Annotated in this window: 44 protein-coding genes (2 of these 44 cut by a window edge); 24 read left to right on the top strand and 20 right to left on the bottom strand. The window is 46.1% G+C overall.

The genetic code is table 11. The features are described from left to right. The 4 genes from AAA952_RS03705 to cobA all read right to left on the bottom strand — a co-directional run. On the bottom strand, positions 1 to 1,451 hold the 5' portion of the coding sequence (locus AAA952_RS03705) for an SLC13 family permease (RefSeq protein WP_173242986.1). Its footprint begins 274 nt before the window's first position; only the first 1,451 of its 1,725 coding nucleotides appear in the window; it begins with the start codon at positions 1,449 to 1,451; the stop codon falls past the left edge of the window. Between the two features lie 3 nt (positions 1,452 to 1,454). Continuing rightward, a complete protein-coding gene (gene cysN / locus AAA952_RS03700) occupies positions 1,455 to 2,897 on the bottom strand; it encodes a sulfate adenylyltransferase subunit CysN (protein WP_338254512.1) in 1,443 nt (480 codons plus the stop codon). A gap of 83 nt (positions 2,898 to 2,980) precedes the next feature. Next, positions 2,981 to 3,889, bottom strand: a complete 909-nt coding sequence (cysD, locus tag AAA952_RS03695; RefSeq protein WP_028761749.1) for a sulfate adenylyltransferase subunit CysD — start codon at positions 3,887 to 3,889, stop codon at positions 2,981 to 2,983. Positions 3,890 to 3,980: 91 nt separating this feature from the next. After that, entirely contained in the window at positions 3,981 to 4,826 is an 846-nt protein-coding gene (gene cobA / locus AAA952_RS03690; RefSeq protein WP_263168315.1) for a uroporphyrinogen-III C-methyltransferase, read from the bottom strand. Positions 4,827 to 5,268: 442 nt separating this feature from the next. On the opposite strand from cobA, the gene AAA952_RS03685 reads away from it, so the two are divergent. Further along, positions 5,269 to 6,153, top strand: a complete 885-nt coding sequence (locus AAA952_RS03685; protein ID WP_113939007.1) for a phospholipase A — start codon at positions 5,269 to 5,271, stop codon at positions 6,151 to 6,153. 233 nt (positions 6,154 to 6,386) lie between these two features. Next, on the top strand, positions 6,387 to 7,943 hold the full coding sequence (locus AAA952_RS03680; RefSeq protein WP_113939008.1) for a S41 family peptidase: 1,557 nt from the start codon (positions 6,387 to 6,389) through the stop codon (positions 7,941 to 7,943). Between the two features lie 61 nt (positions 7,944 to 8,004). Here AAA952_RS03680 and AAA952_RS03675 read toward each other — a convergent pair whose 3' ends face one another. From AAA952_RS03675 to AAA952_RS03655, 5 genes are all read right to left on the bottom strand, one after another. Beyond that, positions 8,005 to 9,741, bottom strand: coding sequence for a hypothetical protein (locus AAA952_RS03675; protein WP_173496778.1), 1,737 nt, complete (start codon positions 9,739 to 9,741; stop codon positions 8,005 to 8,007). Positions 9,742 to 10,143: 402 nt separating this feature from the next. Next, a complete protein-coding gene (mtgA, locus tag AAA952_RS03670) occupies positions 10,144 to 10,929 on the bottom strand; it encodes a monofunctional biosynthetic peptidoglycan transglycosylase (RefSeq protein ID WP_105251581.1) in 786 nt (261 codons plus the stop codon). 752 nt (positions 10,930 to 11,681) lie between these two features. After that, positions 11,682 to 12,464 carry a phosphoadenylyl-sulfate reductase gene (locus AAA952_RS03665; protein WP_263168321.1) on the bottom strand — a complete coding sequence of 261 codons (783 nt, stop codon included), beginning with the start codon at positions 12,462 to 12,464 and terminating at the stop codon, positions 11,682 to 11,684. After that, positions 12,457 to 14,154: an assimilatory sulfite reductase (NADPH) hemoprotein subunit gene (gene cysI / locus AAA952_RS03660; protein ID WP_263168322.1), complete on the bottom strand. Its 1,698-nt coding sequence runs from the start codon at positions 14,152 to 14,154 to the stop codon at positions 12,457 to 12,459. The genes AAA952_RS03665 and cysI overlap by 8 nt, the downstream gene beginning before the upstream one ends. A gap of 99 nt (positions 14,155 to 14,253) precedes the next feature. Beyond that, entirely contained in the window at positions 14,254 to 16,053 is a 1,800-nt protein-coding gene (locus tag AAA952_RS03655) for an assimilatory sulfite reductase (NADPH) flavoprotein subunit (RefSeq protein WP_338254503.1), read from the bottom strand. A gap of 419 nt (positions 16,054 to 16,472) precedes the next feature. On the opposite strand from AAA952_RS03655, the gene AAA952_RS03650 reads away from it, so the two are divergent. The 3 genes from AAA952_RS03650 (at position 16,473) to AAA952_RS03640 (ending at position 20,097) form a co-directional block, all read left to right on the top strand. Beyond that, the gene (locus tag AAA952_RS03650; protein WP_105251577.1) at positions 16,473 to 17,999 is read left to right on the top strand and encodes a Re/Si-specific NAD(P)(+) transhydrogenase subunit alpha; all 1,527 of its coding nucleotides are present in this window, start codon (positions 16,473 to 16,475) and stop codon (positions 17,997 to 17,999) included. An 11-nt stretch (positions 18,000 to 18,010) separates the two neighbouring features. Next, positions 18,011 to 19,495 (top strand): Re/Si-specific NAD(P)(+) transhydrogenase subunit beta, encoded by a 1,485-nt coding sequence (gene pntB, locus AAA952_RS03645; protein ID WP_105251576.1) that lies wholly within the window; start codon positions 18,011 to 18,013, stop codon positions 19,493 to 19,495. A gap of 221 nt (positions 19,496 to 19,716) precedes the next feature. Further along, on the top strand, positions 19,717 to 20,097 hold the full coding sequence (locus AAA952_RS03640) for a hypothetical protein (RefSeq protein ID WP_338254500.1): 381 nt from the start codon (positions 19,717 to 19,719) through the stop codon (positions 20,095 to 20,097). Between the two features lie 196 nt (positions 20,098 to 20,293). Here the strand turns inward: AAA952_RS03640 and AAA952_RS03635 are convergent, their stop codons facing one another. The 4 genes from AAA952_RS03635 to hldE form a co-directional block, all read right to left on the bottom strand. Next, on the bottom strand, positions 20,294 to 20,878 hold the full coding sequence (locus tag AAA952_RS03635) for a hypothetical protein (RefSeq protein WP_131524277.1): 585 nt from the start codon (positions 20,876 to 20,878) through the stop codon (positions 20,294 to 20,296). 168 nt (positions 20,879 to 21,046) lie between these two features. Then, the gene (locus AAA952_RS03630; protein ID WP_006082899.1) at positions 21,047 to 21,526 is read right to left on the bottom strand and encodes a TetR family transcriptional regulator; all 480 of its coding nucleotides are present in this window, start codon (positions 21,524 to 21,526) and stop codon (positions 21,047 to 21,049) included. A 151-nt stretch (positions 21,527 to 21,677) separates the two neighbouring features. Further along, a complete protein-coding gene (locus tag AAA952_RS03625) occupies positions 21,678 to 22,505 on the bottom strand; it encodes a hypothetical protein (protein ID WP_338254493.1) in 828 nt (275 codons plus the stop codon). Next, complete coding sequence (gene hldE / locus AAA952_RS03620; RefSeq protein ID WP_028761811.1) at positions 22,502 to 23,932, bottom strand: bifunctional D-glycero-beta-D-manno-heptose-7-phosphate kinase/D-glycero-beta-D-manno-heptose 1-phosphate adenylyltransferase HldE; 1,431 nt, start codon at positions 23,930 to 23,932, stop codon at positions 22,502 to 22,504. Before hldE ends, AAA952_RS03625 begins: the two co-directional genes overlap by 4 nt. Before the next feature lie 103 nt (positions 23,933 to 24,035). Between hldE and AAA952_RS03615 the strand changes: the two genes are divergently transcribed. Next, the gene (locus tag AAA952_RS03615) at positions 24,036 to 24,962 is read left to right on the top strand and encodes an LpxL/LpxP family Kdo(2)-lipid IV(A) lauroyl/palmitoleoyl acyltransferase (RefSeq protein ID WP_338254488.1); all 927 of its coding nucleotides are present in this window, start codon (positions 24,036 to 24,038) and stop codon (positions 24,960 to 24,962) included. Between the two features lie 91 nt (positions 24,963 to 25,053). Here AAA952_RS03615 and AAA952_RS03610 read toward each other — a convergent pair whose 3' ends face one another. After that, the gene (locus tag AAA952_RS03610) at positions 25,054 to 26,784 is read right to left on the bottom strand and encodes a potassium/proton antiporter (protein ID WP_105251569.1); all 1,731 of its coding nucleotides are present in this window, start codon (positions 26,782 to 26,784) and stop codon (positions 25,054 to 25,056) included. Positions 26,785 to 27,669: 885 nt separating this feature from the next. Between AAA952_RS03610 and AAA952_RS03605 the strand changes: the two genes are divergently transcribed. Continuing rightward, positions 27,670 to 28,584 (top strand): L,D-transpeptidase family protein, encoded by a 915-nt coding sequence (locus tag AAA952_RS03605; RefSeq protein WP_105251568.1) that lies wholly within the window; start codon positions 27,670 to 27,672, stop codon positions 28,582 to 28,584. A 92-nt stretch (positions 28,585 to 28,676) separates the two neighbouring features. Here the strand turns inward: AAA952_RS03605 and AAA952_RS03600 are convergent, their stop codons facing one another. After that, positions 28,677 to 29,504, bottom strand: a complete 828-nt coding sequence (locus AAA952_RS03600; RefSeq protein ID WP_105251567.1) for an N-acetyl-ornithine deacetylase — start codon at positions 29,502 to 29,504, stop codon at positions 28,677 to 28,679. Positions 29,505 to 29,720: 216 nt separating this feature from the next. Here AAA952_RS03600 and AAA952_RS03595 point away from each other — a divergent pair, with 216 nt between their 5' ends. Continuing rightward, positions 29,721 to 31,139, top strand: a complete 1,419-nt coding sequence (locus AAA952_RS03595; RefSeq protein ID WP_338254483.1) for a M16 family metallopeptidase — start codon at positions 29,721 to 29,723, stop codon at positions 31,137 to 31,139. Continuing rightward, complete coding sequence (locus tag AAA952_RS03590; RefSeq protein ID WP_338254481.1) at positions 31,136 to 32,701, top strand: M16 family metallopeptidase; 1,566 nt, start codon at positions 31,136 to 31,138, stop codon at positions 32,699 to 32,701. Before AAA952_RS03595 ends, AAA952_RS03590 begins: the two co-directional genes overlap by 4 nt. A 44-nt stretch (positions 32,702 to 32,745) precedes the next feature. On the opposite strand, the gene AAA952_RS03585 is transcribed toward AAA952_RS03590, so the two are convergent. Further along, positions 32,746 to 33,543, bottom strand: a complete 798-nt coding sequence (locus tag AAA952_RS03585; protein ID WP_263171896.1) for a polymer-forming cytoskeletal protein — start codon at positions 33,541 to 33,543, stop codon at positions 32,746 to 32,748. Between the two features lie 287 nt (positions 33,544 to 33,830). On the opposite strand from AAA952_RS03585, the gene zapE reads away from it, so the two are divergent. Together zapE and AAA952_RS03575 are read left to right on the top strand one after the other, a co-directional pair. Further along, positions 33,831 to 35,147 carry a cell division protein ZapE gene (gene zapE / locus AAA952_RS03580; RefSeq protein WP_338254479.1) on the top strand — a complete coding sequence of 439 codons (1,317 nt, stop codon included), beginning with the start codon at positions 33,831 to 33,833 and terminating at the stop codon, positions 35,145 to 35,147. A 582-nt stretch (positions 35,148 to 35,729) separates the two neighbouring features. Then, positions 35,730 to 37,355 carry a methyl-accepting chemotaxis protein gene (locus tag AAA952_RS03575; RefSeq protein WP_168822572.1) on the top strand — a complete coding sequence of 542 codons (1,626 nt, stop codon included), beginning with the start codon at positions 35,730 to 35,732 and terminating at the stop codon, positions 37,353 to 37,355. 123 nt (positions 37,356 to 37,478) lie between these two features. Here the strand turns inward: AAA952_RS03575 and AAA952_RS03570 are convergent, their stop codons facing one another. Further along, positions 37,479 to 38,477 carry a LysR family transcriptional regulator gene (locus AAA952_RS03570; RefSeq protein WP_173242949.1) on the bottom strand — a complete coding sequence of 333 codons (999 nt, stop codon included), beginning with the start codon at positions 38,475 to 38,477 and terminating at the stop codon, positions 37,479 to 37,481. Positions 38,478 to 38,615: 138 nt separating this feature from the next. Between AAA952_RS03570 and AAA952_RS03565 the strand changes: the two genes are divergently transcribed. Further along, the gene (locus tag AAA952_RS03565; protein WP_338254473.1) at positions 38,616 to 39,575 is read left to right on the top strand and encodes a sodium-dependent bicarbonate transport family permease; all 960 of its coding nucleotides are present in this window, start codon (positions 38,616 to 38,618) and stop codon (positions 39,573 to 39,575) included. A gap of 77 nt (positions 39,576 to 39,652) precedes the next feature. On the opposite strand, the gene AAA952_RS03560 is transcribed toward AAA952_RS03565, so the two are convergent. Together AAA952_RS03560 and glnE are read right to left on the bottom strand one after the other, a co-directional pair. Further along, positions 39,653 to 40,624, bottom strand: coding sequence for a GGDEF domain-containing protein (locus tag AAA952_RS03560; protein WP_338254470.1), 972 nt, complete (start codon positions 40,622 to 40,624; stop codon positions 39,653 to 39,655). Positions 40,625 to 40,728: 104 nt separating this feature from the next. Next, positions 40,729 to 43,584 carry a bifunctional [glutamate--ammonia ligase]-adenylyl-L-tyrosine phosphorylase/[glutamate--ammonia-ligase] adenylyltransferase gene (gene glnE, locus AAA952_RS03555; RefSeq protein WP_338254469.1) on the bottom strand — a complete coding sequence of 952 codons (2,856 nt, stop codon included), beginning with the start codon at positions 43,582 to 43,584 and terminating at the stop codon, positions 40,729 to 40,731. A gap of 238 nt (positions 43,585 to 43,822) precedes the next feature. Here glnE and AAA952_RS03550 point away from each other — a divergent pair, with 238 nt between their 5' ends. The 8 genes from AAA952_RS03550 to AAA952_RS03515 all read left to right on the top strand — a co-directional run bounded on the left by AAA952_RS03550 (position 43,823) and on the right by AAA952_RS03515 (position 50,856). Further along, positions 43,823 to 44,794 (top strand): hypothetical protein, encoded by a 972-nt coding sequence (locus tag AAA952_RS03550; RefSeq protein WP_105251557.1) that lies wholly within the window; start codon positions 43,823 to 43,825, stop codon positions 44,792 to 44,794. Between the two features lie 13 nt (positions 44,795 to 44,807). Continuing rightward, positions 44,808 to 45,707, top strand: coding sequence for a DUF350 domain-containing protein (locus tag AAA952_RS03545; protein ID WP_113939026.1), 900 nt, complete (start codon positions 44,808 to 44,810; stop codon positions 45,705 to 45,707). A gap of 4 nt (positions 45,708 to 45,711) precedes the next feature. Beyond that, positions 45,712 to 47,436 (top strand): polyamine aminopropyltransferase, encoded by a 1,725-nt coding sequence (locus AAA952_RS03540; RefSeq protein ID WP_338254465.1) that lies wholly within the window; start codon positions 45,712 to 45,714, stop codon positions 47,434 to 47,436. Positions 47,437 to 47,514: 78 nt separating this feature from the next. Further along, complete coding sequence (locus AAA952_RS03535; RefSeq protein WP_105251554.1) at positions 47,515 to 47,928, top strand: YjfI family protein; 414 nt, start codon at positions 47,515 to 47,517, stop codon at positions 47,926 to 47,928. Between the two features lie 11 nt (positions 47,929 to 47,939). Continuing rightward, positions 47,940 to 48,629 (top strand): PspA/IM30 family protein, encoded by a 690-nt coding sequence (locus AAA952_RS03530; protein ID WP_338254460.1) that lies wholly within the window; start codon positions 47,940 to 47,942, stop codon positions 48,627 to 48,629. A 162-nt stretch (positions 48,630 to 48,791) separates the two neighbouring features. Continuing rightward, on the top strand, positions 48,792 to 49,445 hold the full coding sequence (locus tag AAA952_RS03525) for a DUF4178 domain-containing protein (RefSeq protein ID WP_220775920.1): 654 nt from the start codon (positions 48,792 to 48,794) through the stop codon (positions 49,443 to 49,445). 101 nt (positions 49,446 to 49,546) lie between these two features. Beyond that, positions 49,547 to 49,876: a hypothetical protein gene (locus AAA952_RS03520; protein WP_028761837.1), complete on the top strand. Its 330-nt coding sequence runs from the start codon at positions 49,547 to 49,549 to the stop codon at positions 49,874 to 49,876. A gap of 155 nt (positions 49,877 to 50,031) precedes the next feature. After that, positions 50,032 to 50,856, top strand: coding sequence for an ion transporter (locus AAA952_RS03515; RefSeq protein ID WP_219251958.1), 825 nt, complete (start codon positions 50,032 to 50,034; stop codon positions 50,854 to 50,856). 83 nt (positions 50,857 to 50,939) lie between these two features. Here the strand turns inward: AAA952_RS03515 and AAA952_RS03510 are convergent, their stop codons facing one another. Then, complete coding sequence (locus tag AAA952_RS03510) at positions 50,940 to 52,433, bottom strand: CYTH domain-containing protein (protein WP_338254451.1); 1,494 nt, start codon at positions 52,431 to 52,433, stop codon at positions 50,940 to 50,942. 231 nt (positions 52,434 to 52,664) lie between these two features. Here AAA952_RS03510 and AAA952_RS03505 point away from each other — a divergent pair, with 231 nt between their 5' ends. The 4 genes from AAA952_RS03505 to putA all read left to right on the top strand — a co-directional run. Beyond that, on the top strand, positions 52,665 to 53,345 hold the full coding sequence (locus AAA952_RS03505; protein ID WP_105251552.1) for a TIGR00153 family protein: 681 nt from the start codon (positions 52,665 to 52,667) through the stop codon (positions 53,343 to 53,345). A gap of 26 nt (positions 53,346 to 53,371) precedes the next feature. Continuing rightward, on the top strand, positions 53,372 to 54,661 hold the full coding sequence (locus AAA952_RS03500) for an inorganic phosphate transporter (protein WP_212600432.1): 1,290 nt from the start codon (positions 53,372 to 53,374) through the stop codon (positions 54,659 to 54,661). A gap of 224 nt (positions 54,662 to 54,885) precedes the next feature. Then, the gene (locus AAA952_RS03495; protein WP_338254594.1) at positions 54,886 to 55,437 is read left to right on the top strand and encodes a TIGR04211 family SH3 domain-containing protein; all 552 of its coding nucleotides are present in this window, start codon (positions 54,886 to 54,888) and stop codon (positions 55,435 to 55,437) included. 257 nt (positions 55,438 to 55,694) lie between these two features. After that, positions 55,695 to 57,671: the 5' portion of a bifunctional proline dehydrogenase/L-glutamate gamma-semialdehyde dehydrogenase PutA gene (gene putA / locus AAA952_RS03490; protein WP_338254445.1), read on the top strand. Its footprint extends 1,218 nt past the window's final position; only the first 1,977 of its 3,195 coding nucleotides appear in the window; it begins with the start codon at positions 55,695 to 55,697; its stop codon lies beyond the right edge, outside the window.

The following is a 57,671-nucleotide window of genomic DNA, read 5'->3' as shown; positions in this document are numbered from 1 at the left end:
GTCAGCAATAAGGTCATTAAATACACGCCGACAAAAGCGCCAAATACCCCATAACCGTTAATAACTGAGAGTAATCCTTGGGCTAAACTGTTCGCAAGGCCTGTACTCATCATCAAGTTGGCAAGCCCTAATGCACTCCCCACGATCACCACTAATTCCAATGGGAAACGGCGTTTAAGCTCAGCCAGCGTGACTGCGCCTATGGCAAAATAACTGAGCAGCAATATCACTAAACCCTTAGCCAAGGGTAATATGCCAGTGACACTCAGGATGATCGTTGCCGCAAAGCCCAGCAATACCCAACGACCACGACGACTGTCTAGACGCACATTCAAATCTAAACCGCTAATCGCCGCAAACTCTGAACTCAGCTTTGCGCTATTGCTAAAACCATCGCCGGGCGTCAATAACAACACATCACCGGGTTGCAGAATAATGTCACCGAGTCCGCCCTTCAGCGGATGATTTCCGCGGCGAATGGCCATCACAGCCGCATCAAATTGCTCACGAAAACGCGAGGCTTTCAACGAACTGCCCACTAAACTGGATGACGGTGCGAGTACGGCTTCAACTAAATTTTGTCCTTTGGCTTGATGTTTACCAAACCAATCTAAACCATCGAATTGGTGCAATAACTCAACCGATTCCACCGCGCCACTAAAGCGCAGCACGTCGTCCGCTTGCAACACTAACTGGGGCGGCACAGGGCAAATACAAATGCCGCTGCGCTCTAACTCAACTAGATATAACTTTTTCAGCGCCCTAAGTTTATTATCCACCACACTGCGACCGACCAAGGACGAACCTTTCGCCACATGGGCTTCGAGCAAATATGGCAGCGCTTCTTCACCTGATTCTTCCCGTCTGTCGGGCAGAATGTTCGCCAGTAGGGTCAGTAACAAGATGCCTGCGACGACGATCACCACTGCAACTGGCGTAAACTCGAAGAACCCTAAGGCGGGTAAGCCGGCGTTTTCTACAAAGGAGTTCACAATCAAGTTGGTCGAGGTACCAATCAGGGTCAGTGTGCCACCTAAAATTGCCGCATAATTTAACGGCAATAATAACTTAGCCGGCGCGTGTGCCTGATTGCGGCGCACAACACCAATCAGTGATGCCACAACTGCAGTGTTATTGGTAAATGACGACAGTAAAGCCGTCGAAAAACCGAGCTTTGCCATTGTCATAGGCAAAGAACTATTGCCTATAACTTGACTTAACTTTCCCAGCAGGGACGTTTTTTCTAACGCCGTCGCGGCCAACACCAACAGGACCAGCGTGACTAAGCCAATATTGGTAAAGCTTGTTAATGCGGTATCGAGCGCAACCATGCCAAGCAAATAACAGAGCAAAAATGCAAATAAAAACAATACCGCTGGATTGATACGGCCGCTAATTAAGCCAGCCACAAGCCCTATCAAAATAATCGCTAATAGCCACAAGTCACTCACAAATTAAGCTCCAAGCTTAGTGATATCTATCGCTTGCCAATGGGGGAAGTGTTTACGCACTAAGGCATTAAACTCGACTTCAAAGGCACTAAATTGTGATGCTGTTTGCTTGTTAACATGTTGACCCGACACCACCATCACTGCGGCAACCGTCGCATTACTCAGGCGGTCGATTAAGATCATTCCGCCGGTATCGCGTACTAACGAATATGCATCAAACACTATGTCTTCGGTCAGTTCTAAGGTCACACGCGCAATGGCGTTTAACCCAAGAGTGTCCGTCGCACTGCGTGCTAAGGTATTAACGTCAACCACATAATCGATAGCAGTCACAGAAGCTTGCGTCTTCTTACCGGCCACTTTGATGTCGTATAACTGACCGAGTTGTAATGGCTTTTCATCCATCCACACTATATCAGCGCTGATCACGTTAGCGACGGCTGGCGCAGAATCGGGTTTTGCCAGTAAATCGCCACGGGAAATATCAATTTCATCTTCCAGCGTGATCGTCACAGCTTGGCCAGCAACCGCTTCTTGTATGTCACCATCGAAGGTCACAATACGTTCAACCTTGCTGCGTTTGCCCGATGGCAAAGCGACTAACTCGTCACCGACATTGATGATGCCAGAGGCTAACGTGCCCGCAAAACCGCGAAAATCTAAGTGAGGGCGCGACACATATTGCACAGGAAAACGCACAGGCAATGAGCTGAGTTCACGTTGAGTATCAATGGTTTCTAGCAGTTCAAGCAGTGTACCGCCTTGATACCAGTCACTTTGAGTGCTGCGCTCAACCACGTTGTCACCATTAAGCGCCGATAACGGCACAAAGTGGATATCGAGGTTGCCGAAATCTTTAACGAAATCCGTAAAATCGGCACGAATACGGTTGAATACTTGCTCGTCAAACCCAAGCAAATCCATCTTATTCACGGCCACAACAAAGTGACGAATACCCAGTAATGACGCGATAAACGCATGGCGCTTAGTCTGAGTCTGCACGCCGTAGCGGGCATCGACTAAAATCACCGCTAAATCACAGGTTGATGCACCCGTTGCCATGTTGCGAGTGTACTGCTCATGCCCTGGCGTATCGGCGATGATGAACTTGCGCTTATCACTTGAAAAATAACGATAAGCCACATCGATAGTGATGCCCTGCTCGCGCTCAGCTTGCAGGCCATCCACCAGCAAGGCTAAGTCAATGGCTTCACCTGTGGTGCCCATCTTGGCGCTGTCGCTCTTTAGGCTCGCTAATTGATCTTCATAGATCTGGGCGCTGTCGTGTAACAGACGGCCGATTAAGGTACTTTTACCATCGTCAACACTGCCACAGGTTAAAAAACGCAGTAAGCCTTTGTGTTGCTGCAGGGCTAGATATTCTTTCACACCATGGAGGGTAATTTCTGCCGCCATGAGATTGGTTTTATTGACCGCTTTGTCCATCTTATTCTCACTCTTGATCTGCTTGGCTGAAGGTCGCGCTTTACTTGCGCCACTTTCGCGAAATAGGGTTAACCCTGTAGAGATTAGAAGTAGCCTTGACGCTTCTTCTGCTCCATAGAGGCACTTTGATCTGAGTCGATCAATCGGCCCTGACGTTCGCTCGAACGGGTTAACAGCATTTCTTCAATAATCTTTTCTAGACTGTCGGCCTCAGAATACATGGCGGCCGTGAGTGGGTAGCAACCTAAGGTTCTAAAACGCACCACTGCTTCTTTAATCTGCTCGCCCTCGGCTAACTTCATCCGCTCGTCATCGGCCATGATTAACTGACCACCGCGCTCAACCACTTTACGTTTAGCAGCAAAGTACAAAGGCACTAACTCAATGTTTTCTTGATAAATATATTGCCAAATATCCAGCTCAGTCCAGTTAGATAATGGAAACACGCGAATACTTTCGCCCTTGTTCACTGCGCCGTTATAGGTGCGCCATAATTCTGGACGTTGATTTTTAGGGTCCCATCTGTGGTGACGGTCGCGGAAGGAATACACGCGCTCTTTGGCGCGGGATTTTTCTTCATCGCGGCGAGCCCCACCGAAAGCCGCATCGAAACCATATTGGTTAAGTGCTTGCTTTAAACCTTGGGTTTTCATGATGTCAGTGTGTTTCGCACTGCCATGGTCGAAGGGGTTAATTCCCTGCGCCAACCCTTCTGGGTTAATGTGCGTCAGTAACTCGAAGCCAAATTTCTTTGCCTGCGCATCACGGAACGCGATCATCTCTTTGAATTTCCACCCAGTGTCGACATGCAGTAGCGGGAATGGGATCTTGCCTGGATAAAAGGCTTTACGCGCTAAGTGCAACATAACGGAAGAATCTTTCCCGATGGAATACAACATCACAGGATTATCGAATTCGGCTGCAACTTCACGAATGATCTGGATGCTCTCAGCTTCCAGTTGTTGTAAGTGGCTTAATTCACGCCCGGCCATACTATTCTCCGTTACCTTAAATTCGCCGTGTTACCACAGCATGGATTAGCTTAATTTGTTTAACTGCTTAATAGCTTTAACTGTTTGCGGCTTAGCTTATCGACGCGACGGCCGAGACTCTAACCGATTGAGTCTGTTCATCGCTGACCTGAGTCGATTCAATCGCTTCAGGTTTGAACCAATGCAAGGTGTCACTCAGCGTGACGACTTCACCTATGATCATCAAAGCTGGCATTTGTAATTCTGGATCGGCGGCAAGCTGTTCAAGCTCACCTAAACGGCCGATAAAACGACGTTGCTCTTTAGTGGTTGCCTTTGACACTATCGCCACAGGCGTTTCAGGGCTTCGGCCCGCATCGACTAGACCTTGGCGAATAATGCCTGCGTTCAGAACCCCCATATACACGACTAAGGTATTGTTAGGATTAGCATAACCTTGCCAATCCATAGGGCGACTCTCTAACTGACAATGGCCAGTGATAAAAGTGACGCCTTGGGCATGGTCTCTGTGGGTTAGGGGAATTCCCGCATAGGCTGACGTGCCGCTGGCAGCGGTAATGCCGGGAACGACTTCAAACTCAACCCCAGCTTCGACTAAAGTTTGTAACTCTTCGCCCCCGCGGCCAAAAATAAAAGGATCGCCACCTTTAAGGCGCACCACATTTTTACGGGTGTAGGCTTTAGTGACGAGTAACTGATTAATCTCGTCCTGTGCGGCGCTATGCTTGCCCGCACGTTTACCTACGGCAATCTTCTCAGCGTCTTTGGGAATAAGATCGAGGATATCTTGGCTGACTAAAGCGTCATATAGCACTGCATCAGCAGTTTTAAGGATGCGCCATGCCTTTAACGTCAACAACTCAACGTCGCCGGGACCTGCACCCACCAGCCAGACTTTGCCTTTGGCCGCTTGGCCCGGTAAAGAGAAAATTTCCATCAGAATCCCCAAGATCACTTTAGTCTGTAGAAATATAGCGCGTCTTATATTCCATAATAAATAGATAATAATTAGTTTTTATATCATTTAGATATAAAAGAATGAGGGATCACTCACTTAAAGTGGGGAAAACCTTAGGTTTCAAAATCAAAAATGCGCTAAATCCAGGTTAACCTATTGAAATAAAAGTGACTTAATAAGATTAAGCTAATTGCATCAAATTAATTTCTGTCCGCTAAGTGCACGATTTTGGCACTATGTTATTGCCAAAAATTCTACCTAAACATGTCTCTATGGGACTAAAAATGGCTGACTACAAGATTTGTCATTAAGTGACACAGGATTTTTCCATAACCATAAATTCACTTTCTAATGTTAAGCTGGAAATAACTATCTTTGTTGAGTACGACTGACAAATAAATAAACACATCAAGGAGGGCAGATGAAACCACTTTACTCAGGTATTGCATTGGCAGGGCTATTAGCCTGTACGGACATAAATGCCGAAGAATCATTAGTAAAAGGAAGAGTAAAAGATGAACTTGCCACGGCGGATCTACCTTTTGTGATTACGCCACATAAAGTGAATTACCTTTTACCAGTCACCTACAGCCCAGATCCCAACATGGCACCTTTCACCGAAGATGCAATACTCAACCCCTATTCTTTAGATGAGTTTGAGGCTAAGTTCCAAATCAGTTTTAAATTTCCTATTTGGTACAATGTGTTTGGTGATAATGGCCATTTATTTTTTGCTTACACCAATCAATCCTATTGGCAGGTTTATAACAAAGACACTTCATCGCCTTTTAGGGAAACCAATCACGAGCCTGAAGTCTTTATGCTGTTTAATAACGATTGGAAAATTGGGAGTGTGACCAATTCCTTTTGGGGATTTGGTGCCGTACATCAATCGAATGGTAAAGCAGGGCCACTTTCCCGCAGTTGGAATCGACTCTATGCCACTATGATTTTTGATGCAGGCCCACTCGCCTTCTCCACCAAAGTGTGGTGGCGTATTCCTGAAGATGAAAAGACAGATCCATATAAAGCCAGCGGCGACGATAACCCTAATATTGATGACTATATAGGTAAAGCAGAGTTTATTGGCGTTTATGGTATAGATGAACATAGATTCACTTTAACCGTTAAAACGAATCTAGAAGATATCGACAGAGGCTCAGCAGAACTGACTTGGAGTCATCCTATCGTCGGCAACTTACGCTTTTATACTCAATACTTTAATGGTTATGGCGAAAGCCTAATCGATTACAACTATCACAATCAACGTATTGGTATCGGAATTTCACTCAACGATATTCTTTAAGAAAGATATACCCACTTGATCCCGCTATTTAAGATTGTTTGGGTATATAAAGTGACTAAGTACAAAAATCGACCATAATTTGCTGCTAATCTACCAAACCTGCTGCTAAATTGCTCAGATGGACCTGAGTTTAGGGCAGAGCAGGACGATTTACATTGATCCGAATGGCATTTAAGCCGATAGTCGCACACCTTTTTGTGCCCTGAAGCAGCGCCTTAACATCATGGAGGAATATGAGTTTTAGCTACCGCAGCATAGTCATGCTACTCAGTGTCATTATTTTCGCGAGCTTACTTAAGCTCGCGTTTTTCGCTGTGCCAAAAGATAGCGCTGCACCAGTGCTGAATGCACAAGAGGTACGCCAAGATCTCTATGCCTTATTGGATCAAATCGAGCAACACTCAGCGTTTTATGCCTTAACGGCCGACAAAGCCAACCCGCAGCTTAAATTTATGGCTAGCCTTATTGTTGAACAGTATCAAGATATTACTCCCAATGATCGCTTTGCTGCTGAAGTCACTAAATTACTCAATACCCTCAAAGATCCAGGCGCTCAAGTGCATAACTTCGATGATCAAAGCGGCGATCTCCCGTTAACGCTAAGGCCAGTCAACGACCAATGGTTAGCCTTGGATAACGATAATAATCCAGTCAACAACGACTTCCCCTTTATCACTCATATCGATGGTTTACCTATGAGCAAATGGGTAGCGACCAGCCAAGCCTACTTACCTGAGCCGGCAAAACAGAGCCAAGAAATGCAGTTACCTTGGCTGAAAAAACTTAACCTACTGCGCGAAGACTTAGGACTTAGCATCAAGCCCTATGTGGTCATTACGCTAATTAATGATGATCTGCAAAGCCAGCAGGTGACTCTCGCCCTGCCAAGCCATAAACCGCAAGTTCAATTAGCAACTATCAGTGAAAAAGACGAGACTCAAGATATTAATGTGCTCGAATTTATTAACCAATTATCTCAATTTGAGCGCACCGAATTTCAAGACATGCCAAATCAATTAGAGACGGTCAACAATACGACGGTCAAACTTAAGATCAGCGATCTCTACGCCTTTGAATTAGATAAAGAACAACAGCAAGAACTGCTCAAAGGCATGACACATCCCTTACTAATCATTGATTTACGTGATACCAGTGGCTTTAGTCCGAAATTATTGACTATGCTGTCGCGATATCAAGATGCGGATTTAAATAACACTTTAACACCTAACGTGATGGGATTTGCGCACTATCGCCGCTCACCAGAGCTGAGAAATGATTATCTACAGCCGCTCAATTTTATGCCTCTGGATGCGTTAGAGTACAGTCCTCCTAGGCTCAAATCTCTCACCCGTAACTTACCCTCTGTCGATAAAGAGAAATTCAGCCCTTGGTATGTTCGCACTAAGCCTGCGGTGGCTCCTGAAGGGCGAAATCGCTTAGCGCTACTCGTGAGTCCCCATTGTCGCCAAGAATGCGAGTGGATTGCCTATCGTACTAAATCTTGGTCTAGGGCAAATTTGATTGGTGAAAAAACCTCAGGCGACTTTGCACGTCAGTATCATTTCAAACTGCCAAACAGTGGATTAAACATAAGATTCAGCAGTTCGTTAACCTATGATGCACAGGGGAGACTCCTGTCCGGTATCGGGACTGAACCGGATATTTTGCTCCCTCAGAACAGTGATATTCAATGGCAAGGGCTCGTTAGTTTAATGCGCTCCGCCAAGCCCAAAGCGCAACTTGTTCTGCCAGCACAGCACACTAAGTTGGCTCAAGCTAAGCTAAATTAAGCCAAAAAAAGAGCCAGCAATCTGCTGGCTCATTTCAAACAAATATGAGTTTACTAACGCATTACTTCTTTTCAGTCGCTTTAGAATTGGCGACTGAACCTATGACCAAGCCTTGCTTATTCACATCGAAGCTCATTTGAACTCGCATGTTGTAATCTTTAAGCATTTGCATTTCTTCAGGGATCGGCTCACCGCTCATTTCTAACAGTGTTAGCACTGGCGTAAACATCTTGCCGTAATCAGCAGACAAGCTGTACATGCCATTCGCTGACAGTTTCTCGCCTGCTAATTTGTTGGCTAAAGCTAAGCCTTTATCACCGCTATACACCACTAAATGTTGACCTTTAATCGCCAGCATTGGCTTAACACCTAACTCTGGAGGCAACATCAATATTGGAGATAAATCAGTAGCATCGCCGTTATCGGCTAATTGCACTTCAGCCAGCATAGGGGCGAAAGGTTTCACCATATTAAACAACATGGATGGGTTTTCGGCGCTGAGGCTGACTAAAGCATCTAAACTTTCTAACTTAGGCTCTTGATCTTGTGTGCTCATTTTAAAATCGAGCAATGAAACGCTCATGCCTTTCACGCCGTTAGCCATGCCAGTAAACATGCCTAGCATAGCTGGGCTCTGTTGGCTCAACTCAGCCTGCAACTCTGCCAATGGTGCACAGGTCAGTTGTGGCTTTTGCAGATCATCCCAAATAGCCGTTAATGAAGGGGTAATTTCATTGATATCTAAACCTATACCCATGGAGAAGATAGTGCTGTCGATATCCGCCAGATGCGATGGAATAAAACCACGCATCTTTTGCATTGCCGCAAGAATAGGTTGATTCTTCGTTTCGACAACAAATGAAGCCGCCATATGGCTTTCTTTTTCTGTCACAGAAAACGCCGTTAAACCAGCAACGGTACGCGGCCAGTTAGCGGCAATCGCAGTCAGTTCGGTACGACATTCTGGTGTTCTGATTTGAGCTAATGGGTCTTCCCCCTCACTTTCATCAGCAAAAAATTGAGTCAGTTGCTTAGCTAGCATATTGCTATCTGCAGAGGTCAATGCCTTTACAATTTCCACATGGTTAATAAAGCTAATGCTGTCATCTTTAAAACCATGGGTCTTAATAATATCTTCTAATATGCCAGAAGCGGCTAATGACTGCGGCGCCTTCTTAATACCAAATGCCATTTCTAATAACTCAGGCTCGGTAATAGAGGTGCTGAAAGTCATCGTTAATATGCCATCTTTCTGGGCAAATAACAGTTCAGCTTTCTCTGCTGAGCTTTCATCCGATAGTGCATAAGCGCGATAATCAACATCGCCCACTTTACGCATTTCGTGGGTTACACCACTATCTTTTTCGGCTTTATCTAATACAGCCCAAAATGCTTCAGCCTGATTAACATCAATCTTTAATACTGGCAAAGCACCTAAAGTATAAATATAAGGTTTAACTTCATCGGGGAAACCGAAGGTTTTTAACAGTAAGGCAGGATCTTTCATCCCATCCATATACTGCTGATAAATGCTAACGAAGAACTTGCCCATAGGGCTATCCTGCACACCGAGTTCATCAAGCGTATTACTTGGATATTGCTGATAATTTCCAGAAATAGACTGTAAATACGCTTTTAACGGGAAGGGTTTTAACTGGCCCGAAAATATCGGCGTATCGGCAGGCACATAGTCGAGCAAAGGATTAGCAGAGGCACTAGAACCCGCGCCATTCTGCATATACCAATAACCACCAGCACCTGCTGCAATAATTGCCGCGGCAATCACAATCTTTTTCATTTAAGAAACTCCATTTAATGACATTCAATTTTATGAAAACAATACCTAAAGAACTCACCTTAGGTATTTAAATATTTATCCGCTCTTACATATCCCTTATGCAGATAATGCAAAATCAGAAAACGCAACGACTCAGCCCTACGCAATACAAACCCAGTTTAAAATGCTTAGGCTAAGCGAAACTAAGGTATAAAATTTTCCCGATAATTTAACATTAAACCGACACAGAAGCGAACAGGATAGGAGTTCGCAGCATTAAAAACGCATTAGAATTAACGTTTATTAAACATAACTCCAATCTTATTTCAATTCGGTAATAAAACATCTCAAAGTCATCGACGATTAAGCAAAGAACTCAATGACAAATTAAGCTCATCTCACTCAAACTAACTCACCAGAGCGTCATCGTGCTTCGTGGACTTTTTTAAGCGTGACGTCACCTAGCTGACGCATTTGCTTACGGATCCAAGCTGAGCGCTGCTGCACATAGGATGACGGTGGAGACACCTTATAGCGCCAAGGATTGGGTAAAATGGCTGCGAGTAATGAGGCCTCGTATTGGGTAAGTTTTGCCGCTGACTTTCCAAAATAATGCTTTGATGCCGCTTCGGCGCCATAAATGCCTGGGCCAAATTCTACAATATTTAAATACACTTCAAGAATACGCGACTTATCCCAAGTCAACTCCATCAATAACGTAAACCAAGCTTCCAATCCCTTACGAAAGAAACTGCGACTCGACCACATAAAAAGGTTTTTCGCCGCCTGCTGACTTAAGGTACTTGCCCCACGGACTTTAGTGCCTTTTTGGTTGTATTTCAGTGCCGAACTTATCGCGGCTAAATCGAATCCAGTATGCTCAACAAAACGTTGATCTTCCGCAGCAATCACAGCCAATTGTAATTCGGGAGAAATTTGCGCTAAATCGCGCCATTGATGCCTGATCTCACCGATAGGTGCAGGTGGAAATAAGGCACGCTCGATACGCCAAGTCCACATAGGAGGATCGACGAATCGTAGTAGGATCACTAATAAAATTGAGCAAATAAATGCCCAAACTAATCCCTTAAATAACCAAGACAATAAACGACGAAAACCACGCTTTCGTCTCTGAGGTGCTGGGTCACTCGACTTATTAACACTTGGACGCCTGACATGATCTCGCATCGCATATAAAGGGGCCGTCATTTATACCATCTCATCCACACACTCTCATTTCTTGTTTCTCATCTATCCAGTCAAGCCATTGCAAGGATTCTTTGGGGCAACCTAGGCTTACAGAAAATATTCTAAAGCTTTACGCGAGTTGCAAGCTGATCATGCTACGAGAATAAAGGAAACACCAAGGATATCTTACTCGATAATCAAAGATAGGTTGAGAAATAACCATAACAAGAACAAATCACTATTGGAGATTGACTGGGGTCGACTTAACTTGACCTCGGCAGCTTTGACGACAGCTGACCGAGGTAATGATGGCTGATTAACGAGAGCTAGCAAGTCAATCAAACAGCTTGATACTCGCAGGTGCGAGTCAGGTTTTCAACGCTTTCACTGCATCCAATTAAGCCATATCGATACACAGCAAACCCAGCCCATAAATACCGATATACAACAACTTAACCTCATAAAAGACATGAATCATGTCAATTAACGCAGTAAAACGCTTCAAAACCATCTACGGGAACTTCAAAATATAGCGCAGGCTTAACCAATGTGCATAACTCTGTGAGTAAAAATGTACAACATTTTTAGCATTTAAAAATGAATGCAAACTAACTCTATGAATATCAATCTATCTTAGTTAAATGACGCTTAAATGACATCACTTAGCTTCCTCGACAGTCCAGAGTATTAAATTCAATCCCACTTATCTTAAAATGATAAAAAAACGCCCCAAACTAAGTTGAGGCGTTTAATATTTAAAATCAATAAAATGACTAGATTTCGTAGTGCAGACCACACTCACGTTGTAGGCCATTAAAGCGAGTTTCTTCCTCTGTCATCCCTAATTCGAGTGGTTTACTCGAATGGGTATCCCCCACAGAAACATAGCCTTGGTCCCAAAGTGGATGGTACGGCAAGTCAAATTGCGTCAGATAGAGGTGAACATCTTTATTCGACCACTCGATAATTGGCAGTAGCTTAAAGCGCGTGCCATGAATCGCCAGTATCGGCAACGCCTCACGGGTACTGGCTTGGCTGCGTCTAAGCCCTGCAAACCAAGTGCCGACCTCAAGCTCGGCTAAAGCACGTTGCATAGGCTCAACTTTGTTTAACCGGTTGTATTGCTCTAGCCCGTTTACCCCTTGCTCCCACAACTGGCCAAAGCGCGCCTCTTGCCATGCCGATGTCATCACTGCTTGGTACACTTTTAAATTCAGTGATAAACGCTCTGTCAGTTCGTCGATAAACTGATAAGTCTCAGGAAATAAATAACCCGTATCCGTCAGAATAACCGGAATATTCGCCTGTGCCTGACTCACCATATGCAGCATTACAGCGGCTTGGATCCCAAAGCTTGAGGACAGCGCATGATTACCGGGCAAATAAGTTAAGCCCCATAGCACTCGCTCTTGCGCGCTTAATCCCCCTAAGAACTGATTAATGCGCTCAAGCTCTATCACTTGCTCTGCCTTAGGCGCACTCAATAATGCCTTGAGTTCGGCAGCGCTGACCACAGTCGGCACTTTATCACTGGTTTTTTGCTCAAGATCAGCCATGAAAATCCTTAGCGGCATCGATCACCGCCTTCACTACACCCACGCGGACTGTGAAGTTACCAAAGGTTTCGCCTGCATCACGCTCTACGGCGTAGCGGCCAAACAGGGCATCCAATTCGGCGAGAATGTCCGCCTCTTGGATATTTTCTCTGTGCATTTTGTTCAAACGAGTCCCTTCAAAACTTGCACCTAAGTACAAGTTATAGCGACCCGGCGCCTTACCCACAAGCCCAATTTCAGCGGCAAATGGGCGAGCACAACCGTTAGGACAACCCGTCATCCGCACGACAATTGCTTGCTCGCTGATGCCGTGTTTTGCCTGCAGCGCATCGATATGATCGATAAACTCAGGGAAATAACGCTCGGCTTCCGCCATCGCTAATGGGCATGTCGGCAACGCCACACAGGCAATCGAGTGACCGCGGGTTTGCGTCAACACTTGGCCCAGCAGACCATGTTTACGGGCTAAACCTTCAATGGTGGCTTTATCTTCAGCTGCGACGCCTGCGATGATCATGTTTTGATTCGAGGTCATGCGGAAATCGCCCTTGTGGATCTTAGCAATTTCACGCAGCCCCGTTTGCAGGGTTTGGCCCGGTAAATCTTTAATACGACCGCTTTCGATAAATAAGGTTAAATGCCACTTACCGTCAACGCCTTCGACCCAACCATAACGATCGCCGCGATCGCCAATCACTACATCACGTTTAGGTTCAAATTTCACCCCAGCACGTACTTCAACTTCGGCTTTAAATTTCTCATAGCCGTGGTCAACGATTGTGTATTTAAGGCGCGAGCGCTTACGATTAGAGCGATTGCCCCAGTCACGTTGCACAGTCATCACAGCTTCGGCAAACTTCATCACGTCTTCAGTTTTGATAAAACCAAAGTCGTCTGCTAGGCGTGGAAAGGTTTCCACTTCGCCGTGGGTCGAGCCCATGCCGCCGCCAGCCGTTAAGTTAAAGCCAACTAGCTCGCCATTTTCGGCAACAGCAATAAAGCCTAAATCGTTGGTGTAAACGTCAACATCGTTATCTGGAGGAACCGCAACCGCCATTTTGAACTTACGTGGCAGATAGGTTTTGCCATACACAGGTTCGACGGTTTCATCTTCGGTCGAGAGTAACTTTTCTTCATCTAACCAAATTTCGGCATAAGCACGAGTATGTGGCAACAGATGATCAGACAGTTGTTTCGCCACCGCATAGGCTTGCTCGTGCAGTTTCGATTCCACCGGATTAGGATTACACATCACGTTACGGTTAACGTCACCACAAGCGGCAATCGAATCCAGCGCTTCACGATCTAAGTCTTGAATAATGGTCTTCAAGTTACGCTTAGGAATACCGTGGTATTGGAAGGTTTGACGGGTCGTCAAACGAATGCTGTTTGAGCTGGTTAAGGTAGACGCAATTTTGTCCACGCCTAACCATTGCTGTGGAGAACAAATACCGCCAGGTACACGGGCGCGCAACATAAAACTATATAAAGGTTCGAGTTTTTGCTCTTTACGTTCGTTACGTAAATCGCGGTCATCCTGCTGATAGAAGCCATGAAATTTGATCAGCTGCTGATCGCCGTCACTGAAACTGCCAGTCACGGAAGAATCTAAACCTTCTTTGATGGTCCCGCGCAGGTAATCACTGTCGGTCTTTAGGTATTCGTTTAACGCTAACTTTTGCTCACTCATGGCAACTGCCTCTTAAAATTGGGTTCGCTGGCTGCACAGGTCATCACGTGTGCAGCTTTAGCTATTCTTATGCGTTTCTTATCTGCGTAACGGTTGAGATTAATACACGTCTTTTTGGTAACGTTTATCGCTGCGCAGGGTTTCAAAATAGGCTTCGGCAGCTTCGGTATTCAAACCACCGACTTCGACTGCCACCTCAATCAAGGCTTGGTGAACATCTTTCGCCATACGTTCAGCATCACCACAAATATAAAGATGCGCGCCATTTTGCAACCATTGCCACAGGGCTTGGCCTTGCTCTTTAATGCGGTGCTGCACATAAATCTTATGGGCTTGATCGCGGGAGAACGCTACATCGATACGGCTGAGATCGCCATTTTTCAAATACTGTTGCCACTCAGTTTGATACAAGAAATCCTGCTCAAAGTGTGGATTGCCGAAGAATAACCAGCTATCGCCTTGAATACCTTGGGCTACGCGCTCCTGCATAAAGGCACGGAAGGGCGCAACACCGGTACCAGGACCCACCATGATCACCGGTGTTTCTGGATTTTCAGGTAAACGGAAATGCTTGTTCGACTCAACATAAACCTTAACTTGCGTGCCTTCCTGCGCAGAGGCTAAGAAGTGTGACGCACCGCCAAAACGTGCTGAGCCATGGCGCTCATCTTCCACTAAGGCCACAGTTAAGTGGACTTCTGTTTCAACTTCGCTTTGACTTGAGGCGATAGAGTAAAGTCTTGGCGTTAATGGACGCAGTAGCTCAAGCAGTTTTGCTGCATTTAAGGTTACTGAGTTATTTGATAATGGATACTGAGTAACTAAATCGGCAAATTGATGCTTAAGGATAAAGTGGCGCACTTGTTCTTTATCTTCGCTCAATGCCAGCAGTTCTGCGCTGCCGCTCAATTCGGCCCATGCTTTGACTAATCCAGGGTATAACTGAGTCAATTCTTTCTTATCAACCAAAGCCTGCTTAAGGGACAAGGATTCAGTACCAAGGGTGACTAACTCATCGGCGGCTAATGACAAACCCGCTAAGACTTCATCGACTAAGACTTCGTTATTACTAAACCACACACCAAGGGCATCACCCGCTTGATAGGTTAAGCCTGAGTCGCCAAGGTCGATTTCAACATGGCGCACATCTCGGTCTGATCCACGGCCGGTAATTTTTTGGCTCACAAGCACTTCGGCGCTATAGGGGTTTTGCTTAGTAAATTCACTTTCGCCAATCGCTTTAGCGGTGCCGATGGATACCACACTGGCGGACGAGGTTTCGATTAGCGGCTTAACGGCCTCTAATACATCGGCGTGCCACTGGCCAGCGGCAGCTTCATAATCCACATCACATTCAATTAAAGGTAACAGTGATTTAGCACCGAGTGCTGCTAGGCGGGCATCGAAGTCTTTACCGGTTTGGCAGAAAAATTCATAGCTAGAATCCCCCAGCGCAAGCACAGAGTAATGTAGATTGTCTAACTTAGGGGCACGTTTCGATGCTAAAAACTTGTGTAATTCAATCGCATCATCCGGCGCTTCACCTTCACCATGGGTGCTGACCACCAATAAAAGCACAGCTTCTTGCTTTAATTGGCGAACATTGTATTCGCCCATTGAAGCCAGATTGACCGCATAACCTTGCGCTTGCGCCTTATCGGCGAGCGCTTTGGCGACACCACGGCCATTACCAGTTTGGCTGCCATAGAGAATCGTCACAGTTTGAGCCGTTTGCGCCTGCGCGACGGGCGCTAATTGGCCCGCATTAGCTGTAGCAGCAAGATAGCCACTCACCCAGGCCAATTGCACAGCACTTAACTCAGAAGTGAGTTGTTTTAGCTTCTCGACTTGTCCTTGAGACAATGGCGAAGCCAGCGATGAAAGTTCTTTTAACAACATGAGACGGCCCTATGACAGTGTAATGTCCACAAGCTTATCGCGGTTTAAGAAAAGCAAAAAAGAATAAAATAGGATTTTTAATTCCATTTTGGAATATACAAAGTGCAAAATTTAAGCTACAAAAGTGTGCACTGGTTAAAAGTTTTTGATCCGACCAGTGCAGAAACGGCCTGCTTGAGAAATATGCACTTGTGCCAAGCTAAAGTATTGCCACAATGGTCATGAGCCTGTCGAACAATAATTTCTGTTGCCCACAGAATAGTTTGTTTTAAAAACAAAAAGTGTCCATCCTAGATTGAATGCCCTAACTGACTCGAATCACCCGCCGAATAAACGCTGGTGACGACAGATTTTGCAGTTGAGTACGATGAAGGAAGAACAGCAGGCGGAACGATTATATAAACCATCAGGGAGTAGTCATGCAGATTGGAATACCGAGAGAAAGTCTCGCCGGTGAAACTAGGGTCGCCGCGACCCCAGCCACCGTTGAGCAGCTTAAAAAACTCGGCTTTGAAGTTGTTATTGAGGCCAATGCGGGTCAACTGTCAAGTTTCGATGATGCAGCCTTTGAAGCTGCGGGCGCGAAGGTGACAACAAACGTTTGGCAAGCCGATCTGATCTTTAAGGTCAATGCGCCAAGCGACGCCGAAATTGAACAAATCAAAGACGGGGCGACTATCGTCAGCTTTATTTGGCCCGCACAAAACCCTGAGCTGGTTGCGAAGTTATCTAAACGTAAGATCAACGTGATGGCAATGGACATGGTGCCACGCATCTCCCGCGCCCAGTCACTTGATGCCCTCTCCTCTATGGCAAACATTGGTGGATATCGCGCCGTTGTTGAAGCCGCACATCAATTTGGCCGTTTCTTTACTGGCCAAATTACCGCTGCTGGTAAAGTACCGCCCGCCAAAGTGTTAGTCATTGGTGCTGGTGTAGCTGGCCTTGCCGCCATTGGTACAGCTGGATCGCTTGGCGCCATAGTGCGCGCCTTCGATACCCGCTTAGAAGTGGCCGAGCAAATCGAATCTATGGGCGGCCAATTCCTTAAACTGGATTTTGGTAACGAGGAAGGTGGTTCATCGGACGGTTATGCTAAAACCATGTCGGATGAATTTATTGCCGCCGAAATGGCGCTGTTTGCCGAACAAGCCAAAGAAGTCGATATCATCATCACCACAGCGCTAATCCCTGGTCGTCCAGCGCCTAAGCTCATCACCAAAGCAATGGTCGATAGCATGAAGAGCGGCTCAGTGATCGTCGATTTAGCCGCTGCGACGGGTGGTAACTGCGAATACACTCAATCGGGTGAGCTGTTTGTTACTCCTAACGGCGTAAAAGTGATTGGTTATACCGACCTTCCCGGTCGTCTACCGGCACAATCCTCACAGCTTTACGGCACTAACTTAGTCAACCTGATGAAGTTAATGTGTAAAGAAAAGGACGGCACAGCCAGCATCAACTTTGACGATGTAGTCATGCGCAATATGACAGTGATTAAAGAAGGTGAAGTGACCTTCCCGCCGCCACCGATTTCGGTTTCTGCGGCGCCAGCAAAACCAGCGGCGAAAATCGAGCCTAAAAATACCACCCCAAAGGCGCCATCTAAGCTCAAATACGTGCTCGCCGCCTTAGGCGTTGCAGGATTTGCTGCCGTGGCATCGGTAGCACCACCAGAGTTCCTGTCGCATTTCACAGTATTCTTGCTGTCCTGCGTTGTTGGCTATTACGTGGTATGGAACGTATCCCACTCACTGCATACGCCTTTAATGTCAGTCACTAACGCGATTTCGGGCATTATCGTGGTCGGCGCCCTACTGCAAATCGGTCAGGGTTCAACTTTGGTCACTGTACTGGCGTTTATCGCCGTGCTGATCGCCAGTATTAACATCTTCGGTGGCTTTACCGTCACTCAGCGCATGCTGAAGATGTTCCGTAAGGATTAAGGGGGTTTAACGTGTCTCAAGGACTGGTAACAGCAGCTTACATTATTGCCGCCATTCTCTTCATCTTCAGTCTCGCGGGACTGTCGAAGCAAGAGACGGCAAAACACGGCAATTTATTCGGTATCTTAGGTATGGCAATCGCCCTACTGGCTACCATTTTCAACCCCGATACTAACGGCATTGCGTGGATCTTAATCGCTATGGTGATTGGCGGCGCGATTGGTATCCGTTTAGCACTAAAAGTCGAAATGACTGAAATGCCTGAACTGGTTGCTATATTGCACAGCTTTGTGGGTATGGCCGCGGTATTAGTGGGTTTCAACAGCTTTATCGACTTACATCCACAGGAAGTATCACAAGTCGTGGTGGCTGTCGGTGGTGATATCAATACGACCCTCGCCGCAGTACAAGATGCACTAAGTGAAGCGGTGAAGACCGCCAGCAAAGAGCACCTCACTGGCGCTATGCTTAACATTCACTTGGTCGAAGTCTTCCTCGGGATCTTCATCGGTGCGGTGACCTTTACGGGATCTATCGTTGCCTTTTGTAAGTTACGCGGACTGATTTCATCTAAACCTCTGATGCTGCCACATCGCCACAAGCTAAACCTAGTGGCAGTGCTAGTGTCTTTCGCCCTGTTGGTATACTTCGTACAGACAGGCGGCACTATGCCAGCACTGCTGTTGATGACCTTGATTGCCTTCGCCTTTGGCTGGCATTTAGTGGCATCCATTGGCGGCGCGGATATGCCAGTGGTTGTGTCTATGCTGAACTCCTACTCAGGTTGGGCAGCGGCAGCGGCAGGCTTTATGTTGTCGAACGACCTCTTGATTGTGGTCGGCGCGTTAGTGGGTTCATCGGGTGCTATTCTGTCTTACATCATGTGTAAGGCCATGAATCGCTCATTTATTTCAGTTATCGCGGGCGGCTTTGGCACAGATGGTGTGGCCTCGACTGCCGATGAAGAAATGGGTGAATACCGTGAAACCAACGCCGAAGATGTGGCGGATATGCTGAAAAATGCCACTTCAGTCATCATCACTCCGGGTTACGGTATGGCAGTGGCGCAGGCGCAATATCCTGTTGCGGAAATCACTCAAAAACTACGTGATCGCGGCGTGAAAGTACGTTTTGGTATCCATCCAGTTGCTGGTCGATTACCAGGCCATATGAACGTACTGCTCGCTGAAGCGAAAGTCCCCTACGATATCGTGCTCGAAATGGACGAAATCAACGAAGACTTTAAAGACACAGATGTCGTGCTCGTTATCGGCGCCAACGACACGGTTAACCCCGCGGCAATGGAAGATCCAGGCAGTCCAATCGCAGGTATGCCAGTGCTGGAAGTGTGGAAAGCGCAAAACGTGATTGGCTTTAAACGTTCGATGAACACAGGTTATGCCGGCGTGCAAAACCCACTGTTCTTCAAAGAAAATACCCAAATGCTGTTTGGGGATGCTAAGGCCAGTGTTGAAGCCATTTTAAAGGCACTTTGAGTTTGATTTAATATCAACAGAGTAGAAATCGTTTAGGCGATAAACACTATTCTAAAGAAATGAAGGGAGCCAATGGCTCCCTTTCTTTTCACATTTTTTTAAGCCTATTAAGCTAGTCTCTGCGCCAATATGATACGAGGCTTATCTGCCCACAATGCTGGTATGCTTAATGTAAGCTAAAACAGTAAGTTAAATCTAAAGCTGGTTTAAGGAAATAATAAATGTTGCTTGGGCTGTTTATCCTGTCTGCCGTATTAATCAAAACCTCATTATTCGGGCTTGGCTGGATATCGATTACCATCGGCCTGAGTGGGTACCTATTTTGTCGATGGTTTAATATCAAGTTAGATATCAAACTGACTGATAAATTTAAACGACTCTTTATCACTGGCGCGGCTCTGCATCTTCTCGTCTATATCGGCTTAATCACTAAGCTTTTCCTTATCGACAGCTTTGAAGACTTGCCCACATTCCTAATAAGTCACTTAGTCTTCCACCACGCAATCTGTGCCGTGATTGCTGCCGCATTAACCTTCTTGGCTATTCGCATCTATCTACAACAGCAAAAATTAACTCAAGCCTATCGACAGGAATTAAGCTAACTCAACAAGGTTTTGATGACAAATGCAGGCGAATAAAAGCTGGGTAAATTCATCATTAGCTTAAGTACCATAAAATAATGGGGGACTAAAGCAGATCATGTAGAGGTGTTGTCAGCAACACTGAATTCATCAATGGATTCAAACATCAGGGATAAGAATGACCCCTGATGTTTGGGGGGAGCTAAGCCAAGATACGTTAGTCGACGGCAATATCGTTATCTTTAAGCTCTTTTGACAGGGTTTCATAATTCGTTTTGAGTTTTGGCAAAGTATCTTCTTTGATTTTACTCAATACATTTTGCAACTGATCCTTACCGTAAGAAACGCTATAGTGACGGGTTTCAATATTGCTAATGATCTTCTCAGACTCTAAATACAAACGACGAATATCAGACAAAATATCACTCGGTGTTTCTAGCGCATTGGCAGAATAGCGCATGTTATCCCAGACAAATAATCCCATCTGCGGATGCATTTTCACTAAACTATTACTACTCACAGTCTCAACTGTGTCAGCGTAATGACTCAAGATTTCAACATTGTCACTCACTTCGTCATATAGGGCATGACGCAGATGATAGTTATTCTGCATATTGCTCAGGGCATCAAATTTAATTGCCTGTGACAACCCTTCTTGCGCGGCTAAATACACGCCAACAACAGTCGCAATGATTATAAAAATCTGACTCACCCAAAAACTGGTTTTGATAAGCTCAGTGTTATCAAGCTTAATGGTGCGTTTAGGCATATCTGCCTCATTAGAGATGGGTGTCATATCCATATGTTTTATCCTGTCAAATCAAGAGTACAAGGCAATATCACTAACTTAAATCATTATTGAGTGGTCATCCTACACTATTGGGGTATGACTTACCTCAGTACAAATCACGATTTTTACCCACAAAAAAGGAGCCATCTGGCTCCATTTTTATATTCATTGGTCAGTCTATTATGCTGCTTTTGCCACATCAAAATTGGATAGCAACATCACAGCTGTACGGCCTAATAGGTGGTTGATCGTGCGATCGCCCGCTAAGCCTAACTCAGCAATCGCTTGCTGACGCGCTGTACTCACCGCTCTAAAGAGGGTAATTTCATTATTCGCACCACCACAAAGACTAAAGAACAGTCTTAATACTGCGCGGTAATGCTCTTCCTGCATTGCCTGCATCCAGGATGTTTCCAATGCCTCTTGGCTAGAAAAATCCAGCGCAGCAACAAATAGATTGCCGATACGACTATCTAAACGAACAAGAAAATCGCTTTTGCGTGGAAAATGGTGACTAATACCTGTGCGACTAATACCCGTTGCTTCAGATAACGTAGTATAAGACATAGTCTCAAAGCCGATAGTCAAAATTTGTCTTAACGCTTCATCCATAATTTGATTTATGGTTTGCTCAGTTTGTACTCGCGAGCGCTTAGCCATAGTAATGTCTCCCCTCTTATTTTTAGGGGGAAAGCTTACCAAAGCCGCTCAGGGATTACTGCTGTTCACTGGGCCGTAACCAGCGTATTTCACTTTTGTTCAGCTAGGGTTCAGTTTAAAACAGGCTTCACCACTGATTTAATTAACACATTCATAACATTGAATTTTGTACCAACCAGTTATGTGCTTTTTCTTCGCCCATGAGTAAAACGAACGTCGGTTGGAGATAGTGTCCAAGATCCGCTTTTCGCCAAAATAGATATTCAGGAAGGGGTTGCAATACACTCGCGCCAAAAGTGCGTTGCATTAAGCTCGAATACTCACCTAATAATCTCGGCTCTAATTGCTCGGCTTTAGGGTAAAAATTCGTTAAAAAGTCCCGATACTCGGCAAATTTAGTCACTTGAGCAACATCGTATCGATGCAACACTTGTATCAACATTGGCGAACTCCAATGTGACAAGTATTGCGGGCTTGTTAATGCATCAAGATTGCGTCTGTGGTATTGCTGCCACGCCAAGGCAAAATCATTTTTCTCCCGTGCGATACGCCAAACCAAATAAATGTCAGCTAGCCATTCATGTTGATATGCACTCAAGTGAGTCGGTAACACAGAGCCTTGCAGAGCAAGGTTCTCCAAATGACCGAGCTCATGCCATAGGGTTAATTGCGGCTGTTCAAGCAAAGGTAATTGGTAGGTCACCATATCGACACTGGCTAACTGTACTTGTGGTGTCAGCTGCTCATTCACTAAGACTAGGCCCGCAATTTTATTGTCATCGACGGGCATGACCATGGCACTTCTGCGGCCTAAATCGCGCTTAAATTGATCTAGCGTAGCGGGCAGCTGCGCCAACACTTGCTTAGGCAATAATGCCAAGCAAGTATCAAGCTCAGGTAAAGGGCAAATCAAAGCCTGCTTATCGGCAATGGGCGTCCAAGTCAGGCTAGATGCGAATGCCAGAGCGACTAAGCTCACTGATTCGCCATGATATTTTGTATAATCGCTGTCGTTGAAATACCATCCTCAAAGCCCAGCACTTGCACTTGGCCACCTGCTGCAATCACTTCAGCGCCACCAGCAATATCCTCAAGCTTATAATCACCACCTTTGACCAGCAGATTTGGCAGCAATCGAGTAATGATGCGCTGCGGCGTATCTTCACTAAAAGGCACAACCCAATCAACAGAAGCTAAGCCAGCGAGCACAGCCATACGACGATCAACCTGATTAACTGGACGGCCTTCACCCTTGAGGCGTTTAACCGAGGCATCATCGTTTACCGCGACGATCAAACGATCGCCCAAAGCTTTCGCCTGTTTAAGATAGCTCACGTGGCCCGCATGTAAAATATCAAAGCAACCATTAGTCATCACCACACGTTCACCGCGTAGTTTGGCTTGCTCTAAGGCGTAGGCCAGTTGATCTTCACTCACCACCCCAAAACCCGATTCTCCATGGTGCAAAGCTAAAGCTTCGATAAGCTCAATGCGGCTCACGGTAGAAGTGCCAAGTTTACCGACCACAACGCCTGCGGCGGTGTTCGCAATTGCGCAAGCCTGCGGTAAATCGGCGCCCGCGGCTAATGAGGTTGCTAAGGCCGAAATCACAGTATCGCCAGCACCCGTCACATCATAGACTTCACGGGCAACGGTAGGAATGTGCAACTCAGGCGCATTAGCGGTCACTAAGGTCATGCCCTTTTCAGAGCGGGTGACTAAAATGGCATCAAAATGATGTTGCTTGAGTAAACCACGGGCTTTTTCCAGCAGGTCGGCTTCAGAGGTCACAGTGCCAACAACAGCTTCAAACTCGCTCATATTTGGGGTAATGAGTGACGCACCATGATAACGACCAAAGTCACTACCCTTAGGATCGACTAATACCATCACACCTTTCGAACGCGCTAATGCAATAAAATCTCGCGGCTGATCGATAGCGCCCTTTGCATAGTCGGACAACACCACGACATCGACAGAATCGAGTAAGGCCTCGGATTGTTTCAATAAACGCACGCTATCGGCCTTGTCGAAGGCTTCTTCGAAATCGAGGCGGATAAGCTGCTGATTACGTGATAACACCCGCAGCTTAGTGATGGTTGGTTTATCAGCAATACTTAACCATTGGGGTTCAACCCCTAAAGTTTGCACACCGAGCGTTAGGGCATGGGCAGTATCGTCTTGACCGACGAGCCCGGCAAGTTGGACTTGCCCCCCTAAGGTCGCGATATTGAGCGCCACGTTGGCCGCGCCGCCGGGTCTGTCTTCGACTTGATTAATCTTCACCACAGGTACGGGGGCTTCAGGGGAGATACGTCCCGTAGGGCCAACCCAATAGCGGTCTAACATCACATCGCCGACGACTAACACTCTGGCTTTTTCAAATGCTGGCAGAGAAACCTTCATAGTGCTCTTATCTTTATGCAGAAATTAAACCGTGATTGTACCTAATTTTCAGCAAAAATTGAGTTAGAATGAGCAGTAATTTTCAAAAGTAGTGAGTATTTTTGTGGTCGAGAAAGCCGAGTTTTCATCTTCTTTATATCATCCTAAGCATTGGCCCATGTGGTTTGGCGTATTTTTGATGCGTTTAACTCAGCTTCTACCGCTTCCTTGGCAGATGACGCTGGGTAAGGGATTGGGTCGCTTAGTGATGAAATTCGCAGCTGGCCGCACCCACACAGCTCGCCGTAACTTGACCCTCTGTTTCCCTGAAATGACGGAAACACAGCGAGAAGATTTACTCACGCGTAACTTTGAAGAAACGGGCAAAGCCATTTTCGATACCATCAATGCATGGTGGTGGCCCGATGAAAAAGTGCAGCAGCACATGAGTATCAAAGGTGAAGAACACGTACAAGACACGTTAAATGCTGGCCACGGAGTTATCCTCTTTGCCGTGCATTGTTTGCCGCTGGAAATGGGCGCACGTATCTTCGGCCAATTCCAACCCGGCGTGGGGGTTTATCGCCCACACAATAATCCTGTGATGGAATACCTGCAGGTCAAAGGCCGTTTACGCTCCAATAAAGGTCTCGTTTCTAAACGCGACTTGCGCCAAATGATACGCTGCCTACGCAATCCCGATGTGATTTGGTACACGGCCGATCAAGACTTTGGCCGTTCCAGTGCGGTATTTATCCCATTTTATGCCATGCCAGATGCGGCAACGATTACCGGTGCCACCACGTTAGCTAAACTCGGCAAAGCTAAAGTCCTGCCTTTTTTTGTGGAACGTACTACAGATGATAAAGGCTATCGAATTGAAGTGATGCCACCGCTGGATAATTTCCCCGGCGAAGATGAATTAGCCGACGCGATTCGCGGTAACAAGATTATCGAATCCATCATAGATAAAAACCGCGCCCAATATATGTGGTTACATCGCCGCTTTAAGACCCGTCCCGACCCAACGGACAAATCTTTATATCAATAAGCTCAATTAGCTTTGAATACAAAAATGCCAGCAAATAAGCTGGCATTTTTTATGGTGACTTTCGATCGTAAGGACCATCTAGCACATAGGATTAAAGCGCATTCTCAGTCGGTAAACGAATACCTACGTTAGTGACTTTACCTTCATACAACCCCGCCACCACCCAATGCAACGACTGCCAGTGGAACTGATCCCCAAGTACAGGATTAGCACCAAGCTGAGATACCACAAGGTCTGCGACTGTCATATCATCAGCGAGATTATCTAAACTCAAACCATAAATAGGCGCGAGATCCGCAAGCTTAACGTCTGTTTCAATAAAGAAATCACCGAAGAATCGTTGTACTTCTTTATTTTCTGGCGCTTGGCTAAAGAGGTTACTCAAGGCTTCTAAACTTTTCTCCTGACCCAGCACACAGAGTATATCGCCCGCTTCGAGGCGAGTGCTACCCGATGGATGCAACAAAGTGTCATCCCTAAATACCGCCGCAATCCGTGTCCCATCTGGCATAGCTAAGCGCTTTAGCGGCTCACCAATACACCACTTACTTTCACTCAAACGATAGACAAACACTTCCCATTCGCTGCTCGGGTAAATTTCAACTCCCGAGCGCGAAACGGGTAACGGCTTTGGGGGCAGTTCCACCTTAGCTAAACGCGCTGCTGTGGTCAAAGATGCACCTTGAACCAGCAACGACACTAATACAACGAAGAAGGCTAAGTTGAAGTACAACTGAGCACCCGGTAAGCCAGCCATCATAGGGAATACTGCTAAGATGATAGGCACAGCGCCGCGTAACCCCACCCAAGAAATAAACCAGCGGTCGCGACTGCTAAAGCTCTTAAAGGGCAATAGACTGATCCATACGGCGACAGGGCGAGCAAATAAAATCATTCCGAATGCCAGAGCAAAACCTGGGATCATGATATCGACTAAATCTGAAGGGGTAAGCAATAACCCTAATACGAGGAACATGCCGATTTGACTGACCCAAGTCATACCATCCAGTACGTTCAAAATCGCATGACGGCCACGGGTTGGCTTATTGCCGAGGAACAGACCCACTAAGTAAATCGACAGAATACCACTACCACCCAGTTTGTTGGACGCAGCATAAATAATCAGACCACCGCTTAAAACTAAAATAGAGTACAGACCATCAGCTAACTTGCTTAAATTGACGAGCTTCCACAGCATCCAGCCGCCGCCTAAACCTAAACAGATCCCCAGACCAAATTGCTTAATAAAGCTAATAAGCATAAAGCTGAAGGACAACTCACTGTCGACATTGGCAAGAATGGCAATCAAGGTTACGGTTAAGAATACCGCCATAGGATCGTTACTGCCGGACTCAATTTCTAAGGTCGCACCAACCCGCTCATTAAGGCTACGCCCTTTAAGCAGGGAAAATACCGCAGCGGCATCGGTCGAGCCCACAATCGCGCCCACCAGCAAACCTTGCAACCAATGCAAGTCGAACAACCATGCGGCCATCATGCCGGTGATACTGGTCGTAATGGCAACGCCAAAGGTCGCCAACGATAATGCAGGCCATAGCGCCACCCTAAAACTGGCAACGCGGGTGCGCATACCGCCATCGAGTAAAATAATCGCTAAGGCTAAGTTACTGACTAAATAGGAAGTTGAATAATCATCAAACTGGATTCCACCAAGGCCATCTTCGCCAGCCAAAATACCCACAGCAAGGAAAATCAATAAAATAGGGATGCCCAAACGGGAAGACATAGGACTAAGTAAAACACTCACTGCTGTAAGCAAGGCGCCAATCAGAAAAAAACTATTGATGGAATCTGCATCCACAAACGCCTCCTTAATACAGGTTGTTTAGTTAAACGATAGACAAATCACCGAGGTTAAAAATGACTCAACTCACAATTTTATGATTTTATATTAGCACAAAAATATCGAATTATTGGAGCGTTAAATATTAAATTTCAATCATCTACATAAAAAATGTCATAAAACCAACTTTCTATTAACCTTTAGATAAAGGCTAACATAAAACCTAAAGGATAGCAGAACATCTCCACACGACTTAATAATAATTAAAAGAAATAAATATCAAATAGTTAAAAATAACAAACTGAACGTAAACTCAAATCATTCAAGCAAAACTCAGCTCACAAACCTGTATAAACTAACGGTATCATGACCAATTTAGTGTCAGATAAAATAATGTCGTGTAAAAGGTGAATATTTGAACATTATCCTTAAGCTAATTGTTTTAACTCCATTTATTTGCCAATGAGATGATTTAAACTCACCTTATCCGATGAGCAATAGCCTTGTGAGAAAAGGACCACACACTGTTTTCCAAAACAAATCAATTCAGTTCCAGTAACGCCATACATGCTCGCCATTCAAACAGACACGTTTTAGATTGGTTAACACTGCAAATATTTTTCATCAAGCAGGAAGGCATGCACAAGACAATTGAGTACAGCAGGTTTTAACGACAAGACTAAATACTGGCAATTGACGCCGCCAAGGAAAACCGTTAAAACAAAAAATTAAGCGATAAATACGCCGTACTGATCATATTTCAGTTGAAATAATGTCCAAAATAAGGAAGGATGCGAGCTTCGCGCGCCAGTGCATTTTGCTCGTCAAATTGCCGCTCTCGTTTTAAGAGAGAAAGCTGCGTTAAACACGCTTTTTTATTAACAGGAATCGTAGTATCCGCTTATGAGTATGCTTCGCACCACAGCTTTATTATTGACTTTGGTTTTCCCTAGTCTGTCCGCTTTAGCAACGGAATATCCTTTACCAGCCGCCCAAAGCAGGCTAATTGGCGAGAACCAGTATTATACGGTTCCAGAGGGTAAACACACTCTCGAAGATATCGCAGCCAAATACCAGCTTGGTCTCAGTAACTTACTCGAAGCTAACCCAGGTGTGGATCCATTTCTGCCAAAACCAGGTAGCCAACTGATCATTCCATTGCAATTGATCCTGCCAAACGCTCCCCGTGAAGGCATAGTGATCAACGTGGCTGAAATGCGTTTGTATTACTATCCAAAAGGCAAAAAGACTGTTGAAGTGTTGCCTATTGGTATTGGCCAAATTGGTAAAGACACACCAGAAAACTGGGTGACCACTGTACAACGCAAGCGTGCGAATCCAACTTGGACACCCACACCGCGCATTCGTAAAGAATATGCTGCTAAAGGTGAAATCCTGCCTGCGGTATGGCCAGCCGGTCCAGATAACCCTATGGGACTGTATGCGCTGTATATCGGCAACTTGTATGCGATTCACGGTACTAACGCAAGTTTCGGTATTGGTTTGCGTGTCAGTCAAGGTTGTGTGCGTTTACGCCATGAAGATATCGAGCATCTATTCAAGACTGTACCAGTGGGAACTCGGGTACAATTTGTGAACCAGCCGATTAAAGCAACCGAAGAGCCAGACGGTAAACGCTACTTAGCCGTGCATCAACCATTGTCTCGCACTGTGGCGGAGTTTGAATCAAATGAGCCCGTTGCGATATCACTGCCAAAAGAGATCGCTAAGTTTATCGCTAAAGCTGACACTGATTCTTCTGTGATCAAGAAGCTACTCGATGAACGTACTGGTGTGCCAATGCGAATTAATCAATAATTCACTGGCGAATACCACCTAAAAAAATACCCGCAATCTGCGGGTATTTTTTTGTCATGTCAGGCTATTCACTAACGTAATAGACTAATATATCAATCACATAAAGGTGCACACAGGGCCAAGAAGTGAGTCATAGCAGCACTGTTTGCTAATACGCGTTGATCGAAGTTTTGCAACGCAGGTGTTTCAGTACAAGCACCGACACGAGCACCACTTCGTACTAAACAAGCTTCAAAAGACGTATCAAAATGATTGAAGATCAAACCATCCTTAACAGGACACCCATCAATCTCACCGTCTACCGCAATCGGGAAATAACCACCTAAAGTATCGCGCAGATCGAGACTAAAACGTCCTGGCACTTGGCTTGGCTCAAAAGAATACACATAGGCTTCACGACTCAAGACATCTTCATGGCAAGTTAAAATACCGTCTCGACTCGCAGCAAGCAGTAACTGTGCGTGCTCTAACAATAGCTTACCTTCAACCGATGTATGTTCATTCGCTTTAGGTTTACCGTTCTCAAATACAAAACCACGATTTGGATTTTCGCCGTATTTATTAAATCTATGACCACGACTGAATCCAGTAGGATTGACGAGAGGCAATAAACTCAAGTTCACCCGTTCAAATAGGTCTGCTGAAGCTTCACTCAAAAAATGCAACAAACCCCATGGGCCTGCAGATTCTTCGCCATGAAATCCTGTGCTGATCAATAAAGAAGGTAAGCCTGACTTAGCGGCCGGTGACTGATACAAGCTAACATCGTATTTACCCACTTCACCCAATGTTTTCTCAACCATGCCCAAACGGGTCATTTCCTGCTCAAGCAGCAGATAGAAATTATCAATATCAGTGCTTTCACAGTTAAAAATATCGCTTTTCCACTGAAAGGATTCGAACGGAGATCTGCTTACCATATCTTGTACTTATGCCAGAAAAAGAACTGTGCCATCATAGCAGTTCTTTTCAAAAACTGAATGCTATTCAACTGATTTCGATGAAATCCGAGCAGTCGTCGACAGTGGTGCAATCTGTATCGATACCTGCGAATGTATCAATTGCCTGTCGTTAATGGTATCCAGCTTGAGTAAGACATTTGACAAATTAAAAAATAAGCTCGGCAGGACGCACTTATGAAAACTCAAATCAGCTTTTTTATCGCCCTTTCGGCCAGTGTTTTCAGTCATACGCTACAGGCCCAATGTCGCGCCGAGCAAGATGCACAAGCCTTATATGCGCTCGAAGCGAATATAGAGACCTATACGCTACAAAATGGCCTGACAGTGCGATTACTGCCCATGGCAGATAAACAGACAGTCACAGTCGCCAGCCAATTTAATTTAGGCGCCCGCAACGAAGCCCAAGGTCAGAGCGGTTACGCCCATCTGTTTGAGCACATGTTGTTTAAAGGGAGTGAAAATGCCCCCGGCGATATCTATGCTCAGCAGTTCAGTGCTTTAGGTGCACGTTTTAATGCCAGCACGTATTTTGACTACACCAACTACTATGTGACGCTGCCAAACCAAGCATTAGAACTGGGCTTATATCTCGAAGCCGATCGCTTTATCCGCCCTAGCCTTAACGCCACTACGGTTAAAAATCAGCAGGAAACCGTACTGCAGGAAATGGCACAAACCATAGATAATCAGCCCTATATCCTTAGCGCGATGGTGTTTTTACTCGAGCAAGTAAAAGGTACTCCCTACGGTCACGGTATTATTGGCAGCCGCGAAGATATCTTGCAAGCCACGCCAGAAAACCTAACGGCCTTTCACCGTGATTATTATCGTCCCGATGCGATGCAGCTTTCCCTTGTCGGCAAACTAAGCCCACAAACCCGACAATGGATTGAGCAAAATTTTGCGGCTTGGTCTAGGCCAACGATTGCTGAACCTAAATTTTCTGAGTTAACAATCCAGCCTAAACAAGTACATGCTGAGTTAGTGGATGAGCGCGGACCTTGGCCTGGATTACTGCTTGCTTGGCATACCGTAGGTAAAGATCACCCCGATGCGGCGGCAATTCGGCTGCTAGAAGGCTATTTATTTCAAAACACCGCCAGTGCACTCGCTAAACTCAGTCTGCATAATCCCGAACAAATGCTCAGCTACTCCCTGCCCTTTGAGTTAGAAAATCACGGCATAGCGAATATCGTCTTGGTTCCACGGGCACGGACCTCACTCGATGCCTTAGTGCAAAAAGTATTGGGACTTGTGGCACAAACGCAGCAAGATGCTCTGGATGAAACAAGTCTTTGCACACTTAAACAAGTGTGGTTAAACAATCAATTACAACAACTGGATGACACACAGGCCTTAGCCATCAAGCTTTCCGCAACGTCGGCTCAAGATAAAGACCATCCCTTTACCGCGCAGTGGCAACGGATCAACGCAGTCACGGCCGACGATATCCAAAGCGTCGCAAAACGGTATTTCAACCAAGATTATGTCCGAGTCGACCTACTGCCACCTTGGTATATTCGCTGGGGTAAAACGCTACTGGAATGGCTGCCTAACGATATGAGTGACAGTTTAGAGGATGCGGTATTATGACGACTCAGACAATGTCAAAGCAGCTACAAGGCTTAATGTTCTGCGCTGTGGCTTTATCACTAAACGCCTGCCAGCAGACGCAAATCGTCTTCACGCCGAGCGAACCGCCGAGTTTGGCCCATTTTGAAACACCAAACTCTTTAGCCCATTCTTTGCCTAGCTCTTTGAACAATCATTTACCCAAAAGCGGCGTCATTATCCCAGTAACGGATGAAATTTTTACCGATGAAGTCCATACCGAATTGGATTTACCCTATCAGTTACATCGCCTTGCCTCAGTTCAAATGAATAGTAGTGTGAGTAAGAGGGTCAGTTTAGCGGCTGTGAGCCCGCAAGTTCCCTTCAATAATCCTGATATTTTACAGATTGCCTTTCAAGAAAAAGCCCGCGCACTTGCCATTAGCCGCGCAGATCCCTGTCTTGAGACTTTCAATATGCGTGTCAGCTTGCACAGCATTAATTTAAGCCTCACTTGCCCCGACGATGTTAACCATATCTACGGCTTACTACTGCAATTTTGGCAGCCAGATGCCTTTGTTGATGCGACAACCGCCCCCGTCGATGTCGACAATATTCGCCGTCAACTCAAGCTCAATAAACACTTAAACGCCTTTAGTGGCGCCGAGATAGATAAAGTGTGGCGCGATAAACTGCTCGGCCCTGAACATCCCTACAATAGAGTGATCAATAATAATGCATTGTTCGATTCACTCAGCCTAAGGCAACTACAACAAATCCAACAGCAGGCGGTAACACAAGCACAGTGGCATCTTTTTCTACCCAACTCTTTGGCAAATAACGCTAAATTTGACCTTCAAGCTAGCCTTAAACTGTGGCCATTATTGCCTAATTCAGTGCCGAAAGCGGATAAACCAGAGACAGTAAAGCCTCAGCAAATCAAGAGGATTTACCTTATTGATGCGCCGGGCAGCGTGCAAACCCAAGTCCGCCTAGGTTATGCCATAGATCATGTCCTAAGTGATGCATCAACTCAGCAGCAACTGAACCCACAGGAAGTCGCCTTAAGCTGTCGCAGTTTATCCGCACTCATGGGCCGCAGTTTTTCGGGCAGACTCTACTATGATTTACGGGAAAAACGCGGCCTCACCTATGGCATCTACGGCCAGTGCGCCAATGCACCGCTGTCCAGCAGCATCAAATTTTACGGCAGTACAGCCATAGAACATACGGGCGCGTTTGTGGTAGGTATACTCGATCACCTCGCACTGGTTAAGACGCAAGGTGCTAGCCAAGGTGAAATCGATGCACTTAAAACCTATTTGATCGGTGGAGATTTGCTCAGCCAAGACAACAGCATTCAACGGGAAAACCAATACATCCACCAAGTCGCGACAGGATTGACTCAAGTTGATGTGCAAAAGCTGAAGGCAGAGTTGCAAGCTCTAACGCCTGATAGGCTACAACAGTTAGCAAACGCGGCTTTTAGTAATGATCCATTGATTATTTTGCGGGGCGATGTCGCTCGAATTCTTCCTGACTTAAAAACCAAGCTACCAGAGTGGCAGTTTGAAAGGGTCAAGGTTGGCCGAACTGACAACTAAAGCCAAATAATCCTTCTAAAAGATTCAAATGCGCGATCGACAGATTAGAGCTTATTGGTCGCATTGTCGCTGGCAGGCGGTGCGCCATTATCCCCCTGCGTCATCTGTTCATGGCCTTGTTCCATTTGTTGTAAATCTTCCATCGCCGAATCCTGCTGCATGGCCTGCGGATCAGGATCCGCTGCCGGTAATACCGCCATATTGTCGGCATTCGCGCTATTTGGCGTAGCAGGTTGATCAGGAGCCATACCATTTACGGCCTTAGACCCCTCGATTGCCGGAGACACCTCAGTTTTCAACGTGCTGTCACTAAGATTAGGTAACCACTCACGCAATTGCTCGGGTCCAAAACTAAAACCTAACGCTATGACGACAGTTGCCACTGCAACATACAGCCAAGGGCGAATCGCCAGATTATCACCTCTTAGCAAAGTGCTTTCACTGGCATATAAATGCGCATCCGAGCGTTGAGCTATTGGCGCGAGTGCTTGTAGCATGTCCGGCAAGGCATCGAGTTCAGGACCTTTAATACGCTGACCAATAAACTGCCCACCTTCGTAAATCTCCATCTGATGACTGGCGACTTCACCGTCAACCACACCAGAACTGGTAATAATCAACTTATTACAACAGACTCTTCCGCGAAATACGCCGCAAACCCGCAGCTCATGACAACTGACTTCACCAGATATTTCGCCGCCAAGTTCGATCTTAATTTGTCCTGCTGATCTAATCTTGCCCTGCAATTTACCCGCAATGAATGCCGCGCTCTCTAACTGAATGTCGCCCTCAATCAAGGTTTGTGCACTGATAACCGTAATGCCATTGCCCTTACTCGCCATAGGATTCATTCCATATCATTATTTTTGTGACAAAGATGTTATGGTAAAAGTCCTCGAGAATAAAGCACTGGTTTCGCTTAGTATTTAACCTAAGCTTCAGAGCGGGACTTAAGTCACGTCAGCGACTATGTTACCCTGCGCATCTTGCCATATGGCTCCCGAGTACCTGAATATGAGTAACAGGATGCCTCAAAAAGGTGAGTGCTGATATCGCACTAAATTAAGCCTAAAGAGCGCAGGATCTACTGCAACAAACACCGAAAACAAACCGCCAACGAGACCCCGACATGGCACATTCAAACTCCGCTAGCTCGCAATCGATAACCCCAATCGTGACACCACTTGAAGCGTATCGCGCCAAGATGAGCATAGATCTCATTGACGATCCCGCGCAGCAACAGGCGGTGTTGGCGCTCGATGCGCTATTTAAGCAGTTGATGCTACGACCATATTCAGCACAGTTTCCCCTTATCAACAAACAAGCAATCAAAGGTCTGTATCTGTGGGGCGATGTGGGTCGGGGCAAAACGTTTCTGATGGATTTGTTTTTCGATTGCTTGCCGAGTGAAGGCAAGTTAAGACTGCATTTCCACCGTTTTATGGCGCGGATACACAATGCACTGCGTGAGCATTCGGGTAAACGCGATCCGTTAACGCTTATAGCAAAAAATCTAGCGAAAGAATGTAGGGTGCTGTGTTTCGATGAGTTTTTTGTCTCAGACATTGGCGATGCCATGATACTCGCAGGGCTATTTGAGTGCCTATTCGAACAAGGTGTGGTGCTGATCGCGACCTCAAATATTCCTATTGAGCGCTTGTATGAGAACGGCTTAGCCAGACACAGATTTTTACCTTGTATCCAACTGCTGCAAACGCACACGCAAATGCTGCATCTCGCTGGCAACCAAGACCACAGGATGCACGCCATCAATACTTTATTAAACAACGAGATTGGCATTGAAAGCGCTGAAATGAGTGCCTCGATTTCCCGCAATATCGGCATTACCGGAACACTCGATTTTGAGCAGATTTTTGACAAGCTAGTGAATGGGTTAACGCCAAATGCACTCAGTATGAGCGCTGTTGGCATTAGCGATACTGGTATTTGCGATTCTAACGTTAGTGATAGCAGAATGAGCAATGCTAGCCTCACCATCTGCAACCGTGAAATCCCAGTGATCCGCGCCGCTTTAGAGCCCACAGACAACGCCGTTGCTTGGTTCGACTTTTATGCCCTGTGTGATGGCCCAAGATCCCAACTCGATTACATCGAAATCGCCAGTCGATTTAAGATCTTAATGGTGAGCGGTGTTCCTAAACTGGGCGGCGAAGTGAAAGGCTGGATCCGTGCCCGCGGCACGGAGGACGGCACAGGAGCAAACCAAGCCGCAGCTACGGGCGAGCGCAAACTCTCCTACGCCGCCAACGACGACCCAGCGCGACGTTTTATCAGCTTAATTGATGAGTTATATGATCAAAATGTCAGCTTATATCTCAGCTGCGACGTGCCACTGAGTGAACTCTATCAAGGTGGCGCACTCAGTTTTGAATTCCGCCGCACCTACAGTCGATTAATAGCAATGAGTCGAAGTGAATGGCCGTAAAACATTAGCGATTTATCGCTCTGTTGAGTTAGACCAAACCCCTAATATTGATAAGCAAGAAGTTAGCCATCACGATAAAAATTCGAGGAACAATTAGTGACAAGATAATTCATGCATTCAGAATATAACAAGTCAAATACGCTATTTGCAGATACAAGCCTAGAAAGATGAATAAGTACCTAAATTGAAAATCTGCAATCATAGACAAACTAGTACAACAAAAAAAATTATAATAATTAAAAATCAAATACATAAAATAGAAAACTCATCTGCCATAATCGATTCAATTCACACAACTAAATGACTCATTACGTTCAATTTGCTTCTAGCTGTTGCTAACCTTGAGTTTTAAGGTACGGTGTAACTTAGTTTCAATTGTTCTAATTTACAGCCTATAGGTTTAAATCGATCAAATTTACAACCTGCAACATAAAAGCTGAAAAATATAATCTATAGTTTATGCAATCAACTAAAGACTCATGATTCTGAATAAGTGCCATGACACTTAGTTCGAAGTATTCGCTAGAAAATATTAAGAACTGCCTTAAACGGAACTATTTTAAATACAGGGACGATTAACTTATGTGGTTACGACAATTTAAGATTGGCTCACGATTAATTGCTGCGTTTGGATTACTTGCTCTTGTGTTGCTACTTCAAGGAATCATGTCATTACAGACGATGTCATCCATGCGATCCACTGCAGAAGAAATTGAAGATAATACCCTACCTACGCTGGTCAGTCTGTCGAGCATCAACCTCAATGTGATGCGCGCTAGGGTGTTTACATTTCGCCTGTTATTAGCAAATTCGGCAGCAGAACTTAACAAAGGACTCGATACATTAAGGCAAATCCGCCAGAGTATTAAAACGGATCAAAAAAACTATGAGCCTTTAATTAGCCTGCCAGGTGAGCAGGAGCTCTATCAAGAATTTAGTGGCAGCCTTGATCTGTATTTAAAGCATCAAGATGAGATGATCAGCAAGCTACAGGCGAATGATGCAGCCGAAGCTAAACGGATCATGGATGATGTCATGATAGTGCAAGCCGAAAAAATGACAAAGACGCTCATTAGCATTGGCAGCTTGAATACTGAATATGCAAAGGAACAAGGTCAAATAACTGCACAAGCCTACGACGAGAGTAAATGGCTAAACAGCATTATGATAGTGGGCTCCTTAATCGCTGCATTTGTAGTGGCAATATTTTTAACTCGCAGTATCGTGCAGCCAATGAAGGAAGCTGTAGGCATTTCAGTGGCAGTCGCAAGGGGGGATTTAACGCAGAAAATCAGCACAGAGGGTAAAGATGAAACCAGTCAACTGATGCAATCATTAGCTGAAATGCAGCAAAATCTGCGCGACACTTTATCCCATATAGCAAACTCCTCTAGCCAGCTCGCCTCCGCCGCCGAAGAACTCAATTCAGTCACTGAAGATGCTTCCCGCGGCATACAGCAACAAAATGATGAAATACAGCAAGCGGCAACTGCGATTACCGAAATGAGTTCGGCAGTGGATGAAGTAGCCAATACGGCGGTGCTCGCTTCAGAAGCCTCTGAAGAAACCGCCCGCAGTACCGAATTAGGTAAAAAACAGGTAGATCAGACTGTCGCAGCCATTATCGACATGAATCAGGATGTGACGCAAAGTTCACAGGTTGTTCAAACCTTAGCGATTCAAGCGAGGGATATAGGTAAAGTTCTCGATGTGATCCGCGCCATTGCTGAGCAAACGAATTTACTGGCCCTAAACGCAGCCATTGAAGCGGCGCGAGCGGGCGATACAGGCCGTGGTTTTGCGGTTGTTGCTGATGAAGTTCGTGCCCTAGCCCATCGCACTCAGTCCTCGACCCGTGAAATTGAAGACATGATTAACAAAATCCAGCACGGCACCGAAACGGCTGTGCAGTCGATGCAGCACAGCGGTCAAAAGGCTGAACAGGCACTCTCAGTCGCAAGATTGGCAGGGGATGCATTAAACACGATAAATCGTCAAATCAGTACGATGAATAACAGCAACATGGTCATCGCAAGCGCCGCCGAAGAGCAAGCGAAAGTCGCACGTGAGGTCGATAAAAACATTGTGAATATTAGTGATCTTGCCAGCCAAAGTGCTGCGGGGGCACAGCAAACCAGTGCCTCGGCACATGAACTCTCAAGACTCGCCGTTGAACTGAACAATCTACTGACGCGATTTAAAGTCTAGAGTATCGCTTTATAATGGAATCTGAGGGTAATGGCGCAAGATGTGTTCAACAGTTACCCTCAATGCATAACGCTATGATCTAGTTTAATAAAGCTTCCATAATACAAGCGAGACTCAAGAGTGCTAGGACCGAGTTTGCGGTGCATGATTAAAGTGCATAGCCAGTTCACTGATATCAGTGGCAACCCATTCTGGCTCGATACACTCGACCAAATGCGCCGCCATAAAGTCCACCAGTTGCATGGCGGCATAGGGCAAACGGCGATCTTTACGGCCAACTAGATACCAGTTACTTTCGAGCGGAAAACCCGTAACAGTTAGAATTGCAGGTTTTTCGCGCCCTTCTTGCAAGGTATGCGCCGAAATCACCGACAAACCTAAGCCCGACGCGACGCTCAAGCGTATCGCCTCATTACTCTCGATTTGCATAGTGTCACCGAGCGTGATGCCTTGGCCGCTGCACCAAGACTCGAACATTAAGCGGGTGGCTGATCCCGGTTCGCGAACGATAAAACGCTCATTTTTAAGCTCGTTAAAATTCACTTGTTCACGACCCACAGCCCAATGCTCCTTTGGTGCAATCAGTTGCAGCGGATTTTTGATGATGCGTGCAGATAACACGTTATCGCCACTTGGAGGATGACTGAACAGGTATAAATCATCTTCTTGACGTTCAAATCTGCCTAATACATGGGCACGGTTACCAATGTTTAAGGTCACTTTAACCTGTGGAAACTGCCGATAAAATGCCCCTAAAATCCGTGGTAACACGTATTTTGCGGTAGTGACAATACCGATATTAATGTGACCGACACTGCCACCTTTAGCCTGCTGCATAAAAGCATCGAAATCCTCAAAACGACTCAAGGTATCGCAGGCTGCGCGGTACAACTCATTACCAATCAAGGTCGGTAACATGCGGCCATCACGACTCTCGAGTAATGGCTCGCCCAACACATCGGCCAGTTTTTTAAGCTGTAATGACACTGTGGGTTGAGTTAAATGCAATGCCCTCGCCGCTGCGGAAATATTACCTAACCGCACCACTTGCACATACACCTGCAGTAACCGAAAACTCAAATGCCGCAATTTAAGCTGAGTCGATGACGAACGCTTATCCATAGACAATTATCTATACCTAGGTGGTAAACAATTTATTTTTCAATATAACTAATTAGGTCCAAAATCACCAGCCATCAGGATCACTCGACAAACAAGCGCGTTTTACACCGCTTAAAAGTCAAACTTAATGAGATACCTATGCCCGATATTGTCATTGCATTTTTCGCCTTAGGCCTGTTAGCTGGCCTAGTGAAATCAGATCTTAAAGTCCCACCCGCGATCTACGAAACCCTATCCATACTGTTAATGCTTACCTTAGGTTTAAAGGGCGGAATGGCGCTCCACGGTCACACTCAAAACTTAGTGATCACTGAGCTGTTAGCGGTTGTTGCCTTAGGTTTGATTATCCCCTTGGCCTTATACCCTGTACTAATCCGGCTGGTTCGCATTGGCCATACCGATGCCATTAGTATTGCCGCCCATTACGGCTCCGTCAGTGCGGGAACCTTTGCGGTGGTGATGACTATGGTTGAAAAATCTGGGCTGATCTTAAGGCCAGAAACGACCCTGTATCTCGTGCTGCTGGAACTACCTGCTATTGTCGTAATGCTCTGGTTACACAGATACTTAAGCGCAAAAAAAGCAATTGAAATATCACCCAAAAATGAAACTCAATCGAGCGTGTTGCACGAAGCGTTAACCAACCGCGGCGTTGTACTACTCGTTGGTGGTGTGGTGATAGGTTGGCTTTACGGCCCAACGGGGCTTGCGCCGCTCACTCCTGTGTTACTCGGTGGGTTCAAAACCTTACTGGCATTATTTTTACTGGAAATGGGCTTAGTAACGGCCAAAGTGTGTTTGCCGCTACCACTTAAACAATGGCGGTTATTAATGTTTGCCGCCGTAGCGCCCTTTGTATTGGCTTGGTGTGGTATTGGTGTAGGTGTTTGGCTGGACTTACCTTCTGGCAGCATTTTAGTGCTAGCAGCATTAAGTGCCAGTGCATCTTATATCGCAGCGCCTGCGGCCATTCGTGCCGCAATCCCCGAAGCCAATATAGGTCTGGCTATGCTAGCCTCACTCGGGATCACATTTCCGGTTAACGTATTAATTGGCTTACCCTTATATCAACATTGGGTAACGCTCATTACAGCTTAGTACTTCTTCGCCGAATAAAGTCCAATGAAAAGGGAGGCATTATTGTCTCCCTTTTCATTAGCATAAGCATAAACAATTTAAGATGCATCACTGTGATGTGTGGCTTTATTCTGATACATGGCTTTATCAGCTGAATCTAACAGATCCTCTAAGCTCATATCTGAATTTGGTGTCCAATGGGCGATACCTATGCTGGTCGCCAATCTATGTTGCTTAGGATGCTGTTGATTAAATTGCTCAAGTAACTGCTTAAAACGCTCGATGACCCGATTGACTGTATCGCTATGCACAAAACTTAATAACACCACAAACTCATCACCGCCAAGCCTTGCGATCACATCCGACTCCCTAAAAGCGGTCATCAAGATATGGGCAAAATCGTATAACACTTGGTCACCCTTGAGGTGGCCAAAGTTGTCATTCACTTCCTTAAAAAAGTCGAGATCGAAGAATACTAAGGCTGCCTCAGATTTGGTACGTCGACAACTCGCCAGCGCCTGATGAGCCAGTAACTCAAATCCACGCCGATTCGAAATCGTAGTCAAGGGATCTAAGGTGTTTTGCGCAATAGAGAGTAATTCAGCCTCTACCATTTGCCCTAAATCCGTTAAGGTTTCAATGTCTTCAGCCGTAAAATCCCGCGGTTCAGTACCGATTAAACACAAAGTACCCACCCGATATTGCCTGTGAATGGTGAGGGGATAGCCAGCGTAAAAGCGAATATGCGGCTGCTCAGTCACCAGAGGATTGTCACTAAAACGTGGATCTTTGAGGGTGTCGTTCACGATGAAAATGCCGTCATGATTGATCGCATGTCCACAAAATGAAATTTCCCGAGGTGTTTCAGTCACCTCCAATCCTTGACGTGATTTAAACCATTGCCGATCGGCATCCACTAAGGTCACAACACAGATGGACAAGGAGAAAATTCTGCGCGTAAGCCGAGTAATACGATCGAAACGTTCCTCGGCATCGGTGTCGAGCACATTAAGTGCCCGTAACGTAGCCAAGCGTTGCAGCTCGTTTTCAGGAATTGTAGGTAATTGCATGGCACTCTCAGCTAACTGCTCTCATTAAACTCTAGCCTAAATGGTGTATTCTTGCGGTGTTAAGGCTGAAATTCGTATCAGCCTTAATCCCCTTAAAGACTGCACTATTCGAGCACAGCACGATAAATGTTTAACACCCGCTCAGCATGGTCTTCTACCTCTGACACTGGTAACTGCCCCGCCTTTTGTTGCAGAGTCAGTCGATGATTTTCATCCCGTAGTAAGCAATATGTCTGAGTTAAATGCTGGGCACTCATCATTGGCAAAAGTTCAAGCTCAGCTAACACACCAAAAATCCGCACATTGTCAGACCAAATCGTTAGCTCTGGATACTCGTGAGCATTAGCCAGCACTAAGTACTGGGCAATAAACTCAATATCGGCAATCCCGCCTGGACTCTGCTTTAAATCAAACATGCCATCACTGACTTTAAGCAAGTGATCGCGCATCTTCTGACGCATCTCACGTACCGCTTTTTGCAGCTCAGCTTTATCACGGGGCTTTTCCAATACTGAAGCGCGAATATGACTGAATTTAACCGCTAAACTATTGTCGCCAAAAACAAAACGCGAGCGAACTAAAGCTTGATGTTCCCAAGTCCACGCCTCATTAGCTTGGTATTCGCCAAAACGCTCAATCTCACTGACCATCAAACCCGAGGCGCCAGAAGGACGCAGGCGCATATCCACTTCATACAACTCCCCCGAAGTGGTACGAGTCGAGAATAAATGCAGAATGCGCTGGGCGAGTTTGAGGTAAAAATGACCAACTTCAATCGGGCGATCACCATTGGTCAGGCCGTTCTCTGTTTTATTTTCACACAAGAAAACTAAATCGAGATCGGAGCCGTAACCCAATTCAATCCCGCCGAGCTTGCCATAACCGACAACGGCAAAGCCTGTGTCACTGCCCTCAAGGTATGCTGGCACGCCGTGGCGCACTGAAACCTGTTGCCACGCCTGCATCACCACTTGTTCGATAATAGCTTCGGCTAAAAAAGTTAAGTGATCGCTCACTTGCATCACGGGTAAAACACCCGTGACATCGGCGGCGGCGATTTTAAGTTGTTGTGAAAGCTTAAATTGTCGCAGCGCTTCCATCTGCTGCTCCATATCATCCTCGGGCACGCGCATCATGTACTGACGCAGCTCGCTCGGATAATCGTCGATGGAGGTCGTGTCATAGAGCTGCGACGGATCGATAAGCTCATCGAGCAACATGGGAAATTTAGCCAACTGCGCGGCAATCCAAGGACTGGCGCAGCACAAGCTCACCAACTGCTGCCGCGCGCCGGGGTTTTCACACAAAAGCTCAAGGTAAGTAGTGCGAGTTAAAATTTGCTCCAGCACCTTAGACACGGGCTCAAAGGCTGACGATGGACTCTGTTGATTAATCAATTCTTCCAATAATCTTGGCATTAATTTATCTAAGGTTTCTCGCCCGCGTGGTCCAATGGAACGCTTAGTCACTGTTTCGCGCCAGCTGCTAAGCATAGGGCACAGCTTGTCATCATCAATTTGCTGTTCGGCCAACAACGTAATGCCATCATCAAGGTCTTGCATATTCCACAGCTGCGCCGTCCAATGCTCGACTTTTTCTTCGCCTTCTTCGCCGCCCACTGTGGCTTTAAAATGACGATGGATTTTGCTCATTGCCGCTTCAATATGAGTGCGTAAATCAACCTCATTGGCCATATCGAGTACATGGCACAATCGCGCCCAATCGAGTGGATTATTCGGTAAGGTTTGGGTTTGTTTATCGTCAATGGCTTGCAGCAGATTCTCAACCCGGCGCAGCAGTAAATAACTGTGTTTAAGCTCATCCACCGCCAAATATTCAAACTGCCCTAAGCTGTAAAGCGTATCGATAGCACCGAATAAACTCTGCTGACGCAACGCAGGCTCACGGCCGCCACGGATCAATTGAAAACTTTGCACCACGAACTCGACCTCACGAATACCGCCTGCACCGAGTTTAATATTGTCGGTCAAATGACGGCGCCGCACTTCTTGCGCGATGAGTTGCTTCATTTTCCGCAGGGATTCAATTGCCGAAAAGTCAATATAACGGCGATACACAAAGGGTCTCAGGAGACTGTGTAGTTCATCGGAGAAATGGTTCCAAGGCCCGAGCGCACGCGCCTTGACCATGGCATAACGCTCCCAGTCTCGCCCTTGTTCTTGGTAATAATCCTCAAGACCGCTAAAACTCACCACCAAGGGGCCACTTTCACCGTAGGGACGCAAACGCATATCCACGCGGAACACGAAACCATCGACAGTGACTTGATCGAGCAAGTTCACTAACCTTTGCCCCATGCGGATAAAGAATTGTTGATTATCTAAACTGCGACGACCGCCGACGGTTTCGCCATGCTCAGGAAACGTGAAAATCAAATCGATATCGGAGGAGAAATTAAGCTCGCGGCCGCCTAACTTACCCATGCCTAAAATCAGTAGCGGTTGCGGATTCCCTTCTTTGTCCATCGGCGTGCCATATTGAGTGCACATATCTTTATAGAGCCAATCGCGGGCGCAGATCACTAACGCTTCGGCGAGCGCCGACAGATCAAGCAAGGATTCCTCTAAACTGGCATAGTCTAAAAAGTCACGCCAAGCTAAACGCACCATTTGATAGTTACGAAACCGTCGCAGGGTGGTTTTAGCCATCTCCTCAGTGGTCGTGCTAGCAAGTTCTTCATGTAAATCAACATCAAAGTTTTTACGATCAATCAGGCTTAACTCACCCGCAAACAGCATAGCGATCCACTCGGGATGTCGGCATAGTTGAGCCGCTACATAATCACTGAGTCCCAAAACCGTTTTGAGTTCTTGCTGCTGAGCAGGCGTTAATTGCGCAAGTCCTTCGGACCATGCTTCCTCTAATCGCAGCCAATTGCGTTCAGCGGTTTGATTAATAAGAATAGACAATGACTTATTACTGTCTTTTTGCATGGTCATAATAATCCCTAACAAATTTAGCTATCGACATATTATGTCGTAAATGATATAGATTGACGCCACATCATGTTATGTTCGACGAGACTTGCAGCTACCTGATGCAACACACAAATAAAGGTTTACACTTTTATCTGTGGCATTTAAGGGTACTATAACCTGCGCGGCAGGCATATTGGGCAAGCGGATTATTATTGCCTGCAAGTATTTGAGTTTTATTTCATTACCTTTTGGAGAAAACATGGCAGGAATGCTAACCCGTGTTCTCACATCGATACTTTTTTTAGCCGTTTCGCTATCGCTGACGGGTTGTGGCGATGACAGACCGGATAAAATCGCGAAGTATCAACAACTCACACAGCAACGTCTCGCTACGCTCACGACGATGATCGATGACGGCCAGTTGCGTAACGCTAATCTCTTAAAACAATACACGACACTGCTAAAGCAACAGAAACCCGATTTAGCACCCTTACTCGATGAATTAGCAAAGGATTCTGGTACCCAAGGTCCCATGTATACCTCGCTAAAACGTCGTTTAGATGAATCGAAAGTGGCGAGTAACTTTGCCGATCTCGATCAACAGCTGGCCGAAGCAGAAAATCTTTATCAAGCCGCAGATCCCAGTCTGTTTAACGATATGTTGTCTGATCCCGTCAACGTGGTCGCCGATATGTCCGACGGCAAACTGGCTCGCGTAAATGCGATTAGCCGTGAGGCTGCAACATTAGCCAATGGCGGTGAAGATTTTGGTCCAGGCAGTCAATTAGTTGGTAATCCCTCTTACGGCAACTGGCAAACCGACTCAAGCGGCACTTCGTTTTGGGCTTGGTATGGCATGTATTCGATGTTTTCGAATGTTTTCAATCGCCCAGTTTCCTACGATCGTTGGTCGGGTAACCGTGGTTATAGCTATTACAATGACGTAGGTCGTTATCGCTATACCTCACCCAAACAAGCGGATGCGCAAAATAAGACTTTCGAACAAACGAAAAAACGTTTCGACTCACAAGGCAAGCGCTTTGACAGCCCTTATGCTAAGCCGCGAACTGGTGGCACGGCGTTATCCCGTGAAAGTACCAGCGCACCTAAGGCCAGCACGACAAGTGCGAGCAAGAGTTCGAACAGTAAGTTTCGATCTAACTATGCTAAAGACAGCAGTTTCCGCAATTCCAGTAATCGCACGACCCGCAGTGTGCGCCGGGGCAAGTAACTAAGGATTTCCAATGACATTATTTCAGGATTTCGGTATCACACCAGAGCTAGCCATCATTCTGGCTATCGATCTCACCATAGCCGTGATTTTGCTAACGCTAATGCGTTATTTGCAAGGTTGGAGTGTAAAGGTCAATAGCAGTAAGGAGCTGGCAGAGCGGGATAACTTTGCCTTTGGCATAAGTACCGCTGGCGCAGTTGCCGCCCTAGGCATAGTGCTTACAGGCGCTATCACAGGCGCGGCGGCACACTCTTATCTTACCGAAGCGATTGGCATGAGCTGCTATGGTTTATTCGGTTTAGTACTGATTAAACTCGGCCGTTTCCTCCACGATAAAATAGCGCTAAATGAGTTTGATAAAAACGAGCAAATCATCAAAGGTAATGTGTCCGTCGCTATCGTCGATGCCAGCGTTGCTATTGCTACCGCCATTATCATTCGCTCCGTCTTGCTGTGGGCAGAAGATTTAACGGTCGATACCTTCATTGCCATCTTCAGCGCCTTTGCGATTTCGCAGTTGATGTTAGTGCTACTCACGCGCTGGCGTGAAAACCGTTTCGCAAGCCGTAACCAAGACTCGTCTATGCAGCAAGCCTTAGCCCAAGGTCATACAGCGTTAGCGCTACGCCATGCGGGTTACATGATTGCTATGGCACTGAGCTTTAATGCCGCCAGTCACTTTATTATTTATAATCCAACGGCTTATGTGACTAACGTGATCGGTTGGTTAGTGTTCTCAGTCATTATGCTGATCGCGCTCTCCTTATTGCTGTTCGTCGTGAAGAAACTGGTATTGGCCCGTATCGATTTAGCCGATGAAGTGGAAAGACAACACAATATCGGTATTGCCGCAGTAGAAATGGCGATCAGTATCGCTATCGCACTTATTCTTACGGCACTGATGGCTTAATCGAATGCAAGAAATTAGCTTAACTCCCTCGGCGGCTAAACCTAGCCGCCTAGGTTGGTTCGACGATGTTCTCTTACTGGGCATTATGGCCGTATTAGCAGGTTGCGGCCTGATCTACGAATATCTTTTATCCCACTATGCGGGCCGCATTTTAGGCGCATTAGAAGCCGCCATTTACACCATGATAGGCTTAATGATTGTCTCCATGGGGCTAGGTGCCTTCGCCGCCCGTAAGATCCGTGATGCCTTTACCGGTTTTGTGATTTTAGAACTCACAGTTGCACTCTGTGGCTCACTCGCCATTTTAATCACAGCAGCGGTGATTGGTTTTGGTCAACAACTGCCATTGATCATTGCTAATACCTTAGGTTTACCGCCAGATCAACTGCCCGAAGGTGGCATGATAGGCTCGCTGCAAAAACTCAGCGAATACTTACCCTATGTGTGGGGTGTGTTATTGGGCCTGATGATTGGTATGGAAATCCCGCTGATTGCTAGGGTTCGCCAATCCCTTTCCGACGAGCATTTACTGCATAACGCGGGCACCATTTACGGAGCTGATTACATAGGCGCAGGCATAGGTGCCGCAATTTGGGTTGGCTTTATGCTCGCCATCGATATCCAACTTGCCGCCGCCTTAACCGCCAGTTTCAATCTATTGGCAGGTTTTGTGTTTATCTGGCGATTCTGGCCTAAAATCCGCCGCCCTAAACTGCTTTTGAGTGGGCATTTTATCGTGACTGGCGTCTTACTCGTATTAGCAATCCACGGCCCACGCTGGGAGCAAGAATTCAATAATTTGCTCTATAAAGACAAAGTGGTTTACGCCAAGGCGACACGTTTCCAACAGCTGACCTTCACCGAGCGGTTGCGCGGTAACGGTCTGCCGCCCGTTTATGCTTTATACATCAATGGTCGCTTACAATTTTCTAGCATAGACGAGCACATCTACCATACGTTTCTCGTTCATCCTACGCTCGCGGCCAGTGCCCGTCACAGCAAGGTGCTGATCATTGGCGGCGGTGATGGACTCGGTCTCAAACAAGTACTGCGCTGGGAACCTGAACAAGTCACGCTGCTCGATCTCGATGTGGGCCTAGTGCAATTATTTAAATCGCCCGATACAGATATGCCCGATAGTCTCAGTCGCGCTATGTTGGCGCTCAATGGCAATGCACTGAACGATCCCCGTGTCACAGTGATCAACGACGATGCATTTAATGGTGTCGATAAACTGATTGCCACAGGCGTGAAATACGATGCGATTATCGTAGACTTGCCCGATCCGAGCCATCCCGATCTTAATAAGCTCTATTCGGACTATTTCTACCGTAAATTAAAGGAACTTATGAGCAGTGATGGCGCTCTGACTGTACAGTCAACATCGCCTTACCATGCCCCTAAGGCCTTTATTTCGGTAGCAAAAACCTTGGCATTGGCGGGATTTGACGTCAAGCAGTACCATCATAATGTGCCCAGTTTTGGCGAATGGGGCTGGAGTATTGCAACCTTAGGCGGACTCGATGCACAACACAGATTAGCGAAGTTAACTGAGTTGCCCATCAAAGATGACTGGCTCACTTTAGGTTTAGTGGATGGCGCCTTTGAGTTTCCAGCCAATTTTTATCAAGATGCCGCCAACATAAAACCCAATGAATTGGGTTCATTGCAGCTGTATCACTACCATTTGCAAGATTGGTCCGAGAATCAAGGACTGGATCTTTTTTAATAGGATGAGATAGTACTTGACATATTATGTCTCAGTGCTATCTTTGAACACAGACATAATATGTCAATAAGGACAAATATGAATATCCATACCATTGCCAATCACCTCAACAGTCTTGGCAACAACAGCCAAACTGGCTTTCAATTTGATTGTTATCCAATCGATGGTGAAGTCGAAGTGTTGCAAGTGAATGTGGTCGGCCGTGAAGAAATCCCGGTATTTGTATCGGTAACGGACAACCAAGTACTTTGCATCAGCTACCTGTGGGGCGAGAACGAAGTAAATCAAGAACGTCGCAGTGAAATGTTTGAAACCATGCTAGAGCTCAACATTCCAATGCCCTTGTCAGCTTTTGCAAAAATTGATGACAAATACGTGGTTTACGGTGCGCTATCACTACAATCTAGCATGCTCGAAATCGAGCAAGAATTAGCAGTTTTATCTGATAACTGTTTAGAAGTTATTGATGAATTGGTCGACTATCTGAAATAAGGAGCCACAAAATGGGCATTCTGAATAAAATTTTAACAGCGTTTCGCGGTGGTGCCACCGAAGTTGGCCAAAGCATCGTTGACGCAAACTCAACCCGTATTTTCGAACAGGAAATCCGTGATGCAGAAAAGCATTTAACCAATGCTAAACGTGAACTGACCGATGTCATGGCAAAAGAAATGCAAGCCAGCCGTGAAATCGACCGTCTGAAACGTTCGATTGCAGAACACGAAGGTTATGCAACTCAAGCATTGGACAAAGGTAATGAAGCCTTAGCGATTGAAATTGCTGAAAAAATTGCCCAGCTCGATCAAGAGCTTGCTGAGCAGCAAAGCGCCAACGACAGCTTCAGTGCCCATGCACTGCGTCTGAAGGATTTAGTGAAGAAAACCGAGCGTCAACTGTCTGATTATCAGCGCCAGTTGAGCATGGTGAAAACCACTGAGAGCGTGCAAAAAGCCACGGCAACTATTACCGACTCTTTCGCTTCTAGCAACTCTAAGCTGCTGAACGCTAAAGATTCACTCGAGCGCATCAAGGCACGTCAGCAGCAGTTTGACGATCGTCTGAAAGCGGCAGAAACCTTAGCCGATGAAAACAGTGACAAGTCACTGCAATCTAAGCTAGCCGAAGCCGGTATTGGTGAGCAAAAGTCGAATGCAAATGCTGTGCTAGACCGAATCAAAGCACGTAAAAGCTAAGCAATGATTGACCGAATGCCGAGTCTCAGTGGGATCATCACCCCCTACTGACCTCGGCATTTTTTTGTTTCATCCGCATAAAATAATTGACCACTATCGCCCGTTACGATCCGCAGCCAATCGATTTGAAGCCGCACGCGAGCATAGTCAGCAGGAGTCACTATGGGGTTTTTCAATAGTATTTTTGGTAAGAAAGCAGCGCCACAGCGCGAGCTCAATCACCCATCCCAGCTCAATGTGGGCGACATGATCTCAATTGATGACAGCTTTGCCCTGCCGCCACAACTTCGTGGTCAACAATTGAGGGTCGAAGCCGTACATACTTATGAGTCTGAACGTAATCAGCAAGCCGAATGGTTACTTAAAGGCCATGGTAGCGACACACTCTTTCTAAGCATCGAAGAAGACGACGAAACCTATCTCGCCTTCTCGATTAAAATTTCCCGCGCCCAAGTGGAACAATTATTCGATCTTGAGCAGTTCAGCGCCCTGTTCGATGAACCGGGTCATGCCGAGTTAACCACGAAAGAATTACCAGCCGACTTAGCGGAAAAACTGCAACAATGGCTTGGAAAGCAATATCACCAAGTGACGTTTGCCGCTTTTGGCTATTTCCATCGTCAGGACTACCGCGGCCAAAGGCCACCACAAGACGCCAATGGCGCCACGGGTGAGCCCTTCGAGTACTATTTACTGCTCGATGACGATGAAAGCCGCGCCGTCGAAGTGGAAGTTTACGAAGGTGGCGATACAGATGTTGTCTTGACCTTATATCGTCCACTGACGGATATTCGGGAATACTGGCCAGCGAAATAAGCCAAAAATAAGATAAAGTGCGCGCTCGCACTTTATCAATAATCCCAATACAATCTCACAGATAAGCGCTAGAAACGGTTGATAGCAATAGGTAATACGCCATGAGTAAGACCAAACACCCTCTCCCCGAGCAATGGTTAAAGAACCAACAGGCCGCGAAAGCAACGCAAGTCGCCTTCGATCTCGATGAAAAATTTCAATACTCAATTCGTAAAGCCGCGTTAGATGCAGGTGTTAGCCCTTCTGATCAAATTCGCACTATTTTAGGTCTTAGCGTATCGAAACGGCCAACGCGTCCGCGTCTTACCGTGTCACTCAATGCAGATGACTATGTGCAACTGGCAGAGAAATATGGTTTAAGTGCCGATTCACAGCTAGAAATTAAACGCCGTGTACTCGACGATTTAGTCCACTTTGTTGATGAAACCTAAAGCAACGCTGATCTCAAGCGCCAACCCTTCTTACCATTGGCTGGCGCGATTAATCGATTTATAGCCCTTTTATTAACTCAGTCAATTTACTCACAGCCTAAAGTCTTTTACTTTAGTAGTGATATTCGCCGCACTTAACAGGGATCATGTTTGGCATGACAGATAAAACCCCATGGTCGCTTCGCACCCTTGGCACTCCTTCTCCATTCGAAATGGCGATGATGCTATTGTCCTTGCTGTCGGTGATCATAGTACTTGTCATGACCTTCGGCCGCCTAGATAGCGAAACCTACCGCTTGCTCTTCTTTGTCGATACCAGTATTTGCATGATTTTTATGATCAACTTCTTTGTTGGGTTGATCCGTGCTCGCGATAAACGCTTTTTCATTAAACACCATTGGATTGATTTTATTGCCAGTATTCCGGCGATTGAAGCCCTACGTATGGCACGGCTTTTTCAAATCCTACGGGTAATACGCCTGATCCGCATGAGTCGCTCACTGCTGCTCCCACTGGTAAAACAACGTAAACAAGCCACCTTAGCCAGTCTACTGGTTGCTATGGTGACGATTCTGACATTAGCTTCCGTCATTATGCTCATCGTCGAAAGCGGCACCGAAGGCGCCAATATCCAGACCGCTGAGCAAGCGATTTGGTGGGCATTAGTCACTATCTCTACCGTCGGCTACGGCGATTATTATCCTGTAAGCACAGCAGGCCACATCATAGGTGGTGTGGTCATTGTCAGCGGTGTGAGTTTTTTTGGTGTGATTTCAGGTTATATGGCATCGGTATTTGTCGCGCCAGATGAATCTGAACGCCAAGAACGCCAAGATGCGCATAAAGCCGAAATCAAATCAGAGCTTGAATTAGCCTTAGCGAGAATGGAAGAGAACCAACAAAAAATAGAACAAAATCAAGCGCAAATGCTGGCTCAAATTGCGGAACTTAAGCAGGCTATCAAAACAAAAAATAGCTGACTTTGTTGCGAAAACGGACTAATGAAAAGGCTCAATCTAATATAGATTGAGCCTTTTCCGTTTATCAGCGATAAAAAGTAATATTACCAGTAGACCTGCTGTTGCATCGCGTTACGGCGTGTCGATTCCATAGCAAACAACAAACTCTGCTGCTTGTCTTCCAGCCACTCAGCTAAATTGATATCTAACTCCCGACTCGCATCCTGTAAGGCGCGATAACAAGCCAAAGTTTTAATCCCAAGCGCGAGATCTTGCCAAGGTGCACGAAATGCGTCCCGTGATTTCGCCTCATATAAACTGCCGTAGGCATGACCCACAAGAATGCTCGCATCCAACACTGTGGCCACTTGTAGATAATTTGCCGCTGTCATGACGCTATTGAGTGGCATGACCTCAATTATCGCCATCCAAGAAGCTTGCTGAGCACGATCGGCATGCTGGTGTAAGCTAGGCTGATGGGTGATATCCACTTCACCAGCACTGATCTTTAGCAACAGTTCAACAATAGCCAGCTGTAATTGACCATATTCGGTCTGTTGCCATAGGGAGAGTAAGCGTTCCGTCAGATTAATCTCTGTCAGTTGCGCCAGAAGTCGCGCTTTAACTTGGGCATGTTGGCCAAGTTTAGCAAATAAGCCTCTTTGGCTACCAAGCAAGGCGGTCAACGCCTGTGCCTGCTCAATAAAATCGAGCTGCTTTTCAATCAGCATAAATTGGCTAGACAGTGTCACATTCAATAATTCGAACTGATTTAAGGTCATGCGCAGCAAACGAATACAGGCGCGCATCCGCCACCATAGTGCCACACAGGCTTCAGGGTCGCTTTCCTCTGCAATCATGCTCTCTAATAATTGCCAGCGCTCAAGGGCGGTTTCAAGCAGGATTTGGCAGTTTGCACTTAAATCCTGTGAAGAATCGTGTGACTCGGCCAGTGGCAGAAATTCCAATGCTTTTAAATCGAGCGGCTTAGCCTTGCCCGCCAATCGATAGCCCCGCTGCGCTTTACTGGCCTTACCTAAACGCACGGGCACAACACTCGCCACCTGCATCGCCAGCTTAAGTAGCGCCTCAGTATCGCCACTGAGGAGTTCAAACTCGAGCTCACACAGGGCTTCTTGCTGACCATTGGCGGTGATTTCACCTATGTCTAACGCCACTTCGACTACGCTGTTATCAATCTGAACATGCCAAGCGCGACGATAAAAATCGGTGTGAAATATACAAGTCAACTGAGCTTGCGTCGCCGCTAAATCAGCATCAGCGGGCCAAATGCTGGTAGGAAATAGACTTAAGTCTGGGCTATCGGATTGGATAGTCACATTATATTCGGGCCGAGAATGAATGCCGCCCACGACTTGTCCTGCGGTTTTTATGGTCTGCTCTCGGTGCGCATCGTAACCGCGCACCCGCAATCCCATGTCCCACTGACGTAATTGCAAGTCAGGGGTGTCGAAGTAACCATTCGCCAAACGACGTTGACCTTGAGGTACGGCATTATCGAGACTATCTAACTTATTTATCAGGGATTCTTGATATATCGGCAGGAAAAACAGTTTTAATTCAATCTCAGCATTCATTGCGTAACCGCTCACTTTGTCATCAAATATTCATCGATGCGTCATCTTTAGTTCATAATGTCACAAATGTGTCATAAAAATCCCGTAGGATTTGGTTTTGCAGTTGGTATATAACCCGTTAGAATAAACCTGTCGTTTTTTCTGAAAAAACACAGTTTCAATACGCGGACGCATAGGTTAACATGCGCCCGCTTTTTCCAATAATGGAACAATCTAAATAGGTAAACGGCAATGCCAGTAAACTCTATTTTGGGCGTGTTTGCAAAATCGCCAATTAAGCCTCTTCAAGAGCACATGGACAAAGTACACGATTGCGCATCGTTACTCGTCCCCTTTTTCGAAGCCACTATCACAGGCAACTGGGACAGTGCAGTTCAATTACGTAAGCAAATTAGTTTAGCCGAGAAGCAAGCAGATTCACTAAAACGTGAAATCCGCCTTACTCTGCCAAGCGGTTTATTTATGCCAGTAGAACGTACAGATTTATTGGAACTTTTAACTCAACAAGACAAGATAGCCAACAAAGCCAAAGATATTTCCGGTCGTGTTATCGGCCGTCAGCTGTTAATCCCTCAGGTCATGCAAGTCCCATTTATTGCTTATCTACAACGCTGTATCGATGCGGTAGCACTAGCAAAACAAGTCATTAATGAACTCGAAGATCTGTTAGAAACAGGTTTCCGTGGCCGTGAAGTCGACTTAGTGGCAAAAATGATCAACGAACTCGATATCATCGAAGAAGATACTGACGATCTACAAATTCAGTTACGCCGTCAGTTATTCGCTATGGAATCTGAATTGAATCCTGTCGATGTGATGTTCCTCTACAAAACGATTGAATGGGTCGGTGGTCTTGCAGATCTTGCCGAACGCGTCGGTTCGCGTCTTGAGCTTATGCTGGCTCGCGTTTAACAAATTAAGGTTATCAAGGTATCAATATGGTTGATGCAGGTATTGAGGTGGCTAACGTCTTAGTCACCAATGGCCCGTGGCTTATTGCCATTGCGGCTGCATTTGGTTTTCTCATGGCATGGGGTATTGGGGCGAATGACGTCGCCAATGCGATGGGAACCTCTGTAGGTTCAAACGCAATTACAATTAAACAAGCGATTATTATCGCAATGATCTTTGAGTTTTCCGGTGCATTTTTAGCTGGGGGCGAAGTTACCAATACAATTCGTAGCGGTATTATTGATTCTAGCTATTTCACTGCGACTCCTGAATTGCTGGTTTACGGCATGATAGGATCATTGTTGGCAGCAGGTATTTGGCTTGTCGTCGCATCGGCCCTTGGCTGGCCGGTATCAACGACTCACTCCATCGTCGGTGCCATTATTGGTTTCGCCGCCGTGGGTGTTGGTGCAGATTCAGTCTCATGGGATAAAGTGGGCGGGATTGTAGGCTCTTGGGTCGTAACCCCCGCTATTTCGGGCTTTATGGCATTCATCCTCTTCCAAAGCACTCAAAAACTCATTTTCAACACTGACGATCCATTGAGTAATGCTAAGCGTTTCGTACCTTTCTATATGGCATTTGCTGGTTTCATCATGTCATTAATGACGATTATGAAAGGCTTATCCCATGTTGGTCTGCATTTCTCAGTTACCGAGTCTTACCTACTCGCAGGTGCTATTGCAGCTGTAGTTGGTATCTTAGGTAAAATCGCCATTTCACGCTTACAAATGAGTGATAAAGCAGATCGTCAAACCCAGTTCAAAAACGTTGAAAAAGTGTTTGCGATCCTGATGGTCCTGACAGCTTGTTGTATGGCTTTTGCCCATGGTTCAAACGATGTAGCAAATGCGATTGGTCCATTAGCGGCGGTTGTTTCTGTCGTCAATAGCGGTGGTGAGATTGCAGCGAAATCACCTCTAGTCTGGTGGATTTTACCTTTGGGTGCCGTAGGTATTGTGATGGGTCTGGCGATTTTTGGTCAGCGCGTTATGCAAACTATCGGAAAAAATATCACTCACTTAACGCCAAGTCGTGGTTTTGCGGCAGAATTAGCCGCGGCAACAACTGTAGTTATTGCTTCTAGCACTGGTTTACCTATTTCTACCACACAAACCTTAGTGGGTGCGGTATTAGGTGTAGGTATGGCCCGTGGTATCGCAGCGATTAACATTGGTGTGGTACGTAATATCGTCGTATCTTGGGTTGTGACCTTACCAGCAGGTGCTGGCCTATCAATCATCTTCTTCTATATGATTAAAGGTATTTTTAATTAAGAAGTCTCGCTAAATGTGTTGCTGACATTAAGCAGTATTAGCGCCTAGGACTAGAAGGTCGTAGGAAAGATTGAATTAAATTGGAATGGTCATAGCATGGATGCCGTAAAGTTGAGGGAAGTCTATGACTTCCCTCTTGCATTACAGGCCTCAAATCCCTAGCATGTGCAGACTATTTCGTTGATGAGAATACAAAAGTGTTTAGACTCCTGACTCTGGTAGGAATGATCTTGCTGTCTTCCAACCTGCTGGCCGAAGGCCAATCCCGCTACATCTCGGATAACGTGTTTCTTTATCTTTTAGGTGGCCCTGGTACTGAGTTTCGAATTGTTGGATCAATTGAAGCGGGTCAACCTGTGACACTGCTCAACGAAACTCAAGGTGATTACTCCAAAATAATCGACCATAAAGGCCGTGAAGGTTGGGTACAAACCAACTTGATCAGTTCGACTCAAAGTTTCCGTGAGCAAGTCCCTGCGTTAACAACTGAACTCGCACAGGCCAAAGCTAAATTAGCTGAAGTATCAAGTTCAACGGATAATCATGCCGACGAACTGCTCGAATTAAAAGCTAAACTAAGCGAGTTAGAAACCACCCTAGCTAAAACGACTCAAGAACGTGATCAACTGAAAAATGCGGTAGATCGCACAGCTCAAGATGAGCGTTTTGAACTTTGGCGCCAAGGTGGATTAATCGCAGGCATGGGCTTAATCCTAGGCATTATTTTAGTGTATTTACCTAGACCACAACGTCGCAATAAAAAACGTTGGATGTGAGTCTGACACACAAAAAGTCTTAATTTACCTCCCAAAAGCCAGTGTTTTCAAACACTGGCTTTTTTGTCAATCAAGCGTTACATCGACTTATTAGCAAGCTAATCAAACAAACTTCACAATCTTTCACGCTATAGTGTTGTCCGTCACATTTTGGTTGTATAATCTGCGCGCGCAAACCTTCATATTGTATACAAAATATCAAATGCGTTTGGCGCCTCCCAATTTGTTTCAACAATAGCGCCCCAATAACGGCCAAGATGGAAGCGATAACTATGTTCAAAGCGAGTGAAGTGCTGGCAGGCCGCTACGATTCTGCCAATCTCGACGAACTGTTCAAAGCAGTCAGCGACAACTACATTGTCGATGAAGAACAATACTTGTCAGAGCTGATCAAACTAGTTCCCTCAAGTGATGAAGCCATAGAGCGCGTCACTCGTCGTGCCCACGAACTGGTCAATAAGGTTCGTCAATTCGATAAAAAAGGTTTGATGGTCGGCATAGATGCCTTCCTGCAACAGTACAGCTTAGAAACACAGGAAGGCATTATCCTGATGTGTTTAGCCGAAGCTTTACTACGAATTCCCGATGCGGCCACTGCCGATGCGCTGATTGAAGATAAGCTTTCAGGCGCTAAGTGGGATGAGCACATGAGCAAGAGTGACTCAGTGCTAGTTAACGCATCGACCTGGGGCTTAATGCTCACAGGTAAAATCGTTAAACTCGATAAAAAACTCGATGGCACCCCAAGCAACTTGCTGAGCCGCTTAGTGAATCGCCTCGGTGAACCTGTGATCCGTCAAGCCATGATGGCAGCGATGAAGATCATGGGTAAGCAGTTCGTACTGGGCCGCAACATGAAAGAAGCCCTAAAAAACAGCGAAGACAAACGTAAGTTAGGTTATACCCATTCATACGACATGCTGGGCGAAGCGGCGTTAACTCGCAAAGATGCCGAGAAATACTATACCGATTACGCCAATGCGATAACTGAGCTCGGTGCTCAAAGCTATAACGAAAATGAATCACCGCGCCCAACAATCTCCATCAAGCTATCGGCATTGCACCCACGTTACGAAGTGGCCAATGAAGACCGCGTCTTGACTGAACTGTACGACACAGTGATTCGCCTGATTAAGCTGGCACGTGGCTTAAATATCGGTATCTCTATCGATGCTGAAGAAGTCGATCGCCTCGAGTTATCACTAAAACTGTTCCAAAAACTGTTTAATTCTGAAGCAACTAAAGGCTGGGGATTACTCGGCATAGTAGTACAAGCCTACTCTAAGCGTGCCCTGCCCGTACTGGTTTGGTTAACGCGTCTAGCGAAAGATCAAGGGGATGAAATCCCAGTTCGCTTAGTTAAAGGCGCCTATTGGGATAGCGAACTTAAGTGGGCGCAACAAGCTGGCGAAGCCGCTTATCCACTCTACACTCGCAAAGCCGGTACTGACGTTTCTTACCTCGCCTGCGCCCGTTACTTGTTATCGGATGCGACTCGCGGTGCTATCTACCCACAATTTGCTAGCCACAATGCGCAAACCGTTGCGGCAATTTCCGATATGGCGGGCGATCGTAACCATGAGTTCCAACGCTTACACGGCATGGGACAAGAGCTGTACGACACGATTCTGGCTGAAGCCGGTGCTAAAGCGGTACGTATTTATGCCCCTATCGGTGCCCATAAAGATCTACTGCCCTATTTAGTCCGTCGTCTGCTAGAAAACGGCGCGAATACTTCGTTCGTCCACAAACTGGTGGATCCTAAAACCCCCATAGAGTCATTAGTGGTACATCCGCTAACAACGCTGACGGGCTATAAAACCCTGGCTAACAACAGAATCGTTTTACCTGCCGATATTTTCGGTAGCGATCGCAAAAATTCCAAGGGACTCAATATGAACATCATTTCCGAATCTGGGCCATTTTTCGCGGCACTAGAACAGTTTAAAAATACCCAATGGCAAGCGGGCCCTCTGGTTAACGGTAAAACCTTAACTGGCGAACATAAAACGGTTGTTAGCCCATACGACACTACCCAAACCGTAGGTCAAGTCGCCTTCGCCGACAAAGCTGCAATCGAAGCAGCCGTCGCGTCTGCTGAAGCAGCATTTGCCTCTTGGGCACGCACACCAGTGGAAACCCGTACATCTGCACTGCAAAAATTGGCCGATTTATTAGAAGAAAACCGCGAAGAATTGATCGCTCTTTGTACCCGTGAAGCGGGCAAGAGCATT

It is taken from the genome of Shewanella sp. M-Br (genome assembly GCF_036245925.1).
GTDB lineage: Bacteria > Pseudomonadota > Gammaproteobacteria > Enterobacterales > Shewanellaceae > Shewanella > Shewanella oncorhynchi.
This window is presented reverse-complemented; position numbering and strand designations above follow the sequence as displayed.

Coding starts and splice junctions, on each gene's coding strand:
- AAA952_RS03505 (WP_105251552.1), top strand. CDS start 52,665: ATGCCAGTAAACTCTATTTTGGGCGTGTTTGCAAAATCGCCAATTAAG.
- AAA952_RS03515 (WP_219251958.1), top strand. CDS start 50,032: ATGACAGATAAAACCCCATGGTCGCTTCGCACCCTTGGCACTCCTTCT.
- glnE (WP_338254469.1), bottom strand. CDS start 43,584: ATGACCATGCAAAAAGACAGTAATAAGTCATTGTCTATTCTTATTAAT.
- AAA952_RS03665 (WP_263168321.1), bottom strand. CDS start 12,464: ATGGCTGATCTTGAGCAAAAAACCAGTGATAAAGTGCCGACTGTGGTC.
- AAA952_RS03545 (WP_113939026.1), top strand. CDS start 44,808: ATGACATTATTTCAGGATTTCGGTATCACACCAGAGCTAGCCATCATT.
- AAA952_RS03575 (WP_168822572.1), top strand. CDS start 35,730: ATGTGGTTACGACAATTTAAGATTGGCTCACGATTAATTGCTGCGTTT.
- cysN (WP_338254512.1), bottom strand. CDS start 2,897: ATGGACAAAGCGGTCAATAAAACCAATCTCATGGCGGCAGAAATTACC.
- cysD (WP_028761749.1), bottom strand. CDS start 3,889: ATGGCCGGGCGTGAATTAAGCCACTTACAACAACTGGAAGCTGAGAGC.
- AAA952_RS03680 (WP_113939008.1), top strand. CDS start 6,387: ATGAGTTTTAGCTACCGCAGCATAGTCATGCTACTCAGTGTCATTATT.
- AAA952_RS03520 (WP_028761837.1), top strand. CDS start 49,547: ATGAGTAAGACCAAACACCCTCTCCCCGAGCAATGGTTAAAGAACCAA.
- AAA952_RS03630 (WP_006082899.1), bottom strand. CDS start 21,526: ATGGCTAAGCGCTCGCGAGTACAAACTGAGCAAACCATAAATCAAATT.
- AAA952_RS03510 (WP_338254451.1), bottom strand. CDS start 52,433: ATGAATGCTGAGATTGAATTAAAACTGTTTTTCCTGCCGATATATCAA.
- AAA952_RS03550 (WP_105251557.1), top strand. CDS start 43,823: ATGGCAGGAATGCTAACCCGTGTTCTCACATCGATACTTTTTTTAGCC.
- AAA952_RS03585 (WP_263171896.1), bottom strand. CDS start 33,543: ATGGCGAGTAAGGGCAATGGCATTACGGTTATCAGTGCACAAACCTTG.
- cysI (WP_263168322.1), bottom strand. CDS start 14,154: ATGAGTGAGCAAAAGTTAGCGTTAAACGAATACCTAAAGACCGACAGT.
- AAA952_RS03640 (WP_338254500.1), top strand. CDS start 19,717: ATGTTGCTTGGGCTGTTTATCCTGTCTGCCGTATTAATCAAAACCTCA.
- AAA952_RS03495 (WP_338254594.1), top strand. CDS start 54,886: ATGATCTTGCTGTCTTCCAACCTGCTGGCCGAAGGCCAATCCCGCTAC.
- cobA (WP_263168315.1), bottom strand. CDS start 4,826: ATGGAAATTTTCTCTTTACCGGGCCAAGCGGCCAAAGGCAAAGTCTGG.
- zapE (WP_338254479.1), top strand. CDS start 33,831: ATGGCACATTCAAACTCCGCTAGCTCGCAATCGATAACCCCAATCGTG.
- AAA952_RS03525 (WP_220775920.1), top strand. CDS start 48,792: ATGGGGTTTTTCAATAGTATTTTTGGTAAGAAAGCAGCGCCACAGCGC.
- AAA952_RS03600 (WP_105251567.1), bottom strand. CDS start 29,504: ATGGTAAGCAGATCTCCGTTCGAATCCTTTCAGTGGAAAAGCGATATT.
- AAA952_RS03650 (WP_105251577.1), top strand. CDS start 16,473: ATGCAGATTGGAATACCGAGAGAAAGTCTCGCCGGTGAAACTAGGGTC.
- AAA952_RS03500 (WP_212600432.1), top strand. CDS start 53,372: ATGGTTGATGCAGGTATTGAGGTGGCTAACGTCTTAGTCACCAATGGC.
- AAA952_RS03655 (WP_338254503.1), bottom strand. CDS start 16,053: ATGTTGTTAAAAGAACTTTCATCGCTGGCTTCGCCATTGTCTCAAGGA.
- AAA952_RS03605 (WP_105251568.1), top strand. CDS start 27,670: ATGAGTATGCTTCGCACCACAGCTTTATTATTGACTTTGGTTTTCCCT.
- AAA952_RS03565 (WP_338254473.1), top strand. CDS start 38,616: ATGCCCGATATTGTCATTGCATTTTTCGCCTTAGGCCTGTTAGCTGGC.
- mtgA (WP_105251581.1), bottom strand. CDS start 10,929: ATGACGGCCCCTTTATATGCGATGCGAGATCATGTCAGGCGTCCAAGT.
- AAA952_RS03590 (WP_338254481.1), top strand. CDS start 31,136: ATGACGACTCAGACAATGTCAAAGCAGCTACAAGGCTTAATGTTCTGC.
- AAA952_RS03540 (WP_338254465.1), top strand. CDS start 45,712: ATGCAAGAAATTAGCTTAACTCCCTCGGCGGCTAAACCTAGCCGCCTA.
- AAA952_RS03560 (WP_338254470.1), bottom strand. CDS start 40,624: ATGCAATTACCTACAATTCCTGAAAACGAGCTGCAACGCTTGGCTACG.
- AAA952_RS03595 (WP_338254483.1), top strand. CDS start 29,721: ATGAAAACTCAAATCAGCTTTTTTATCGCCCTTTCGGCCAGTGTTTTC.
- AAA952_RS03570 (WP_173242949.1), bottom strand. CDS start 38,477: ATGGATAAGCGTTCGTCATCGACTCAGCTTAAATTGCGGCATTTGAGT.
- AAA952_RS03535 (WP_105251554.1), top strand. CDS start 47,515: ATGAATATCCATACCATTGCCAATCACCTCAACAGTCTTGGCAACAAC.
- AAA952_RS03635 (WP_131524277.1), bottom strand. CDS start 20,878: ATGGATATGACACCCATCTCTAATGAGGCAGATATGCCTAAACGCACC.
- AAA952_RS03685 (WP_113939007.1), top strand. CDS start 5,269: ATGAAACCACTTTACTCAGGTATTGCATTGGCAGGGCTATTAGCCTGT.
- hldE (WP_028761811.1), bottom strand. CDS start 23,932: ATGAAGGTTTCTCTGCCAGCATTTGAAAAAGCCAGAGTGTTAGTCGTC.
- AAA952_RS03530 (WP_338254460.1), top strand. CDS start 47,940: ATGGGCATTCTGAATAAAATTTTAACAGCGTTTCGCGGTGGTGCCACC.
- AAA952_RS03675 (WP_173496778.1), bottom strand. CDS start 9,741: ATGAAAAAGATTGTGATTGCCGCGGCAATTATTGCAGCAGGTGCTGGT.